The following is a 57,671-nucleotide window of genomic DNA, read 5'->3' on the forward strand; positions in this document are numbered from 1 at the left end:
CGGTGACCTTCAACCAAACGCTGGGCAATACCGCTACCACGCAAAATGCTTTAAAAGTACATAGCGCCCAGGCTGGCGGCTTGAAAGCGGGCGGTGCTAGCGTGAGCGGTATGACGCTTACCTTTAACCCAAACGCTGACTTCAAGCCCGGCGAAACGGTGTTTGCCTCGGTGCTCGCCTCAGCCCAGAGCAGCGGCGGCCAGAGCTTAGCGAAAGGCCAAGTGTTTCAGTTCACGGCCGCAACGGCTACTGCGGCAGCTACCTTCAGCGGTACAGAAGTAGCAACGGGAGCAGGCGCCAACACCACAGCCCTCGGTGACCTCGATAGGGACGGCGACCTAGATCTGCTCACGGCTAATACGAATGCTAGCTCCGTGTGGGTGCGCCTGAACAACGGCAATGGCACTTTCGCGGGCACGCAGGAAGTGCGCGTGGATGATGGTCCTTACGCCATAGCCTTAGGCGACATAGACGGTGATGGAGACCTAGATTTCGTGACAGCCAATGCGAGCCGCCGCACCGTCTCGGTACGCTTCAACGATGGCCGCGGCAGCTTCCCGGGCGCCCTTGAAGTACCCGTGGGTGTGAGCCCGCACGCCGTGGCCCTAGGTGATATTGACGCCGATGGCGACCTAGACCTATTGGCCGCTAACTACACCGACGGCACCGATAACAACCTGAACAGCACCGTGTCGGTGCGCCTCAACAACGGCTTTGGCGGCTTCAGTGGCTCGCAGGAAGTGAGCATCGGCACACGTCCCTTGAGCATTGCCCTCGGCGACGTGGATAACGATGACGACCTCGACTTCGCAACGGCTAACTCAAACACCAACAAGGTAAGCGTGCGCCTCAACGACGGCGCGGGCACTTTCTCCGGCACCCAGGAAGTGAGCGTTGGCTACCAGCCGCACGGTGTAGCCCTAGCTGACGTGGACAAAGATGGCAACCTAGATATTCTAGCGGCCCACTTAGTCGACAGCGGTGTGAGCGTGCGCCTGAACAATGGCACCGGCACCTTCACCGGCACCCAGGAAGTAGCCGTGAATGGTGCCCGCAGCCTAGCAACGGGTGACGTAAACGGCGACGGCAACCTCGATCTGCTGGTTGGCAATGTGTGGGGCAACACGGTTGCAGTGCGCCTCAACAGCGGCACTGGCACCTTCACTGGCAGCCAAGCGGTAGCGGTCGGCACGGCTGTGTCAGCGGTGAGCGTAGGCGACCTAGATGGCAACGGCACCCTGGACTTCGTGACAGCGAATGCCAATGCGAATACGGCGAGCGTCCGCCTGAATGCGGCTGCCGCTACGGCGGCGCCAGCCAATCAAGCGCTGGCATACTCGGCGCGCCGGCCGCAGGAGTTGAGCGTGTACCCCAACCCTGCCCACGACCGCGTGCAACTCCAACTTCCGCTTGACTTAGCCGCCCAGTCGGTACAGGTGAGCGTCCGTAACTCCTTGGGTCAAGTTGTGTTGGAGAAGACCCTAGCTCCGCAAGCGGAGGCTGAGCTTTCCCTGGCAAACTTACCCACAGGCGTCTACCACGTGCAGGTTCGCTCCAAACAAGGCTTGTTGAGCCAACGCTTAGTAGTGGAATAATCTCTGCTTTCACCAACAAAAAAGGGCCGGCTACTAAAGTAGCCGGCCCTTTTTTGTTGGTGAAATACGTAGGCTAGCGGCTGAGTTTGTTTACTAGCAAAGTACCTGTTAGCATCGGCCTAAGCTTGTAAGCCATGCAAGCGTGGATACTTTGCCGCTTCTGGCTTTTTCTTCTAAGCCTTGTTTGTACATATCATAGAGGAGCTGTTAACCTCAACTGAACCAGCAGATGGAGACCAATCCACTGGTTTTGTATTGATTATAGATATTTTAGAAAAATATCAGCACGACTACAAATATTTCTGGCGCATGCTAAAGTCCTAGAAACCAGTACACTTTTGCCTGAAAACTTCAGTGTTTAGAATTTTCTAATGAATAAATTACATTTATTACTAGTACTTTTATATTAACAAGAGTTCCCTATTGCCCAAACCAGTTTTTACTCATTTTATAGCAGATCTAAATGCTGCCTGCATTGCCAGATTTCTACAGTTAGACGACCTCCCTCTCACCTACCACCCCATCCTGGACCCGCTTGCACACCCATTTGCACAAAATGGGGTGAACGTTCTTGCCTGCTTTGCTGCAGGCAGGGTTTGACCTGTCTAAAAATCACTGAATTGCACGCCTATTACCGTATTAGCATATGAAGCAGAAACTTTTACTCATCCTATTTTTTCTTGGATTAGTCAGCAGGCAACAGTTGCTCGCTCAAGCACCGCCCACTGGCTTCTCTACTACCACTATCTCATCAAACTGGAACGAGGCAGTGGGGCTTACTTTTAATAAGGCGGGCACCCACATGTTTGTCTGGGAAAGACCTGGCAAGGTGTGGACGGAAGTAAACGGCCAGCGGACCTTAGTGCTCGACATCAGCGAGGAGGTAGGTGCCTGGCGCGACCTAGGTCTGCTGGGCTTTGCCTTACACCCGCAGTTTGACACCAACGGGTATATCTACTTGCTGTACACCGTCGACCGGCACCACCTGCTGAACTACGGCACGGCGCGCTACAATCCAACGTACGACGAGTACTACAACGCCACCATCAACCGCATAACGCGCTACACCGCCACTAAAACGGCGACTGGCTACACCGTAAACCCGGCTAGCCGCAAGGTGCTGCTCGGCGCTACGAAGGAAACGGGAGTGCCAGTGCTGCACATGAGTCACGGCCCCGGCAGCCTGGTGTTTGGCACCGATGGCAGCCTGTTTGTATCTGTGGGTGATGGCGCCAGCTACGAAAGCGCCGACGTAGGCAGCGCTAACGAATCATACTACCAGCAGGCCCTCGCCGACGGCATCATTCCGGCAGAGCAGAACGTGGGCGCACTGCGGTCCCAACAGATCGACAGCTACAACGGCAAGATCCTTCGGATAGATCCTGAAACCGGCAACGGACTCGCTACCAACCCTTTCTACCAAGCCAGCGCCCCTAACGCGGCACGCTCGAAGGTGTGGGCCCTCGGTTTGCGCAATCCGTTCCGTATCACGTTGAAGCCGGGTTCGGGCAGTGCCACCGACCCTGGGGTGTTGTACATCGGCGATGTGGGCTATGATACGTGGGAGGAAGTGAACATCGTCGTGCGTCCCGGCATGAACTTCGGCTGGCCTTTGTTCGAAGGCTTGACCAAGCAAGATTCTTATTGGGCTAAGAAAACAGCTAACCCGTATGCACCCACCGGCGCGACGGGCTGCGCGCAGCCTTACTTCTACTTTCAAGACCTCCTTCAGCAGGAAACGCCTACGGGCACCGCTTCCTTCACCAACCCGTGCGGCGGGGCCGTACCGGCTGGCGTTACCACGTTCGTGCACAGTCGGCCCGCTATCGATTGGCTGCACCAAGCTACTGGCCCATCGCGCACGGGCATCTTCACAGGTGGTACGGCCAGCGAAATCAACATTGGAGCACCGGGTTCTCCGGTGGCGGGGCCGCAGTTTGGCGGTAACTCGGGCATGGTCGGGACGTTTTACCCGCACACGGATTTTCCGCTGGAGTACCAGAATAATTGCTTTTTCGGCGACTACGCTAGCAGCTGGATTCGCACCCTGAGCACTGATAATGAAAACAAGCCCGTTGCCGTTCACAACTTCATCGACCAGGGGGCTGTTGTGGTAGGCATGGCCACGCACCCCACGGAAAACGGGTTGTACTACGTCAACTTTTGGCCGGGCGAAATCCGCAAAGTGGTGTACAACGCGCCGGCGGGCGTGGTGCCAGTGGCCGTCGCCTCGGCTGACAAGACGTATGGTCCTGGGCCGCTAACGGTGCAGTTTACCGGCAGCAACTCGCGCGACCCCGAAGGCCAGCAGCTTACCTATTTGTGGGATTTCGGTGATGGCACTACCAGCACCCTAACGAATCCTACGCATACTTTCCCAACGGGTGCTCCCACCAACTATACCGTCACGCTAACGGTGCGGGACAATGCTAGCAGCGGGCAAACAACACTGGTGATTTCGGCGAACAACACGCCCCCGCAAGTCACCATCACTAGCCCGGCACCCGGCACCAAGTATCCCCTGACGAGCCAGACGATCTACGACTTACGGGCCAACGTAACGGACCAGGAGCACGGCGCTGCGCAACTCTCCTATCAGTGGCAAACCGTGTTGCACCACGATAACCACGAACACCCGGAGCCCGTGGTGACATCGCCAGAAGCGAAGGCCACTATTTCGCCCCTGGGTTGCGGTTCCGAACCGTACTATTACCGCATCCTGCTAACCGTGACGGACGCCCTAGGCCTAGCGACCATGCAGGAAATACAGCTGTACCCCGATTGCACGTCGACGCCGGCTAACCAAATGCCTGTTGCCAATGCAGGCGCCGCTCAAACCATCACGTTGCCCACCGATTATGCGACGCTGACTGGCACCGCCAACGATCCGGATGGCACCATCGCCACTTACTCGTGGCGCCAGGTGAGCGGTCCCACGGATGCTAGCTTCAGCGACTCCACCGCTGCCCAAACGACCGTGAGCGGCTTGGCCACTGGCAGCTACGTATTCAGCCTCATAGCCACCGACAACCTAGGTATGGCCAGCCACCCGGCTGAGGTAACGGTGACGGTGAACCAAGGCAACGGCCTGCGCGAACCCGAAAACCCGGCCAACGCCGTGGGGGGCCTAGCTTACGAGTATTACGAAGGCTACTGGAATGCCCTTCCCGCTTTCGGCACGCTCACAGCCACCAAGACGGGCACTGTAACCGCGCCTACCTTGGCACCGGCGCTCCGCGACAACGGCTACGCCTTCCGGTACACCGGCTACATCACCGTGCCCACCGATGGGCAGTATACCTTCTATACCACTTCCGACGACGGATCTAAGCTCTACATCGGCTCCACGCAGGTGGTTGATAACGATGGCTTGCACGGCGACCAAGAAATAAACGGCACGATTGGGCTGAAGGCGGGTACGCACGCTCTTACCGTCACGTTCTTCGAGAATGATGGCGGGCAAAACCTACTAGTGAGCTACGCTGGACCGGGCTTGGCTAAGCAGCTCATTCCGGCCGCCGCTTACAAGCGCGTATCGAACACCACCGCGCCGGCCAACCAAGCCCCCGTGGCCAATGCCGGCGCCGCCACCAACATCACGCTGCCCACCAACTCCGTCATTTTGAACGGCAGCGGCACGGATGAGGACGGCACCATTGCCGCCTACGCCTGGACGCAAGTGAGCGGACCTAGCACGGCTACCTTCAGCAATGCCGCCGTGGCGCAGCCAACTATCACTAATCTAGTGGCCGGCAGCTACGTCTTTGGGCTAACTGTAACCGACAACCAGGGCGCCATCAGCACGCCGGCGCAGGTGACAGTGACGGTGAATGCCGCCCCCACAGCAGGGCTACGCACCCCCGAAAACCCTGCTAACGCCGTAGCAGGCCTCGACTACCAGTACTACGAAGGCTTCTGGGATGCATTGCCAGCCTTCAATACCCTATCGCCGCTGAAAACCGGCACCACCACGACCCCCGTGCTGACGGTGGCAGCGCGCGACTACGGCTACGCCCTGCAATACACTGGCTATATCACGGTGCCAACGGATGGGCAGTACACCTTCTACACCAGCTCCGATGATGGCTCCAAGCTCTACATCGGCTCCACGCAGGTGGTTGATAACGACGGTGGACACGACTTCCGGGAGCAGACTGGCACCATCGGTCTGAAAGCCGGTACGCATGCTTTCACCGTAAGCTTCTTCCAGAATGGCGGCGGCCAGAACCTCCTGGTGAGCTACGCCGGACCTGGCTTAGCGAAACAACAGATTCCGGCTACTGCCTACAAACGTGTATCGAACACCACCGTGCCGGTCAACCAAGCCCCCGTGGCGAATGCGGGCGCCAACCAGAGCATCACGTTGCCGACCAGCAGCACTACGCTCATCGGCAGTGGCACCGACGCCGATGGCACCGTGGCGAGCTACTTATGGACACAAGTGAGCGGACCTAGCACGGCTACGTTCAGCAGCAAGACCATCGCCCAACCTGTGCTCAGCGGCTTGGTTGCCGGCAGCTATGTGTTTAGCCTGGTAGTGACGGATAACCTAGGAGCTGTGAGCCAGGCAGCGCAAGTAACGGTGGCCGTAAATGCGGCCTCTAGCCTGCGCACACCGGAAAACCCCACGAACACTGTGGCAGGCCTCGACTACAAGTATTACGAAGGCTTCTGGAAAGCCGTCCCGGATTTCACGACCCTTACGCCCACCAAAACGGGCAACGCCACGGCCTTCGAGCTCACGGCGCAGCAGCGTGACTACGGCTTCTCGTTCCAATTCACGGGCTACGTGACCGTGCCCGCGGATGGGGTCTACGCCTTCTATACCAACTCCGACGACGGCTCCTTGCTGTACATTGGCAATACATTGGTAGTCAACAACGACGGCGCCCACGACAGCCGGGAAGTCAACGGCAGCATCGGCCTGAAAGCCGGTACGCACGCCTTCACCGTGGCCTACTTGCAAGATGCCGGCGGGCAAAACCTCCAAGTGAGCTTCGCCGGACCTAGCTTGGCCAAGCAGTTCATTCCCGCATCAGCCCTGAAGCGCCTCTCGGGAACTGCCAACCAAGCCCCGGTGGCTAACGCAGGCGCTGCCCAAACCATCACGCTACCAACGGCTACCGCAACCCTAAACGGCAGCGGCACGGACGCCGATGGCACGGTAGCTAGCTACTTGTGGACGCAAGTGAGCGGCCCCAACACCGCAACGTTCAGCAGCAAGACCACGGCTGCTCCTACCATTAGTGGACTAGTGGCTGGCTCGTATGTGTTCAGCCTAGTTGTCACCGACAACCTAGGTCTGGCCAGCGCCGCCGCGCAAGTAACCATTACGGTGAACGCAGCCCCTAGCAGCAATCAGGCGCCAGTGGCAAACGCTGGCCCCGCCCGTATCCTGACCTTACCGGCCAACTCGACGACGCTGGCGGGCAGCGGCACCGACGCGGATGGCACCGTGGCGAGCTACCTCTGGAGCCAGACGAGCGGCCCGAATACGGCGACGTTCAACAGCAAAACCGTGGCTCAGCCTGCCGTTAGCGGCTTGGTAGCGGGCACCTACGTGTTCAGCCTCGTGGTGACGGATAACCTAGGTCTGGCCAGCGCGGCCGCCTCTGTAACAGTGACGGTGAATGCCGCTTCCGGCCTGCGCGTGCCGGAGAACCCAGCTAACGCCTTGGCTGGCTTGGACTACAACTACTACGAAGGCTATTGGAACGCGCTGCCCACCTTTAGCACGCTCACCGCTACCAAGATTGGCACCGTGACGACGCCCTCGCTCACGCCGGCATTGCGCGACAACGGCTACGCCTTCCAGTACACCGGCTACGTGACGGTACCCACCGATGGGCAGTACACCTTCTACACCACCTCCGACGACGGCTCTAAGCTCTACATCGGCTCCCAGCTGGTAGTCGACAACGACGGCTTGCACGGCGACCAAGAGAAGTCGGGCACCATCGGCTTGCAAGCCGGTACGCACGCGCTGACCATCACGTTCTTCGAGAATGATGGCGGCCAGAACCTGCTAGTAAGTTACGCCGGACCTAGCTTGGCCAAGCAGCTCATCCCGGCTTCCGCTTACAAGCGCGTGCCCACGACGACCAACCAAGCGCCAGTGGCCAATGCGGGCGCCAACCGGAGCATCACGCTGCCCACGAACTCACTGGTTCTTAGCGGTAGCGCCACGGATGCCGACGGCCCGATTGCCGCCTACCTATGGAGCCAAGTAAGCGGCCCAAATACGGCAACCTTCAGCAGCAAAGCAGTAGCTCAACCCACCGTCAGCGGCTTGGTAGCCGGCAGCTACGTGTTCGGCCTGGTAGCCACTGACAACCTAGGAGCGACCAGCGCTATGAGTCAGGTTACCGTGACGGTGAATACGGCTTCCACCCTGCGTGTACCCGAAAACCCGGCCAATACAGTTGCTGGCCTCGACTACAAGTATTACGAAGGCTATTGGGATGCTTTGCCAAACTTCGCTAGCCTAACGCCGCTGCAGAGTGGCACCTCCACCACGGCCACCTTGGCAGTAGCCCCCCGGAACTACGGCTACGCGCTGTACTACACGGGCTACGTGACGGTGCCCACCGATGGGCTATACACCTTCTACACCAGTTCCGACGATGGCTCCCAGCTTTTCATCGGCTCCACCATGATTGTCAACAACGACGGCTCGCACGACACCCGCGAGCAATCGGGCACCATTGGGCTGAAGGCGGGTACGCACGCTTTCACGGTGACGTACTTCCAGAACGGCGGCGGGCAGGTGTTTACGGCCAGCTACCAAGGACCCAATATTGCCAAGCAAACCATTCCGGCAACGGCCTTACGGCGCGTAACCGGTGCGGCTGCCGTGGCTACCACGTCTGGGGCGGTACTGGCGCAAAAAGCTTCGGTTTCTGACCGTGCTACGCGCAATGTGCTGGAAGTATACCCCAACCCGCTGACGGAAAGCGGCACGGTGCACTTCCACACGCAGCAGGGCGGCAAAGCCCAGGTGTACTTGTACAATGAGCTAGGCTCGCTGGTCTCAACCCTTTACAATGCCGAGGTGGTGAGCGGGCAGGAATACTACTTGCCGCTACCCATAGCCGATCTGGCCAACGGCATGTACGTCTGCCGCTTGATCAGCAATGGCAAGGTGGAAAACCTGCGTATCACGGTTATCCGGTAAGCTCTAGCTTTTACTTACCTACCAAATGCAAAAGGGTGACCGGACTTAGTCCGGTCACCCTTTCTGTTTATCACAAGCTTATACCGCGGCTGTGGTGGCAGGCTAGCCTCTACACGGCCAGCAGGTGATTTCCAGCCTGCCGTACGGTCTCTTGCAAGTGAGCGTCGGCGGGCAGTACGAGCACCGGCACGGGGCTATGCAACACCACGTACGCCGTTACGCTACGGTGAAATAATGAGCCAATGAAGGTGTGCGGCCGGGCAATAACGGCCAGCCAATCGCCCCTTTGTTCGGCCACCGCCTGCAAGATTCCTTCTCCGGGTTCCTGCTGGCACAGGTGGCAGGTACGCACCGCTGGTAAGTCGCGCGTGAGGCCGGTGCGTTCCACCGACTCCCGAGCCCGCTCAGCCGTGTGCCGGGTAGCCGATTCGGTGATGTGCACTACCGTTAGCTGCGCTTGCAAGGTTTTCAACAGCTTGCGCACTGGTTCTACGTGAGCACCTAGGCTGAACCGGCCGCCATCAGCGGCAAGCAGTACGCGCTGCGGCAGTGTATCGGTGGTGGCCGTGGGGGGCACTACCAGCAACGGACACGCATGCAGGCGTAGCAGATTCAGGGCGGTGGTCGTCACCAGTTCGTCGGGCGTGTTCTCGGTTTCCGGCCGGCCCAGCACGATCAAGATGGGGTGATGCCGCTCTACGGCTTCCTGCACCACTTCTTCCACGCACCCAACGCCTATCTCAGCTACGGCCGGCACCGGCAAGTCGCGGATCAGGCTGTTCAGAGCAAGCGTCGTGGCTTCCTCGCTTACGTCGTCGGAGAGCTTACCCGTTAGCCGCTCAGGGTCGAGCCAAGAGGTGCGCTGCACGTGCAACAGCACGAGCCGCGCACCCATGAATTGAGCCAGCGTAGCCGCATAGTCCAGCGCTCGATTAGCGCTCGCAAAAAAATCAGTCAGGATGAGCAAGGTTGGAGTCATAGCTAGGCAACGCGTTGATGAACAGTCAAATTTGGCTGTTCTCCTAAGCCGCATTCCTGCGCCCCGTCAGGCCATTTCCTGACTTCCGTCAGGTGCTTACCTAGCGCTTGGCACGTGCTGTTCCGCTTACCTAGCTCAGTGCACATCCAGCACCTCGTGCACCAGTTGCCAATTGCTTTTCGCCCCACGCTTCCAGATGCGCAGAAACGGCCCTTTTTTGTCTTGCAGCTGTCCGTAGCCATAGGTAAAACCTAGGTCGCCGGAGGCCGCTACCACCGCCCGCGCGTCGGAATAAGTAGCAGGCTGGGTTTGGGTAGCGGCAAATGCGGTGGCCGCGGCGCCCACATAGGGCAAGCTCCCACTCCGGTAGAGCCGCACCGTTGGGCTGGCGGGCAGCACCGCTTTGTAGGCCGCCTGCAACGATTTGGTAGCAGCCAAGCGACCTAGGTTAGCCTCAGCGGCGAGCAGCTCTTGGCGGCGGGCGGCAGTGTCGATAGGCGCAACCTTTTGGGTAGAGACAGTTGGCGGCGTAAGCACGCTAGCATCGCTTGGCTGGCCGGGCGCCGCATGCGTGACACCCACATCGGCTACCACTTTCCACTCGCCGGTGCTGGTTTTGCGCCACACGCTGGTGAACTGCCCAAAGCCCACCGGCGCATCGGTGATGGTGCCGGGGCGCACTTCAAACGGACCCGTAGTATAACCGAAGTCGCCGGAGGCGGCAATGTCGGCGTACTGGGGCTGCCAGGAAAGTACGCCGGGCTGCACGGGCATCTTCTCAAACAAAGGTTTACCCAACTGATAGCGGCCCTTAACGATCACCAGGGCTTCGTCGGCGAGAAAGCGCGTGAAGCCCGCTTTGATGCCGTGCGCGCTGGTGAACTCAGAAAAAGCTCGTTCGGCTGACACCAACGCTTGATAGTCGCTGGGGGTAGGTTCGGGGCCTAGGCCGATGCGCAACCAGGGCGCACCGAGGTAGCTGGTAGCTGCCAGCAGCAGCGTCGCGAAAAGCTTGTTCATAGGAGTAGAGAAATAAGTGCGTGTGGCCCTGATAGTGACCTAGCTTGTGGCAGCGCTACCGAGCTTTTTGCCAGCAAGTTATCCTCTCCTATTACCACTGGGAAGCAGGAAATGACGGGTTGAGGAAAGCACCGTTTCAATCCTACTTTTTTGCGCTTCAATTGGCGGCACCATCAACCAACGATTGTCATTCCGAGCGGAGCGAGGAATCTGAGGAAACCAGCCTTGCAGTAAACCCAAATTCCTCGCTCCGCTCGGAATGACAATCGTTGGGCCGTAAAAAGCCGCGAAACACGGCACGCGGTTAAAACAGGGTTTTCCTCAATTCAACCTAGCCTTCCCCCAACCCGAGCGGCCGGCGCTTTTACTTGGCCTGCCCAAGAGATTATATTTGGTGAACAAGCCTCCCTGTGCATGAAAGCTCAACAAGTAGAACAACTGGATGACCGGTGGCTTCGGGTGAGCGGCGTGGCGTTTTTTGTGGGGCTGTCCATTTACACGTTCAAGGCCTACGAGCACCCGTTCAGCCTCGCTACCGTCAATCTTCTGATCGAATCTGTGGTCAACTCTACCGCCACCTGGGAGACGGACCGCTGGATTCTGAGGCGGTTTCAGCGCCGGTATCCGGCTTTGCAACAAGCTCGGAAGCGCCTGCTCCTAGCTATTCCGCTGTGCTGGCTCTGCAATGTGCTCATCGACTGGGCAGTTATGTGGGTCGTGGACGTAACGGGGTTCCGGCCGCCTTACCCGCGGGCCGTCTATCTGCAAACTATTACCAGCGGCTTGATCATCGCCTTTCTAATAACGGGCATTCAAGAGTCGGTGTACTACTTCTCGCGCTTGCTCCAGGCCGAAAAGGAGAAGGAACAGCTTCAGAAGGAAAATCTACAAACCCAGCTCGATAGCCTCAAAAAGCAGGTCAATCCACACTTCCTGTTCAATAGTCTCAACACCCTCTCCTACCTCATCGGCGAGGATGCGGAGAGGGCTGAGGAGTTTCTGGATGAGATGTGCAAAGTGTACCGCTATCTGCTGCGCAACAACGAAAACGAGCTGACCAACCTCGCGACCGAGCTGCAATTCATCCGCTCCTACTTTCACCTGCTCAAAACCCGCTACGGCGACAGCCTGCACCTCGACCTAGCTATTGAGCCTCGCTACGAGCAAAGCTTGCTGCCCTCACTCACCTTGCAGCTGCTGGTGGAAAACGCGGTGAAGCACAACGTTATCCACAAAGATTATCCACTGACGGTGCACATCAGCACCCAACCCAACGGGCTGCTGATGGTGCGCAACAACCTGCAAAAGAAGGTGCAGCACGTGGCCTCCAACCAAGTGGGCCTCAGCAATATTGCCAGCAAGTTCAACCTGCTGAAACAGCCCGAAATTGAGGTAATGCAGACGGATACCGAGTTCATGGTGACCGTGCCGCTCATTCAAGCCAACCCCTAAGTTTTTCCTTTCGCCCTGCATTCTACGCGTCGATTCCTATGAAAATCCTGATCGTTGAAGACGAAGAAATGGCCGTGAAAAAGCTCACCAAAACCCTGACGGCCGTAGAACCCGACGCGGAAGTGGTGGGCGTGGCCGGCAGCATTCGCGAAACGGTGGCGTGGCTGAAAGCGCACCCGGCGCCCGAGCTGATCCTGATGGACATTGAGCTAGCCGACGGGCAAAGCTTCCAGATTTTTGAGGAAACGGAGGTCAGAAGCACGGTCGTGTTCACCACTTCCTACGACGAATACGCCATTAAAGCGTTCAAGGTCAACAGCATCGACTACCTACTCAAGCCCATTCAGAAGGAAGACTTGCGGGCGGCGCTAGATAAGTTTTCGCAGGTAAAGTCCTTGTACCGGGGCCACGATGCGGCGCCCGAACCGGCCCTAAATGTCAGCAGCCTGATTCGGGAGTTGCAGCAGCTTCAGCCCAAGGAATACCGCCAGCGCTTCCTGGTGCAGTATGCGCAGAAGCTGGTTTCCGTTGAGACCCATCAGATTGCTTACTTCTACAGCGACGAGCGCCTGAACTTATTTAAGACCACCGATGGTAAGAAGATGGTGGTGGATTACTCGCTCGATGAACTGGAAGCCATGCTCGACCCGGCTAGGTTCTTCCGCATCAGCCGGTCGTTCTTGGTTTCCATCGACAGCGTGGAGCAGATCGAGCCGTATTTCGGCAACCGCTTGGCCTTGCACCTCAGACCTAGCCTCGATAAGGAGGTGATTGTAAGTCGGGAGAAACTGACGCCTTTTAAAACCTGGATGGGCAAGTAGCGCCTAGCGAATCTGTCGCCAACGTCCTCTCTTTCTTTACTATAGGAGCCCGCTGACGCGGGCTTTTGCATTACTGCTTGCTACGCCGTTTTCTTCAAAAAGTCAGAATTCCGCAGTTCAGATAATGCATTCCTCAATTCAGACAAGAAGTCGTTTCCAGGCGCATCGGCACGCTATAGTTTTACAACAGTGCATATCGGCGGGCTAGCTCACATCAATATGCGATTGTAGCCTCTGCCTACACGCCGGTACTTTGTGGGCATCTACTGGGCCCGCACGATTGCCACTTAACCCATTACCATGCGACCTATTCCCGAATCATTTTCCGAACCCTAGCTCCTATCCGCCATGAAAACATTCTTCCTTTCCGCCCTCAGTTTTCTTTTGTTGTCGCCCTGCTTTTCCACGCAGGCCACGGCCCAAACCCCACCAACCACCGCCTCGCTGCCCGGCTACTGGAACGTGGAAGCCAACCGCTGCACCCAGAAATACGCCATCGTGCGCTTCTACAACGACCAGCACGAGCTGGTGCACGAAGCCCGCATCGCCAACCAGCAGCTCGCCTTGAATCGGCGGCGCATGGGTTCCCGCACCGTGCAACAGCTCAACGTGGCCCTGCAAGACGTGCTGCGCAAGGCGCAGGGGAACATCAACACCGCCGTCGTGCCGAACCTACCGCGCTAAAAGCGACCAGACTTTCGGCTTGGCGCAGGAGCGCACCGCGGCACCTAGCATTGCTTGTCGAAAGTCCCTTTTCCTACTCACCTACTTCATGAAACGCTTCGCTGCCCTCCTGCTCCTGCTTTCGCTTGCAACGTACGTGGCTAACGCCCAAGCATTACCGCGCCGCCCGTACGTGGGCATTGGCTTACAGGGCATCAACGACAGTCTGCAACGGCGCTACAAGCTGCCCAACAAGAACGGTATTTTCGTCCGCGACGTGCGGGCGCAGTCCTCGGCCCTGGCTGCCGGCTTGCAGCCCCACGACATCATCGTGCAGGTAGATAAGCACGAGCTAGGTCCGGAGGTAGGCCCGTTTGTCAGCCTGCTCAAGCAGTACCGCACCGGCGACAAGAGCACGTTTACGGTGCTGCGCGACGGCAAGAAGCTTCGTAAGCAGGTGGTGTTCACGGCGTTTCCGCAGGAGAAAAGCGCGTTGTACGAGGCCCAGTATTCGTCGGTGCAAGTGGGCGGCAACCAGCTCCGCACCATCATCACCAAACCCAAAGGCAGCAAGCAGCAGAAGTTTCCGATGGTGCTGTTTATTCAGGGCGTGGGCTGCTTTTCCGTCGACAACCCGCTTTCGCCCGCCGAATCCACCAACCGCATCATCGATTCGCTTTCGCGCCACGGCTACGCCACCATGCGCGTCGACAAAACCGGCATGGGCGACAGCAAAGGCATTCCGTGCCTCGAATCGGACTTCCAAACGGAGGCCAACGGCTACAAAGCCGGCCTAGCTTCCATCCAGAAACTCGACTTCGTTGATCAGCAAAACATCTTTATCACCGGCTTCAGCATTGGTGGCATCATGGCGCCTTTGGTGGCCGAGGGGCAACCGGTGAAAGGCGTGGTGGTGTACGGCACGGCCAGCCGCAACTTCATCGAGTACGCCTTGCAGAACAAGCGCAACCAAGCCCAGCTGCAACAGCTGCCCTACGACTCCATCACGAACCTGATGAAGACCTACACGGCGGCCTTGCACCTGCTGCTCACCGAAAAGCAAACGCCCGCCCAGGTGCTGGCTAAGTACCCCAATGCCAAGCCGTTGATTTCCTTTCCGCAGCACTACACCTACATGCAGCAGTGGCAGGAAGTGAACCTAGCCGCCGCCTGGAAAAAGCTCAACACCCGCGTGCTCGCCCTACGCGGCGCGGCCGATTACATCTCCTACAACGAAGACCACCAGCTGATTGTGGACATCGTGAACCGCGAGCATCCCGGCCAAGCCACGTTCCAGCTCCTGCCAAACGTCGACCACGGGTTTGTGAAGGCCAAAGACCAGCAAGAAAGTATGCGCCTCGCCGATGCGGCTAATCCGGAGCGCAATTTCGAATTCATGAACGTGATACTGCGCTGGCTGGATAGTCAGCGCCAAGTGCAAGGCTGAGCACTGCCCCAAAAAGCTAGCCTACCAACCCTCTGACTTACACTGCTCGGCCGGATTTGCAATCCGGCTGTCGGGAGTTGGGGATTTGCAATCCCCGCCCGCAACGCGGGCAATGACGCGAGAACATTCCCAAACGGCGCGGCTCCGGCGGATTACAAATCCGCAGCCCCCAACAGCCGGATTGCAAATCCGGCCGAGCAGCCGCAGCCCATCAACACCTTGACTTTCAACTACAAGCTAGGTCCACTTTCGGACTGAAGGGAGAAGCTAGGCCTCGCGCGCTTCTTCGGCTTGATCATAACGCCCTTCTCTACCTCTCCACTCTTCCTTCTTCTTTTTGCTATGAAAAAGACTTTGTACCACCTCACCTTTGCCGCGCTGAGCCTCTGCGCGACGGCCACGGCCTCCGCCCAAAGCCTGCCCAACGGGAACTTCGAAAACTGGGCGGAGCGCCACGGCGCCGAGCAACCCGTCGACTGGTCGACGACCGACGACTGGCTGCATGAGCTAGGAACGCCGGTGGTCACCGAAACCGTGAGCAAAACCACTGAGAAGCACAACGGCAGCTTCGCCGTGAAGCTAGAGAATAAGCTACTTGGGGGATTGGTGCCCGTGCCAGGCATGCTTTCGGTGGGCAAAGTACCCGACTTTGGGGCCGATGAGCTAGGTGGTATTCCGTTCACGAGCCGCCCTTCGCACTTCCAGTTTCACTACAAGCAAACCGGCACCAACATCGCTGCCGACTCGGCGCACGTGGTGGTGGCTCTTACGCGCACCGTGAACGGCCAGCGGGTGGTAGTAGCCGGCGCCGACTCCCTGCTGCTGGCCGGACCTAGCGCCTACACCCTCATGCGGTTGCCGCTTCAGTACCAATCTCGGCTAGCGCCCGATTCCGTTTTTGTTCTGTTTCAGTCGGCTATGGGCGAAAACTACACGGCGGGCAATGCGCTCTATCTCGATGACATCGCCTTTACCAGCGACGTGACGGCCGCGCACGATGCGAAGCTAGCCGCCGCCCTCCAGGTGTACCCCAACCCCAGCACGTCGGGCCTATTCACGCTAACCACGCAGGGCCACGACGCTGGCTTTGTCCAAGCGAGCCTCACCGTAACCGACGCGCAAGGCCGCACCGTGTTGCGCCAAGCCGCCGCCAGCACCCCGGCGCGCACCCTCGATTTGCAGGACCAGCCCGCCGGCCTCTACCTGCTGCGCCTCGATACGCCCCAGGGGGTTGTTGTGCGCCGCTTGGTGAAGGTTTAGGCTCTCGCACCTAGGTAGTTCCGCGCCCTTTCTGCCGGGCTACCTAGGTACCTAGCCTCGCTCTGCTCTTTTGCTTTTCCACTCTTCCTGTTTGCTCCAATACCCGCGACTTACCAGCCGCGCAGGGGCGCTTTTGCTCTACTCGCCAACCTTTCCAACTTGTTTCTGCTATGAAAACCTTTGTAAAGCCGCTGTTCTTGCTGCTGACTCCCCTTGCCTTCTTTGCTAGCTCCTGCAAAGACGACCCCGCCATCGAGCCTAAACCGGAAGACCCCATTACGGAGGAGCCGGCAGTCATCCCCAACACACCCGTCACGCCCATTCCGGAGGAAATGGCCGGCACCTGGTACGCCGACCTCAACGAGGGCCCGCTGACCCTGAACTGGGAGCAAGGCACCTTCCAGGGTGAGCAGGGTTTCAAGGAGTTCCGCACCATGGTGTTTGCCGCCGACGGCAAAAACGCTGTGGAATACACCACCGAAGTGATGAACTCCGGCGATGAGGTGAAACGCTATTTCTACAAGCTCACCGGCACCTTAGAGTACAAAACCAACCCTGGCTCGTTGCGCTTTCACGCCCAATCAGGCAAGATGCGCGTGTTCAGTAATAAGTACTCGGGCTACAAGGAATCCAGCATCATCGCCAAAGACCTGAAATCGTACTTCAGCCTCTTGGTTGACCCCGAGGCCACCACCTTCACCTCGGCCACCAACTACCTGGATGCCAAGCGCAACGATGGCGGCAACCAGTACTCGGTGCGCTACCGCAAAGTAGGCAGCGGCACCACCCCTACACCCAGCGGGCCCTTGTCGCAGCCGCCGACCACGGGCACTTATGTCAAGATTGGCAACCTCTACTACCCCACCGCCACCATCGGCGACCTAGAGTGGACGACTGTGAACTACGCCGGACCGGGCGGCATCAAGGATTCTGACAAGCCGCAGTACGGCACCTTCCTCAAGTTCGCCGATTTGCCCAACATCCAGGTGCCGGCCGGCTGGCGCATCCCGACCAAGCAGGACTACGTGAAGCTCATCAAGTCGCAGGGCATCCCTTACGACGAGTACCTGGAGTCGACAGATGGGGAAGATCTGCAATCGAAGCGCTTGCTGGGCCAATTGATGGCTAGCACGGGTTGGCTCAAGCAAGACGGCTACGCCAATAATAAGTCGGGCTTCAATGCCGTGCCCGCCAACCTGCGCGTGCTTTCCGGCAACCCGCACGGCGAAGGCGCCAACTGCCTGCTCTGGACCTCCGAACGGCAAGCCGACGACACACCGCTGGCCTTCAAAATCATTCAGCTTCCGAGCGACACCTACGCCCGATTTGGCGGATACCCGGTGGGCTACAATCCGCCCCACTTGCCGGTACGCTTCGTGAAGAATAAGTAAGAAAAACACGTAACCACGAGCGCCATTTTCCGCTGCTAGCGTCTACCGCGAGCAGGGAACGTGGCGCTCGTTGTGCGTTCTATAAGCAGCTTACCGGGCCTGCTTTCACTTTTATAGAATTGGAATGCAGGCGAAGCTAGCTTCTCATTTGGCTTCGCGTACGTCGCGGACCAACAGCTGGAAAGCACGGGTTACTTCCACAGTATCCATGCTGGTTGCTACGCTGTGAAAGCCTTGCGCCAACCGCTGCCGCGCCCGGGTGCGGTCGGCGTAGACGAAGCAGAACTTGCCGGCCACTTGGCACGCGGTCAAGATGCGTTGGAGCGCCGCTTGCATCACATCGGCCTCAAACTGAGCGGGTATGCCTAGGGCAATAGAGAGGTCAAACGGGCCAATGAACAGGCCGTCGACCCCAGCTAGGTTCACTATTTCCTCCACGTTGTCTAGGCACTCGCGCGTTTCGCACTGGGGCAAGATCAGGATTTCCCGATTACAGCTTTCCAGGTATTGCGGCAGGTCTTGCAACTCAGGCGAGTAGGTGAAGGCTGAGGCCCGCGACGGGCCAAAGCCTCGCTCGCCGAGCGGCGCGTACTTGCCATAGCGCACCACGTTGCGGACCTCCTCCACGGTCTTGATGGCCGGAATAACAAGCCCCTGCGCGCCTTGATCGAGCAGGTTCATCACCGATGCGCGGGAATTATCCTTGATGCGAACCAGCGGCGTGAGGTGGTGCCGCTCGGCGGCCAAGATCTGCGCGCCAGCATCCGCTACGCTTCCAGGTCCGTGTTCCAGGTCCAGCACTACATAGTCGAGGCTGGCTAGGGCGAGGCATTCAATAATGGTCGTGCCGCCGAGCTGCACGAAGGTGCCTAGGGTGGGTTCGCCCTGCTGCAATTTTGCGCGAAGTGTGTTGTGCATCCGGGTTCGGTAGCTGGTGTTGGTGGGCGCAAGATGGTGATTTGCTCCCGACACTTGGCTACCTAGGCCGGTTTATACACTGTACGGACCGAACACGCCTTGGCTTTTAGGAATTAATCTTGCGCAGCAGCAGGGGCGCAATGGCTTCGTCGTCGGGCAAGCCTTGGTGACGCCACAGCTCAATGCCTTGGCGCAGAAACACAAAGGCCGGCAGCTCGGTGGCGTGGAAGCTGCTCACCACGGCCGGGTGGCTTGCTTCGTTGATGCGCAAAATGCGAATGGCCGGCGCTAGCAAGGTTTGCAGGCGGTCGAGGGAGGCGTTGGTGCTGGCGAGCTGCGATGATTTACCTTCGCCGTGGGCCGGGGGCAGCAGCACGAGCAGCACGTCGGTGGTAGCAGCTTGCCGCGGTGGTTCGAGTTGGGAGAAGGGCATCGGTTTTCAGGAGTTGTAGTAATGCAAAATTGCTGGCACTGCGGCCCTTTTTCCCTGATGCGCGTCAGGCCAATAGCTGATATTTGTCAGGCCCTGAATGCGGCGATGTGCGGAACTTTGCCTACCTAGCTTGCCCAGGCTTGTCTTACCTTCCTCTTGTTTCTGTATGTCTCTTGCTCCGTTTACGAATGCCCTGACCGACATTCTGTTCAACCAAGCCAAAGAGTTCGTCGGTATTTATGACGTGACGCTGGGCTGGTTTGTGCGGGTCAACCAAGCGGGCATTGGGCTGCTAGGGTACCCGTCGGAGCAGGCCTTTTTAGCCGAGCCGAGCCGCACGTTGCGCACCGAGCCGTTGTCGGACGAAGGCTGGGCTAGCTTGCAAAAAGAGGTTATACAGAACGGTCATTACGAAGTAGAAGCGGAAATAAACCGGCAGAATGGCCTAGCCTTTTGGGGGCTGATTGAGCTCACGTACTTCTCGCTGGAAGACCGACCGTTTTTTCTGGTGCGCCTCACCGAGCAAAGCCGCTTGCAGCAAGCCGAGCGGGAGCTGGCCCAAAGCGTCAACCGCTTCGAGGCGGTGGTGGCCAACGCGACCATTGGCATCATTGTGTGCGACCGGCAAGGGCAAATTATTTCAGCCAACCACACCTTGAATCAGCTTTTTGGCTACAAGCACGATGAGCTGTTAGGCCAGCCCATCGAGGTATTGGTACCTAGGTCGGTGAGTAGCCGCCACGAGCAGCTGCGCCATTCTTTCAATGCCAATCCTTCGGTGCGAGCCATGGGCGCCCACAGCGGCGACTTGCTGGCCCGCCGCCAAGACGGCACCGAGTTTCCCGTGGAGGTCAGCCTCAGCTACTTCCACCTCGACGAGGAGCTGTACGTGGTGTCCTACATCGTCGATATCACCTTTAAGAAGAACGCCGAGCGGGAACTGATTGCCCAGCGCCAGCGCGTGGAGCGCCTGAACGCCGAGCTGGAGCAGAAGGTCGTGGACCGCACCCACGCCCTCATGACCACGCTCGAACAGCTCGAACAGCGCACCCAGGAGCTCACCAAAGCCCTGGCCGCCGAGCAAGAGCTAGGGGAGCTGAAATCGAGGTTCGTGTCGATGGCTTCGCACGAGTTTCGCACCCCGCTCACGGCCGTACTAACCTCGGCCACGCTCATCGAGAAATACCCCGGCAGCGACCAGCAAGACAAGCGCCTGAAGCACTTGCAGCGCATTCGCGCCTCGGTGATGCACCTGAATGACATTCTGGAAGAGTTTCTGTCGGTGGGCCGCATTGAGGAAGGGAAGATCGAAGCGAAGCCCATGCGCTTGACCATCGACGCGCTGCTGAGCGACACGATTGCCGATGTGCAAGGCTTGTTAAAAGCTAGGCAGACGATTGATAAAGAGGCTTTCTGTAGCAAACCCGTGTGGCTCGATCCGTCGCTGCTGCGCAAGATCTTGGTCAACCTACTTTCCAATGCCATCAAGTATTCGGGCGAGGGCTCGGTGGTGACGGTGCGAGCTAGGTGCACCGATCAGCTGCTGACCCTGACGGTGCAGGACCAAGGCGTGGGTATCTCCCGCGAAGACCAGGAGCACTTGTTTGAGCGGTTCTTCCGGGCCCGCAACGTGACCAATATTCCGGGTACGGGGCTAGGTCTGTACATCATCGGCCGATACCTGGAATTAATGAACGGCACTATTTCTTTGCAAAGCGAGCTGAACGTGGGCACCACCGTCACCATCACCATTCCCTATGAAAACCATTCTGCTGATTGAAGACAACGAGCTGATTCGCGAAAACACCGCCGAGATTTTGGAGTTAGCGGGCTATGCGGTCGTCACGGCAGAAAACGGCAAGCTAGGCGTAGAACAAGCCCTAGCCCAGCGCCCCGACCTAGTTATCTGCGACATCATGATGCCGGTGCTCGACGGCTACGGCGTGCTGAACATCTTCAACCAAAATCCGCAGCTAGCCGGCGTGCCGTTCATCTTCCTGACGGCCAAAACCGAGCGCACCGACATGCGCCGCGGCATGGAGCTAGGAGCCGACGACTACCTCACCAAGCCCTTCGATGAAACCGAGCTGCTCAGCGCCGTAACGGGTCGCCTGAACCGCTTCCGCCACCTCAAGCCCGACTACGATCTGCAAGCCGAAGGCCTCGATGAGTTCTTGGAAGACGCCAAACAGGTAGCCAACCTAGAAAGCCTGTCGGCCGACCGCAAGGTGCACGTGGTGCGCAAGAAGCAGGACATCTATGTGGAAGGCGACGAGCCGACGCGGCTGTATTTTGTGAAATCGGGCCGGGTAAAAACGGTAAAAACCACCGGCGCCGGCAAGGAGTTGATTACCGGTATCTATAACCCTGGCGAGTTTTTCGGCTACATGGCCTTGCTCGAACAAACGCCCTACAGCGACTCCGCCGTGGCCGTGGACGACTCGGAGCTGGTGTACATTCCGAAGCAGGATTTCCTGCAACTGCTCACGCGCAACCCCGAAGTGGGGCAGCACTTCATTCGCCTGCTAGCCGGGCGCGTGAGCGAGCGGGAGCAGCAGCTGCTCGACATGGCCTACAACTCCATCCGCCGCCGTGTGGCCGACACGCTGCTGCGCCTGCACGAGCAAGCCGACCTAGCTTCGCCCACCATCCAGCTCTCCCGCGAAGACATGGCCGCCATGATCGGCACCGCCTCCGAGTCGCTGATTCGCACCTTGAGCGAGTTCAAGCAGGCGGGCTATATTGAAGTAACGCCGAAAAGCATCCGGGTTTTGCAGCCGGAAAAGCTGCGCACGGCACACTGGTAAGCTAGGTAGAAGATGACCGTTCTAACAGGCTCGCTCTGCCGCCCACCGGTCGCACGCCTGGATCGTCGAACCGGTGGGCGATTTCTTACAGAATAGACAGTGAGTTATACTTCCGGATGCGGTACTCGAACATCGTGGCGATGTTGAGGGCGCGCACCTTGGCTTGCTCGGCGTTGGGGCCGGCGAAGTTTTCTTCTACCGTCGCGTAGAACAAGTTAAGCCAGCGCTGAAAGTGCGTGGCATCGACGGGCAGCGGCAGATGCTTAGGAAACGGCCGGCCGCGGTAGCGCGAGGTACCTAGCAGCAGGCTACTCCAAAAGTCGTACATGGCTGGCAAGTGCGCGGCCCAGTTGACGTGCGCAAACCCGTTAAAGATGGGCGCCAGCAGGTCGTCTTGGTTTACTTTATCGTAAAAAGCATCGACCAGCGTTTTGATGTCGGTTTCGGTTTGAATATCAGCTAGGGGCGCAGTCATGAAAACAGCAGCTTAAAGCGTTAGACGGTGCGGTACGGACTCGGCGCGGGGGCAGAAGTGCGCTGGCGTGCTACCTGCAATGCCCAGCCGTGCGCCCAGGTTCCCGTTAGCAGCAAAAACACCAGCTTCAGTACTTCCAGCCCAATATAGAGCATGTGCAAAAAGCCAGGCGGCGCTGTGCTGCCGGCCAATACGGCTGTGGCACGCACATCTAAAGCGGGTAGCAGCCAAAAGGTTTGGGCGAGCAAGATGGCACTCAGCACTGCTAACCCGATGCCTACTCGCACCGGCACGCGCAGGTAAAAAGCACTGACCAATGCTAGGATACCTAGGGTGAGTTCAGCTTTGTTAAGCGCCGCAAATACGATGCGGCCAATGCCCAGGCCAAGCGGCACAGTGATGTGCGGCGCGGTGAACTTCAAGGGCGCTTCCAGGAAGGAAATTCCGATGACCATACCAGCCCACACGAACAAGGCCAGCGTTAGCAGCAGCGAACCGGTAGTGTGCGAACGACGCATACAAACGAAATCAACAGCACAAAAAAAACGGGGCCAGGAGCAGCTCTGACCCCGCGAACGGAACAACGATGCAAAGATACTACAGTTGAGGGCCGGATGGGATTTAAAGGACGTTAAAACTTCATCTTTCCGTAACGTACCTCAACTTTCTACTGACAAAGCCCCAGCAGGCTGCTGAGCGTACGCGGTGGGCGCTTGTTCTCAAACATCTGCACGATTTCCTGCGCCCGTTCCTTGGCGGCTTCGGCAATCGGGCCGGTGAAGTTATCCTCGACGGCGGCCAGGAATAGTTGTTGCCACCGCCGGAAATACTCGCCCGTGTTGGGCAACACGAGTCCGCCGGGGAAAGGCCAGCCGTCGTTGCCGCCCGTGTTCAGCAGCACGCGCTTCCAAAACGCGCCCATAGTGTAGAAAGGCTGGGGCCAGTGAATCTGCACGTCGGCGCTGAAGATGGGACCTAGCAGTTCGTCAGGGAAAACCTTGGCGTAGAAGGCGTTGATGAGGGTCGTGATATCAGCCTCGGTGCGGATGTCGGGAAGGGCAGGCATAATGCGGTAAGGAATAGATAAGTTAATGGCTGACGTTGCAATGGGCCGGCGCAACGTCAGCAGCGGGTCAAAAGTCCGGCGCCGTTTGCCGGGATGCCCTGACGTTAATCAGGACCCAGCCCTGACGTTCGTCAGGCTTTCCGTCAGCCGCAAATCGGAGCTTTGATCTGCTATTAGATCAACGCTCCTGTGCCTACGACTGCTCCCGCTATTCATACTCACGTTGCCTGCACTCACTGCGGCGACGAGTGCCCCGACCAACCCATTCTCTTTGCCGAACAACCGTTCTGTTGCCAAGGCTGCCAAGCCGTGTACGAGCTGCTGAACGCCAACAACCTCTGCACCTACTACCGCCTCGACGAGCGACCCGGCCAGAAAGTAAAAGAAGTAGAGCTGCCCGGTCGGTTCGACTACCTCGATCAGGAATCGGTGCAGGCCCAGCTCCTAGCTTTCCACAGCGATACCCTCGCTAAGCTCACGCTTACTATCCCGCAAATGCACTGCGCCTCTTGCATTTGGCTGCTGGAAAACCTGCATAAGCTTAATGCAGGCGTGTCGGAGTCGCGGGTAAACTTCTTGCGTAAGGAGCTTACCGTAAGTTACCTGCCTAGTCAAACTAGTCTCAAGGAAGTGGTAAAGCTGCTGGCCGCCGTGGGCTACGAACCACAAATCACACTGGCCGAGCTGGGTGCCCAGCCCCACCACGGCAACCGAACACTGTATTATAAGCTAGGTCTGGCAGGTTTCTGCTTCGGCAACGTGATGCTACTGGCGTTTCCCGATTACCTGTCGTTCACCGAGCAATTACAGGCGGAGTTCGGGCGCTTCTTTGGTTACTTAAGCCTGGTGCTGTCGTTGCCGGTGCTGCTGGTGAGTGCGCGGGGCTTTTACGAGTCAGCGTGGCAAGGGCTGCGGCAGCGCTACATCAACCTCGACTTCCCTATTAGCCTAGGTCTGACAGCGCTGTTCCTAACTAGTCTGTTCGACATTCTTACGCACCGTGGTCCCGGCTACCTCGATTCGTTTACGGGCTTGGTTTTCTTCATGCTCATCGGCAAATGGGTGCAGCAACGCACCTACGACGCCCTACGCTTCGACCGGGATTTCACCTCCTACTTCCCCGTGGCTGTCACGCTGCTGACGAAAGAGGGCGAGAAGTCAGTTTCAGTGAAAGAGTTGCAAGTAGGCAACCGCATCTTGGTGCGCAACCAAGAGGTAATTCCCGCCGACGCCATGCTCATGCGCGGCACCGGGCAGATTGATTACTCCTTCGTATCGGGCGAAAGTGTACCGGTGGCCAAGCTCACCGGTGAGGTGGTGTATGCCGGCGGCCGACAAGTGGGAGAATCGGTGGAGCTAGAAGTGGTGCGCGAAGTGTCACAAGGCTACCTGACCCAACTCTGGAACAACCCCGCTTTCCAGAAAGCCGAGAAGCAGACCCTCGAAACCTACGCCAACAAAGTCGGCCGCTACTTCGTGGCTGTCACACTGGTGCTGGCCCTAGGTTCTATTCTGTACTGGTACCCCAAAGACCCACACATGGCGATGCGCGCCTTCACCTCGGTGCTGGTTATTGCCTGCCCGTGCGCGTTGTCGCTCGCTACGCCGTTTGCGATGGGCGCAGCGCTGCGGGTGTTTGGTCAGTTGAAATTCTATCTAAAGAACTCCGCCGTGGTCGAAACCCTAGGTCGCGCCGACACCATCGTGTTCGACAAAACTGGTACCCTCACCGACACCCACCGCTCGGAGGTGCGCTACGTGGGGCTGCCGTTGCAGGCGGCGGAAACGCAGTTGGTGGCCGCCTTAGTGCAGCAATCCACGCACCCGCTCAGCCAGCGCTTAGCCAAAGAGCTAGGTAGCAGCAAGCTCCCGATTGCCAATTACTTTGAAGTACCCGGCCAAGGTCTGAGCGGCTTGGTAGCAGGGCGCGAGGTGAAAGTAGGTTCTGCTGCTTTCGTTCGGGCTGAAGTCAAAGGACAAGAAGACTTGGAGCACTCGGCTGACACTCGCCAGTCGCGCGTGTACGTGGCTGTGGATGGTGAATACCTAGGTTGCTTTGTGTTCTACAATGTCTACCGGGAGCACATGCAAGAGGTGTTGCAAACCCTCGGCAAGCACTACCACCTAGCGGTGCTGTCCGGCGACAATAACACCGAGCAAGAACGGCTACGGGAGCTGTTTGGCCCGAAAGCCGAACTCCGCTTCTGGCAGTCGCCCCAAGATAAGCTCGACTACATAGCCGCCCTGCGCCAGCAAGGCCGCACCGTTATCATGGTCGGCGACGGACTGAACGATGCCGGCGCCCTCCAGCAAGCCGACGCCGGCATTGCCCTCACCGATACGCTCAGCAACTTCTCCCCCGCCTGCGACGCCATTCTGGATGCCAGCAGCTTCGGCCAGTTTGCCACCTTCCTGCGCTTCTCTCAAGATTGCTTGCAAGTAGTGCTGGCCACCTTCATCCTCTCTTTCGGCTACAACGGCATTGGGCTAGGTCTGGCCGTCCAAGGCAAGTTCACCCCCATCGTATCGGCCATTCTGATGCCCATTAGCTCGCTCAGCGTGATGCTATTTGCGACGCTGCTGGTGCGCTTCGCCGCTTATCGAAACAAGCTATGAACATCATTTTCATTCTGATTGGCATCAGCCTTTTGGTAGCTGTTACCTTCTTAGGTGCTTTCCTCTGGGCCGTGCGCTCGGGGCAATACGAGGACGACTACACGCCTTCAGTGCGAGTACTGTTTGAGGATGAGGAGTAGCGTGTCAACTTGCTAAGGGTTTATTCAAACGCATTGTGGTGTGACCTAGCTTCTGCGCTTGGAGCTAGCCTTTGGTTTACTGCTCAAGCACCGACAAACTTTCCAACACGTGGCGAGTTACTCACGCATTGAATTCTACAAGCAATTCTACCATGACGACGACCGCGCTTACTACTCTTTACCAGGAGTTGGCTCCTTGCACTAGCTCCGATCTGAGCACGCTGCTGCCCGGAGGAATTCAACGTGAAGTCGGCCACTTCAATGTGTTTAACTTGGCCGACTTCTGGGAGTCTACCTCGCTGCGGCCCGGCACGCCCTATACTTGCCGCTCCTTCTACAAGATCAGCCTGTTGCGTAGCCGAAGCCACGCCGAGTACGCCGACCAAAGCATCGACATCGAGCCCGACGCGCTGGTGTTTTCGACGCCCAAGGTGCCGTTTCAGTGGCAGCCTACCGAGACGCAGCAAGGGCATTGCTGCCTCTTCACGGCCGAATTTATGTTGCCCGTTCTCGGGGGGCTTACGCCTGACGAACTACCCCTATTCCGGGCCGACAACTACCCCGTGTTCCAGCTTACGCCTGCCGAAGCCGCACGGGCGGAGGTCCTTTTCGCTCAAATGCACGAGGAGCTAGCCTCCGACTACGCCCACAAGTATGACCTGCTGCGAGCCTACGTGCTGGAGCTGCTGCACCTAGGTCAGAAGCGGCAGCCCACCACCACGCTGCACCCCGCCCACTCAGCGGCGGCGCGGCTTTCGTCGCGGTTCGTGGAGTTGCTGGAGCGGCAATTTCCTCTCACCACGCCCCAGCAGCGCGTACAGTTGCGCACCGCCAAAGACTTTGCCGACCACCTAGCCGTGCACATCAACCACCTCAACAAGGTGCTCAAGGAAAGCACGGGCCGCACCACCTCTGACCTGATCGGCGGCCGGCTGGCGCAGGAAGCCAAGGCGCTGCTGCGCCAGACCGACTGGACGTTGTGGGAAATTGCCGACAGCCTAGGCTTCGTGGATGTGGCGCATTTCTCGCACTTCTTCCGTCGCCACGCCGCTGTGAGTCCCGGCGCATTTCGCGCGTTGGAAGCCGAGCCGGTTTGATTTATACAATAAGCGGATTGGTGAGTACAATAGCGTTGAAGGCTAGGTAGGAGACCTTTGTCGTGTTCAATCAATGCGACAACTACACTCTATATGAGCACCAACAAAATTGCCCTCGTAACCGGCGGCAGCCGCGGCCTAGGCAAAGACATGGCCCTGAAACTAGCCCAGCAGGGCATCGACGTTATCCTGACCTACCGCAGCCAGCAGGCTGAGGCCGCCGCTGTGGTGGCCGAAATCGAAGCCTTGGGCCGCCGCGCCGTGGCCCTGCCGCTAAACGCCGCCGACATCAGCACGTTTGATACTTTCTTCGCTCAAGTCACCACGGCCCTAGCCGATACCTTCGGCACCGACCGGTTTGACTTTCTTATCAACAACGCTGGCACCAGCCTCACCGCCCCCATTGCCGAGAATACCGAGGCCCAGTTTGACGAGATGCTCAACATTCATTTCAAGGGCGTGTACTTCCTCACGCAAAAGGCGTTGCCGCTGCTGCGCGACGGCGGCCGGATTATCAATATCTCCTCGGGCACCACGCGGGTTGCTTTCGCTGGCAGTTCGGCCTACGCCAGTATGAAAGGAGCGGTGGAAGTATTCACGCGCTACCTAGCCCTAGAGCTAGGCAGCCGCGGCATTGCAGCCAATGTGGTAGCGCCTGGGGCCGTATTCGGTGGCGGCGCCATGACGGATACACCTGAAATCCGCGCCTACGTGGCCCAGATTACGGCCCTAGGCCGCGTGGCCGAGCCCGACGACATCGGTGGCATTGTTGCCTTCCTCTGCACTGATGCAGCCCGGTGGCTCAACGGCCAGCGCCTCGAAGCAACGGGCGGGATGATGCTGTAGAATCGATCGTCATGGTCGGTGACGGGCTGGATGATGCCAGTGCAGATTACCAACGGCATCTTCTGCTCGTTGACAAACCAGCACCCCAAAGCGTACACAGAAGCCTGCCGAATTCTTAAGCGAGTTTGGCAGGCTTTATACATTCTACTTGCCTGAAGCGCTATCAACTTTGCGGAGAAGCGGCTAGCTCTTCCAGGGCGGCTTTAAACTCGGGCGTGTCGTAGTCGGCCATGCCGTCGTGGCGGGCCGCTACTTTGCCGTCGGGAGCTAGGATAACCGTGGAGGGAATTGAATTAGAATCGAAAGGCGCAGGCAGCGGCCCAGTCGGGAAGTACACGGGAAAGGTGTAGCCTTTGCGCTGAAGCAAGCGCTGCGCTTTCACCGGATTCTGGTCGAAAGAAATCATCACAAACGCGACTTTGGCTGGGTCCAGCTTCTTGTACAGCGCATGAATGCCCGGCATTTCAGCCACGCAAGGTGGGCACCAGCTAGCCCACAGGTTAACGAACACGATCTTCCCCTTTAGGTCACTCAGGTTTATCTGCTTGCCATCTAGGCCTACCAGCGGCAAATTGTGCGGATACGTCAAGCTGCTGACAGGCATTGCAGGCGCCTTGGATGGCGCTACCGGAGCCTCAGCCCGCCACAGGCCCGTGGCCAACAAGCCTCGCTGTAGCTTTCCAAGCACGAGGGGGCGCAGGTCGGTGAACATGACCACAGCGAAAATGGCCCAAGGCAACCATTGCAACAGGTTCTTGCGGTTCATAGAGAGATTGTGCGGGCAGCTAGAAGCATGAGAATTATGCAGCGAACAACGGTGAAGGTACGCCAGTTTCGATTCGGCTCCCGATAAGCGAGCGAAAGCAGTAACTCTAATTATTGTTAGAACGACCCGCTAGAACAAGGACGTTCCCCGGTCCGACGCCCTAGGCGTCCGACCGGTTGTCGCCTGCTAACGGCTGTGAAAAGTTAGGTGGTTGTCAGTCGTTCCAACGGCTCGTTCTCACGGCAACCGGTCGGACGCCTAGGGCGTCGGACCGGCAGACGACTCCTAGAGCAAGCCCGCAACATATTCGAGCGGGATGCTCTGTTCAGATTCTGCACGAAAGGCACTAGGCTCAATTGGCAAATTAAGTAGCTGCCCAGCAATAACCTGGTTGCACAACGAACCGTTGCGAAACCCCGAATAATCCCGATAAGAAGAATACGGCCATTCTTCCAAACTTGCGGCTAATCCAGCTCGCACAGGGTTTTGATGGATATAGTGGAAGCAGGTACGTGGGTACTCGTCGCAATACCCGGTGAGTAAACGCGCTTTTGTCTTGGGTTGGAAAAGCGCACCGGTGCGGCCCAGCTCTTTGTTGATGCCTTGCGAGTAGGTGCTTAACGCCAAAGCAATTCCTTGTACTAAAGGCTGCTTGGTACTGCTAGGTGTATTTTGATTACAACAGCCTTCGGCGGTAGTAGAGAGCAGCAAGTGAAAATGGTTTGGCATCAGGCAGTATGCTAGCAGGTGGCATTGCGGCTGAATGTACTGGCGCACCTTTCGCAGAAAGTGCAAGTAGTGCTCTGCGGTAAAGAAGACTTGCTGGTGATTATTCCCTCGGTTATAAACGTGATATAGCTGTTCGGCCTCAAAGCGCATCGTATAAAATAGTTGCTTAGTCTCAAGTTGACGACTGCTGGTCAGACGCCCTAGGCGTCCGACCGGTTGCCGCCTGCAGACGTTGCACAAACTGGTCCAAACGACACTGTAGGGACGATACCCTAACGAGGCACACGATGACCGGTCGGACGCCTAGGGCGTCGGACCGGGCGGTTCCGGCCTGACATCAATCACCCCCACGCCTGACGTTCGTCATGCTTTGGGCCGCAACCTTGGGGGACCTTTGGGATAGTAAACAACTACTATTCCTCGTTATGGAAGTCGCTCCACGTCCACCGGTCGTTGCGCCTGAGCCGCCCCAGGTGCTACAGAACACTATCAAGGCGGTTGATACCTTTTTCTACGACAACAAGATCGTCCGGGACTTCGGCATTGCTACCGTTTTCTGGGGCATTGCCGGGATGCTGATCGGTGTTATTGCAGCATTCCAATTGGCTCGGCCTGAGTTGAATATGGGCACGCCGTACACCACGTTCGGCCGCATCCGCCCGCTGCACACGAATGCTGTCATTTTCGCCTTCGTCGGCAACGGCATTTTCACTGGGGTGTACTACTCGCTACAGCGTTTGTGCAAGTCGCGGATGTACTCCGATTTCCTTAGCAAAGTCCACTTCTGGGGCTGGCAGCTGATCATCGTATCGGCGGTAATTACGCTGCCCCTAGGTTTCACCACCAGTAAGGAATATGCCGAGCTAGAGTGGCCTATTGACATCCTGATTACACTGGTGTGGGTGGTGTTTGGCTGGAACATGTTCGGCACCATCGCCAAGCGCCGCGAGCGGCACCTGTACGTGGGTATTTGGTTCTACATCGCCACATTCCTGACGGTGGCCGTGCTGCACATCGTCAACTCAATGGAGGTGCCGGTGTCTTTCATGAAAAGCTACTCAGCTTACGCTGGCGTGCAAGATGCGCTGGTGCAATGGTGGTACGGCCACAACGCGGTGGCCTTTTTCCTGACTACGCCCTACCTAGGTCTGATGTACTACTACCTGCCCAAGGCAGCGAATCGGCCGGTATATTCTTACCGCTTGAGCATCATCCACTTTTGGTCGCTGATCTTTATTTACATCTGGGCCGGTCCGCACCACTTGCTGTATACCGCCTTGCCCGACTGGGCGCAGAGCCTAGGTACGGTGTTTTCGATAATGCTGATTGCGCCCTCGTGGGGCGGCATGATCAACGGCTTGCTCACGCTGCGCGGCGCCTGGGATAAGGTGCGCGAAGAGCCGGTGCTGAAGTTCATGGTAGTGGCCGTGACAGCCTACGGTATGGCAACGTTCGAAGGCCCGATGCTATCGTTGAAAAACGTCAACGCCATCGGTCACTTCACCGACTGGATTGTGGCCCACGTGCACGTGGGTGCTCTTGGCTGGAACGGCTTCCTGACCTTCGCGGTGCTCTACTGGCTGTGGCCCCGTCTGTACAAAACCGAACTCTACTCGAAGCGCCTCGCCAACACTCACTTCTGGCTCGGCACCCTAGGTATCCTGTTCTACGCCATTCCGATGTACTGGGCCGGCCTGACCCAGGGCCTGATGTGGAAGCAGTTCAACAGCGAAGGCATGCTCCAGTACCCCAACTTCCTGGAGACGGTGCTGCAAATCGTGCCGATGTACTACCTGCGCGGCATCGGCGGGGTGCTCTACCTCAGCGGCGTGTTCCTGATGGTGTTCAACCTGGTGAAAACGGCCAAATCGGGCACCCTGCTTGAAAACGAGAAAGCTCAAGCCGCCCCGCTCATGCCCGCCAATTTGGTCGAAGAACACTTAGGCGGTCACTGGCACCGCTGGATCGAGCGCCGGCCCGTGCAGCTCAGCATCGGCGCCACCATTGCCATCCTGATTGGCGGCGCGGTGGAGATGATTCCGACCTTCCTGGTGAAGTCGAACGTGCCCACCATTGCTTCCGTGAAGCCTTATACCTCACTGGAGCTTGAGGGCCGTGACCTCTACATCCGGGAGGGCTGCTCGAACTGCCACACCCAGATGGTGCGCCCCTTTCGCTCCGAAACCGAGCGCTACGGCGAATACTCCAAAGCCGGCGAGTTTGTGTACGACCGGCCCTTCCTGTGGGGCTCGAAGCGCACCGGCCCCGATTTGCACCGCGTGGGCGGCAAGTACCCGCACTCCTGGCACTACAACCACATGATGGACCCCACCAGCATGTCGCCTGGCTCGATCATGCCGCCTTACCCCTGGCTGTTCGAAGATAAAATCGACTACTCGCACACCGCCGACAAGATCACGACCCTGCAAAAGCTAGGTACGCCCTACCCCGCTGGCTTCGACAAAATCGCGGTAGCCGAGGCGCAGAAGCAAGCCCAAGGCATCGTGAACGACCTGAAAAAGGAGGACATCGACGTGAAGTCAGACAAGGAAATCGTGGCCCTCATTGCCTACCTCCAGCGCCTAGGTGCCGACATCAAAGTGAAGCCTGAACAAGCCGCTGCGGTGGCCGCCCAGTAATTAATCCAGCAAATAAGATCATGGATAAGAACGTCTTACGATCAATTGCCGGCGTCGAGATTTACCCGCTCATCTCCTTCGCCATCTTCTTTCTCTTCTTCCTGGCGCTGCTGGTCTACGTGTTCGTGATCAACCGCCAGCACGTGAATACCATGAAAAACATGCCGCTGCTCAGCGACGACGAATTGGAGGCCCGCATGGAACGGGGAGAGTTATGCTAACGCGCCGCACCCTACTCATGACCCTAGGTGGCTTGCTCACGGGCTACCTCGCCAGCGGCCAAACGCCCGCCGGTTCTTCCGCCTCCAATCAGAATATGTTGTTCTGGTTCGTTGCCGGCCTGCTCGCCCTGGTCGTACTCGTGGTGCTCCTGATGGGCTCGATGATGGCCGTGCAGATTCGCCCGCACTACCAGCAAGGCCAGCCGATACCTAGCCCAACCGGCGAAGCAGTAGCCACCAAAACGAAGGAGGAGGTAGCATGCTAGCTAGTGTAAAATGCAAAACCCTCACCGGCGCGGCCCTGCTCACGAGCTACCTAGCTGCCGCGCAATCCTCGGATGCCGCGGCGGCGCCTACTGCCGCGAAGGGCATGGACATGCAGACGATGCTCTTCTGGTTCCTGGTAGGTCTGCTGGCTTTCGTGCTGCTGCTCTACGTGTTAGTCGGCGTGCTGATCATCGTACAGATGCGGCCACAGCTCCGCAAGGTGTACGAAATGCCGACGGTGCAGGCGAGTTGGAGCGGCAAGGTGCTCGGCTTGTTCGTCGGTGACCCGGTGCTGCTGAAAGGCCGCGTAGCCGACGTCGTTATTGCCGACCACGACTACGATGGCATCCACGAGTTCGACAACGACCTGCCGCCATGGTGGAAATACGGCTTCTACGTGACGATTCTGTTTGCCGGCGCCTACCTGTTCTACTTCCACGTGTCGAAAACCGGGGAACTGAGCCACGCCGAGTACGAAACCGAAATGAAGCAAGCCGCGCTGCTGGTATCCGCTGGCTCGGATGATCCGAACAAGCTCACCGACTTCCAGGCCCTGACCGCCGCAGCCGACATCAGCGGTGGCAAGAGCATCTTCACCCAAAACTGCGCGCCTTGCCACGGTGCCAATGCCGAGGGGAAAGTTGGCCCAAACCTGACGGACGAATACTGGCTGCACGGCGGCGAAGTCAACCACGTGTATAAGACGGTGAAATTCGGTGTGCAGGGCAAAGGCATGGTGGCCTGGAAAGGCAAGCTCTCCAGCAAGCAGATTCTACAAGTGTCGTCGTACATCCTGTCGCTGCAAGGCTCGAAGCCCGCGAATGCGAAGGAGCCGCAAGGCGAAAAAGATCCGTCGGCGACGAAAATCGCGATGCGATAACTGCCGTGTCGTTCAAGCGGGGCGCCTCACCCCCCGGCCCCCTCTCCGAAAAAGGAGAGGGGGAGCCGAACGATTTGCAGACGATTACACCCGATAGCGCCGCCGTGGCTCCCCCTCTCCTTTTCGGAGAGGGGGCCGGGGGGTGAGGCGCCCCGTTAGAACACTAGGTAGGGAAGACATTGCCGATGAGTACCATCACCAAAACCGACGAAACGTTCCGCGACTCTATTGCCACCGTCGATGCGGCGGGCAAGCGCGTGTGGCTCTACCCCAAGAAGCCCAGCGGGAAACTTTACGATTACCGCAAGTGGGTGAGCTACGGCCTGTTGACGTTGCTGTTTGCCGGCCCCTGGCTGCGAATTAACGACTTACCGCTGCTCATGCTCAACCTGCCGGCGCGGAAGTTTATCATCTTCGGGCAAATCTTCTGGCCCCAGGATTTCTTCGTTCTGCTGCTGGCCTCACTCACGTTCATCGTGTTCGTGATTCTGTTCACGGTGGTGTACGGGCGCGTGTTCTGCGGGTGGGTTTGTCCCCAAACCATTTTCATGGAAATGGTTTTCCGCCGCATCGAGTACTTCTTCGAAGGCGACGCGCAGAAGCAAAAAGCCCTCGACAAAGCCGATTGGGACTGGAACAAGACGTGGCGCAAAACCGGCAAGCACACCGTCTTTCTGCTGCTCTCCTTCCTGATTGCCAACACCTTCCTAGCCTACATCATCGGCAGCGACGAGCTGGTGAAGATCGTGACCGACGCGCCGAGCAAGCACCTAGGTGGCTTGGCGTCGATGGTGGTATTCACGGGGATTTTTTACGCTGTGTTTGCCAAGTTCCGCGAGCAGGTGTGCACCATTGCCTGCCCCTACGGTCGCTTGCAGGGCGTAATGCTCGACAAAGACAGCATCGTGGTGGCGTATGATTACAACCGCGGCGAACCCCGCGAGAAGCTCCGCAAAAATCAGGAGCGCAAAGCCGGCGACTGCATCGACTGCAAACAGTGCGTGCAGGTATGCCCCACCGGCATCGACATCCGTAACGGCACCCAGCTCGAATGCGTGAACTGCACGGCCTGCATCGACGCCTGCAACAGCATCATGGACCTGATCGAAAAGCCGCACGGCCTGATCCGCTACGACTCCGAAAACCACATCGCCGCCAACACCAAGTTCCGCGTCACGGGCCGCATCAAAGCCTACTCTGGCGTGCTGGTGGTGTTGCTCGGGGTACTGGTGACGCTGCTCGTAACGCGCTCCAACGTGGAAGCCACCGTGTTGCGCACGCCGGGCCAGCTGTTCCAGAAAACCGACCACGGCACCATCACCAACCTCTACAATATCTCGGTCATCAACAAGACCAACTGCCCCTACCCCATCACGCTGAAAGTGCTGGAACCCGCCGGCGGCAAAATCTCCCTGGTGGGCACCGATGGCCTGAAGCTGCCCGCGCAAGGCATCACGGAAGGCGTGTTCTTCGCCGAACTACCCAAAACCGCCCTGCGCCTGACCAGCAACCAGATCCGCATTGGCGTCTTCAGCCAAGGCAAACTGATTACGGAAGAAAAAACCAAGTTTCTGGCTCCCGCTCGGTAGCCGTCCGCCGGTCCGACGCCCTAGGCGTCCGACCGGTTGCCGCCCGAACGAAACGTGAGAACGGCCGTCGTGCACCTAGCTCGTGCAGGCGTCCGCAGCCGACAACCGGTCGGACACCTAGGGCGTCGGACCGGCGGGTGCGCGTTGTGCCAGCGCATCGTTCAACGATACCAACCGGCCGACTGCCGCCGTCGGGCCAGAGCAGATTGAACAAGTACCATAACTAGAATGATCATGACGCCTGCTACCAATCCTCAACCCACCCGCACGCTCTGGCCCTACGCCATCGTGGCGGTGTTCGTGCTGTTCATGTCCTACATCGGCTTCATGGTGAGCAAGGCTCTGCACACCAGCGTCGACCTGATCAGCCCCGACTACTACCAGCAGGAGCTAGCCTACCAGCAGCGCATGGAATCGGTGGCCCGCACGGCGGCGTTGCCCGTGGCCGTGGCCATCACGCACGAAGCGGCGGTTTCGCAGCTCCACTTGCAGCTGCCACCCTCGTTTGCAGGCAAGCGCCTCGTAGGGCAAATCCACTGCTTCCGCCCTTCCGACCTGAAGCTCGATTTCACCTTGCCGCTGCAACCTAGCCCGGACCTAGCCCAGCGCATCAGCACCCAGAAAATGGCCCGCGGCTTCTGGCGCGTCCGCGTAGATTTCACCGCGGATGGACAGGCGTATTTTGTGGAGAAGGATTTGACGATTTAGGTGTGTTGTAGCTGGGTGCTACTGCACTATTCGACCGAGGCGTTTGCCTTGTACCTAGCTTTTCTCAGCCGGCACCAGCCTCTTGTATCTAGCTCAGGAATAGGCTAGTTTGCGCTGCGCCTCAACGCCGAGGCCGGGTCAACACTATCAGGCAAATGGCAATTCGTTGGTTGTTCGTACTCCTGCTGTTCACCACCGCATGCTTTGGGCAGGAACAAGTCTCAAAAAAAACCTTTCCCGAAATAGCCCTCACCAACCAGATTGCTTTTGCGGACCCGCAATATGATCAGCCCCGCTTTTCGTGTGGCTTTCTGCTCAAGCACCAGAACGACACGTTTGCAGTTACCGCCAAACACCTTCTGAAGGTGATTAAGCCCAAGGGCATGAAGGCGGTTTCGTTCGGGAATAGTGTCAAATCCTGGTCGTTGTTCCCGCTGCCGGATAAGGCGCGCAGTGTAGTTACCAACCGCTTATTGAACGAGAACAAAGCCGAGTCGTTAGAAGCCAAAGCAACCTACGACCAGGACTGGCTGGTGTTCTCGCTTCAGTCGAACCACTCCGGCATCAAGCCGCTGGAGGCTCGCACCACGCCGTTGCAGCCGGGCGAGAAGCTGTACGTAGTGGGCTGGACGCGCCACATGGACAGCGGCCCGCAACGGGTGTATGAGTTCGAATACTACAAAACGATAGATAATCGGATTCTCGTAAAAGACGTCGTGGTCCCCGAGCAATTCGGCGGGCTGAGCGGCGCCCCACTGGTCGACGAACAAGGCCAAGTGGTAGGCATTGTCTCCAACGGCACGGTCGATCCGACGTCGGGCAAAAAGTACTTCTCCCCTTGCGCCGTATCGGGGCTTCTGTCCTTCCTCGACACCTATCAAAAGAAGTAGAAAAGCCACACGCTTACCCTCCTCAAAAGCCATTGCTGCTAATGCAACACCGCCCCGCCAGAACCTCCTGATTGAGAAGGTTCCGGCGGGGCGGTTCTTTGTATGTGCTTGCTACAGGTTGCGGTAGCTGCTGGTGGATAGGCTGCGTGCGCCTCGTCCGTTCCTCATGGCGCGGGGTACGCAGCCCCTTCCTAGCTGGCGGGCAGCCGATACCCTAGCTTCCTTAGTCGCGGTGCAGGTGCTTGATGATGGCAATAACGTCTTCGTCGCCCAGGGTGGGCGCGGCTTGCTGGAAGGACTCATGGACTGTCTCGCCCAGGGGCGTGTTCAGGCCTTCGGCTTTGGCCAGGCGCAGGTCTTTGGCTAGGTGCTTCAGGGCAAAGGCGGCTTGGAAGTTATCGGCCATGATGGTGTCGCCCTTGATCTTTGCGTACACGTTGCTCATGGCGCCGTTGCCGATGATGGTCTGCATGTCCTCGGGTTTCAGGCCGTGCTGCTGGGCGAAGAGGAAGGTTTCGGCCAAGCCCTGCGTGTGGATGCCCAGCAAGGTGTTGATGGCGAGCTTGGCCAGGTTGCCCTTGCCGACCGGGCCGAGGTGCAGCGCGAGCTTACCTAGGTGCTCAAAGAGCGGCTGGGCCTGTTGGAAGGCCGGCTCGTCGCCGCCCACCATAATCACCAGTTGGCCGCTTTCCGCCTGCTTCACGCTGCCCGAAACCGGCGCATCGAGGTAGGTGTGGCCTTTCTGTTGGCTGAGGGTGGCCATTTCCTGGCTAATGCCGGGCGACACGGTGCTCATATTGATAAGCAGCTTGCCACTGGATTCGGCGGTTAGCAGGCCGTCGGGGCCGGTGAACAGGTCGCGCACGGCCTGATCGTCGGATACCATCAGGAACACCACGTCGGCTTGCTGCACCAAGGCAGCCGGCGAATCGGCGGGGGTGGCACCGGCGGCGCGCAGGGCTTCTTCTTTGTCTTTGCTGCGGTTATAGACGGCAACCGGGTAGCCCGCCTCGAGCAGGCGGCGCGACATCGGGGTACCCATCGTGCCGAGGCCAATCCAGCCTAGTTGGGGTTGTGAGCTCATGTGCAAGAGTTGAGTGAGGTAAATAAGAATGCGGTATTGCTATACCACCTAGGTTGGAATTGGTTGGCTGGTGGGGCGGGAATGCCGCGACTTATTCGGCGAGTAGTAGCGCTGGAAAGTGGCCTAGGTCTCGCTGCACTAGCCACAACGAGCAGCCTGATCCTGTATGTTTGTGCTGCTTTTAGCCTCCTTGCAGCACCCGCATCTTTCCCTTTTCTCGCTTAATGGCCCGTTCTATTCTGCTCCGCGTCGCGTTACTTTTTATTCTGTGCCAGTTGGGCTACACTGCCCAAGCCGGTTCCGGCTTTGCCGACCTCAAACCTGGCCCGCACGGCGTGGGCTTCCGCGTGGTGCAGCAGTACGATTATGCACGCTCCTACCGGGATAAAACCGATTTGGTCACTGGCAAACCCTACGCAGGCGAACAGGCACGACCGATGCAAACCTTGGTGTGGTACCCGGCTCAGAAAACAGGCACACCCCTGCGTTACGCCGATTACATGCGCACGGAAGCTACCGACGAAGTATTGGGGCGGACGGAGGCCGAAGTAGCCGCATTTATGGATGGCCGACGCCAATGGGCCACTGCTAGGCTAGGTGCCAAACAAGCGCAAGCCATGCTCGCGCAGCGCATGTGGGCCGTGCCCAATGCCCCAGCCACGACTGGCAAATTCCCGGTGGTTATTTACGCCGCCGGCGGTGGCGGGGTGGCACACGAAGCAGCCGACCTGTGCGAATACCTCGCCAGCCACGGCTACGTGGTGCTGGCCAGCCGCAGCCTAGGTACGCGCACGAGCCTCATGAACTTCGACCAAGAAGGTCTCGCCACCCAAGCCCGCGACATTCAGTTCCTACTTTCCTACGCGCACACCCTGCCGCAAGCCGACATGACCCACGTGGCCGCCGCTGGCTGGAGCTGGGGTGGCCTAGCCAATGTTTTGGCCGCCTCCCAAGACGCACGCATTGACGCGCTAGTTAGCTTCGATGGCACCCAGCATAAGGATAATACTGTAGCCGTGTCCCGCATGCGCCTCACCGTGCCGTGGCTGTACGTGCAGCGCCGCCCCGAATCGGTGCGGGAACTCAGCGCTAATGACATGGAAACCTCGTCTATCCTGCTCAATGAGGCCAAGTACGCCGACCTGTACCACGTCGTCATGAACCCCATGGAGCATCTAGATTTCTCGACCCTAGCTCTGCGCGTGGCCCAGCCCGACCACTTCACGGAGTATTCCCGGGCTGAAGTGGAAACTGCCTATCATTGGACCTGCCGCTACACGTTAGAATTCTTGAATGCCACGCTGAAGGGCAACGCTGCTGGCCGCCAGTTTCTTGACCGCACCCCCGCGCAAAATGGCGTCTCGCCCCATATGGCCCGGCTATACCACCTCCCGGCGCAGACTGACCTCGTACCCACGCAAGCCGGTTTTGCGGCGGCATTAGCCCAGCAAGGCTTCGCCTACGCCCTGGAAGTCTACCGCCGGATGCAGCAGCAAGATCCCACGTTTGTCCTGCCGGAAAGCGCCCTTAATACCTGGGGCTACCAGCTGATGCGCGACGCACACGACCTGCCCGCCGCCCTTGCCATCTTCCGCCTCGGCACGGCGCTCTACCCCGGCAGCTTCAACCTCTTCGACAGCCTCGGGGAAGCCGATGAAAACAACCACGACCCGGCCACAGCCATCCAGCACTACCGCCGCTCCTTAGAGCTGAACCCGCAGAACAGCAATGCACGGCAACGCCTGCAAGCACTAGGCGCCCCCGCGCCGAGTACATCTGCTAACTAGGTAGCGTCCTGACTAGTTGGAGCTGGTCACCTAGCTGCGGCTTACTTCTTTGCCGACTACCACCTCCTGGGTAAATGTCATGATAGCCGACTGACTTTTGTCATGTCGGCTCTTTTGTTGGCTGCCGTACTTGCCTCCCAATTCAAGCACCTCCTTCACCGATGCTCTGGGCAGGTTTTCTTTTTGGGCTTTTAGGAAGTTTTCACTGCGTGGGCATGTGCGGTGCTATTGCGCTGGCGCTGCCCGGCCGTCTGGATGCTGCCTCGCCTAACTGGCACTACCTAGGTGGTCGTCTGCTCTACAACCTAGGTCGCATCACGACTTACACGGTGCTCGGCGCGGGGGCAGGTTTAGTGGGTCAAACCCTGCGGCTGGCGGGTTGGCAGCAAAGCTTGTCTATCGTATCGGGCTTGCTGATTCTGGTGCTGGTAGTGGTGCCGGAGCGTCACACGAGTCGCGTCGCTGCAGCCGTTGGCCTTGATCGGCCGCTGGCCTGGCTGAAGCAAACGCTGGCGTATCTGTTTCAGCAGGCGTCGCCCGGCGCGTTGTACCTCACCGGCGTGCTGAATGGGTTGCTGCCTTGCGGCCTCGTGTACCTAGCCTTGGCGGGTGCGCTCAGTGCGCCGGGCCTAGGTGGATCGGCTAGCTATATGCTGCTCTTCGGCCTCGGCACACTGCCCTTGATGCTGGGTTTGTCGCTCACTGGTCGGCTGGTGCCGATGCTGTGGCGGGCCCGCATGCGCCAAGCCGTGCCGTATGTGGCTTCGCTGATGGCGGTGCTGTTCATCGTGCGGGGGCTGGGGCTAGGTATTCCGTACCTGAGTCCGCAGCTGAGTGCGCCTACCGCGCAAGCCGCTCAACCTCAACTACCTCCCACCGTGCATTACTGTCGCTAACTCCTCTGATTCGAGGCTGAAGGCAACCGGCCGATACTGTTGAAAAGAAACGCAACTCCAAGCCGTGCCCAAGACCTTTTTAACGCTAGCAGTCGGATGCCTTTGGCCTCGAACCAGAAGAGCCGCATACCTACCCTTCCCTCTCGACTTCACCGGCACTCCGAACGCCGCTACCGCTTACTATCAACTCCTTCCATGAAGACCATTCTCGTTCCGATTGACCTAGCTTCTTCCGCCGAACACACCCTAGCCTACGCCAACAAGCTAGCCGTGCGCTGGCCGGCCGAGGTCGTGCTGCTGCATTGTCATCACGGAGATGGACTTACTGCCGAGGAAAGCACGCAGCTCGAACAGCAGCTGCACACCTTAGCCGAGCGCCTGCGCTACCAGCAGCTCACCCGCCAAGATGGCCGCCGTATCCGCTACCACTACCGGGTGCTCAGCGGCTGCCTCCACGACCACGTACAAGCGGAAGCTGCCAGCTACGCCGCCGACTTAGTGGTAATGAGCCTCGATTACATTGATTGCGGCCGAGTGGAAGCCACCGGCAACCACGCTGCCACCATCACCGGCTTGGTGTCCTGTCCCGTGCTTGTGGTGCCGCCGGGCCGCCGCTCGTTGCCCACTCGCGTGGCCTTTTCCGCCGACTTCAGCACTCTCGACCTAAACGTGCTGCCCAAGACGTCGGCGCTGGAAGGGGCTTTTCCGGCTCAGCTCCAGTTCGTGCAGTTCTACGCTCCCGCCAGCCGCCCGGAGCGTGCGCGCCTGAAGCGTGCCATGGAGAAAGCCGCCTCCCAGCTCACTTGGCCCGACATCACCACCCACCTCGTGGAAGACGACGATCCGCTGGAAGGCATCAGCGATTTCTGCGCCCGCACGCAGACTCAGTTGCTCATCATCGCACCCACTAACAGCGCCTCTCTGCTGCGCTTCTTCGACCTGTGCTACGCCAAAACCCAGTCCTATCACACCCAGATTCCGGTGCTGGTAATTCAGCAGAACGAGCAAAAGCCCACCACCGCCTGCTGCGACCGATGCGCCCAACAAGCCCTGCGCGAAACCCAAGCCGCACTGGTGCTAGGTGCTCATATCTAGAACGATGTAGAGACGCATACTTGCGTCTCGTCGTTGAACGACTAACGCCAAAACGACCAGCGTTATAACCGTTTGGTTTAAATAACATCAGCAACGATTGAGACACAAGTAGGTGTCTCTGCTCTATTACCGTATCTATTAAATTCTTACTCATATGTCGAGTGTAGCTGTTGCTTCCGACACCACCGTTCGCGCCACCGTTGAAGCTTGGATGCGCGACTTTCAGAATCGTCTTTGCGCCAAGCTGGAGGAAACCGACGGCGGAGCTACCTTCCAAACCGATGCCTGGGACCACTCGCAGCGCGGGGGCGGCTACACCCGCGTTATTCAGAACGGTAACATTCTGGAGAAAGGTGGCGTGGCTTTCTCGGCGGTGTGGGGCGAAATGAGCGCTGCTGCCGCGCAACAGTTGCTCATGCCCGACCCTAGCTTTTTCGCCACCGGCGTATCAGTCGTGATGCACCCGAGGAGCCCGCGCCAGCCCATTGCCCACATGAACGTGCGCTACTTCGAGGCGGGTAATGGCGACGCATGGTTTGGCGGTGGCCTCGACCTGACCCCGATTTACGTGGATGAGCAGCAGGCCCGGCACTTCCACCGGCGCATCTACGAAGTGTGTCAGCGGCACAATCCGAACTACTACCCGCAGTTCAAGCGTTGGGCCGACGACTACTTCTACCTCCCCCATCGTCAGGAAACCCGCGGCGTGGGCGGCATCTTCTTCGACCGCTTGATGGTGGGCGAAGATGGTTCGTTTGAGGAGTTATTCGCCTTTGTGCAAGATGTAGGCAACCTGTTTGGCGCGGTGTACAGCGACATTCTGCTTGCCAACCGCACATTACCTTTCACCGAGCAGCAGAAACAGTGGCAGCTTATTCGCCGTGGCCGCTACGCCGAGTTCAACCTAGCTATCGACCGGGGCACGCGCTTCGGCCTAGAAACCAACGGCCGCACCGAAAGCATCCTGATGAGCCTGCCGCCGCAAGCCGAGTGGTACTACAACCGCCAGTCCGAGCCTGGTTCGCCGGAGGCCGCTACGCAAGCCTGGCTACGCAAAGACGTAGATTGGCTAAACTAGCTGCTGGGATGCGGATGCATGCAGCATTTACCAAATACTTAAATTAGAACGTCATGCTGAGCTGGTCGAAGCATCTCTACCGCCAAAGTAGCTCTAGGTAGAGATGCTTCGACCAGCTCAGCATGACGTTCTATTGGGTATCAATATTGATTCGGCTAGCGGCTCGTTTACGCTGAACTACCCTTAGCTTCCTCCAAGCTAAATGACTTCGCGCATGTGCTTGTAGTTGGTTTTGATGGTATCGAGCACCTCATCCATGCGGCCACCTAGGATGAGTTTGCTCATCGAAAGGGCAAACCCTTTCACTTGGTCAAACTCCACTTTGGGCGGCATAGCCAGGGCGTTGGGGTCGGTGAGAATGTTGATCAGGGCCGGCCCTGGGTGGGCAAACGCCTGCTCCAAGGTCTGTTGCACCTGGCCGGGCTCGTGCACCGTGAAGCTCTGAATCCCCATAGCCTGCCCAATGGCGGCAAAATCGGTGTTGGGCATGTCGGTTTGCCAATCGGGCAGGCCGGCCACTTCCATTTCCAATTTCACCATGCCGAGGGCCCGGTTGTTGAACACGATGACCTTGATGGGCAGCTTATACTGCACAATAGTCGACAAATCGCCGAGCAGCATGGTCAGGCCCCCGTCGCCGCACATAGCAATAACCTGCTGGCCGGGCCGGGCTAGGGCCGCACCGATGGCTTGCGGCATGGCGTTAGCCATAGAGCCGTGGTTCCACGAGCCCATCATTACGCGCTTGCCTGTGGCCTTAATGTAGCGGGCTCCCCACACGCAGCTCATGCCCGTATCGACGGTAAAAATGGCATCGTCGGCGGCGAGCTGGTCGATGACGACACTCACGTATTCGGGGTGAATGGCGTCGGTTTTGCCGGTGTCTTCCACGTAGGCGCGCATGTTTTCCTGCACCTGTTTGTAGAAGTCGAGCTGCTCTTTCAGGAAGCTGTCGTCGGTTTTCTGCCGGATCAGCGGAATGAGCGCTTGCAAGGTGGGCTTAATAGCCCCGCACAGACCTAGGTCGACTTTCGCCCGCCGTCCTAGCCGCTCGGGTCGAATGTCAATCTGCACGATCTTAGGCTTCACCGGCATAAAAGCCGTGTAGGGGAAGTCGGTGCCGAGCAGCACCAGCACCTCCGATTCGTGCATGCTGTGGTAGCCCGAGGGCATTCCCAGCAGGCCCGTCATACCCACTTCGTACGGATTAGCGTACTGAATTTCAAGCTTGCCACGGAACGTGTAGCCAATCGGCGATTGGAGCAAGCCTGCTAATTTGATCAACTCATCATGGGCTTCAGCGGCACCTAGGCCGCAATAGAGCGTGACTTTGTCATACTCATTAAGCAGACTGGCCAAGGATTGTAGCTCTAGGTCAGAAGGCCGGATGATGGGGTCAGTTCGGTATACCTGCATAGCAGTCATGCTTTCTTCTGCATCTGCGGCGGCCACGTCGCCGGGCAGCCCTACTACGGCCACGCCTTTGCGGCTAATAGCATGCTGAATACCTGCCTGAAACATGCGCGCAAACTGCTGCGGGGTGCTGGCCACTTGGTTGTAGCAACTGCAATCGTCGAACAGCTTAATCGTGTTCGTCTCCTGGAAGTGCTCCGTACCAAACTCAAAGCTAGCCTCGGTGGAAGCAATAGCAATGACCGGTGCCCCGGAGCGGTGGGCATCATACAGTCCGTTGATGAGGTGCACGTGACCAGGGCCGCTGCTGCCCGCGCAACACGCAATACCGTTAAGCTGTGCCTCGGCGCCGGCGGCGAAGGCCCCTGCCTCTTCGTGCCGCACGTGCACCCACTGTAACTGGTCGTTGCGCCGCACAGCATCGTTCACTTCGTTGAGACTGTCGCCCGTGACAGCATATATTCTCTTCACGCCGGCTTCTACCAGCATTTCTACAAGTTGTTCTGCTACTTTTTTGGCCATGATATCAGACTGAGGGTACAGAAGTAAGACCCTAGCTATACGCGACCACTTAGCATTTGAATGATGTGATAAAGACGGATTTTGCTTCCGCCACTCACGATTGGTCTGTGTTATCACTTCTTGCAAACGTTTGTATAGCCGCCGAATACACGTTTTGCGGAGCGAGCAGAACAAAGAGTTTTTTGATGCTATTCCGTTGCTGGCCTTATTGGCAGTCTAACACACACAACACTAAAAAGCAGAAGCAACCCTCATGTTTTGTGCTGCGCGTTGCTTTGAAGGCTAGGCTTTGTTCTCAGTCTGTAGTTACGGAATACGCACGCATACGGCAAACGATCTTGTCTAGCATCTTAACAACAAGGTTTCCGGACTACACAAAAGCCTCGGTACTTTTTTGACACAGAGGAAATTCTTACTTCTTGTCTTACATCAATTTGTGCTAATTGCTTTGGAGCATCTTATCCGTTGAGGTGGTAATAATGTATAGCCTAAGCAAGCACGACACTAGCTTCTAGCAAGCTCAACAGTAATGGCATGCTTTTATGCTGTTTGTCATGGTTCTAGCTTCCATAAGGCCTAGCCAAGGCACTTTATATATAAAATACAATTCCGATAATTTATCAATATTTAATATTTCAGCTATATGGACACTATAGGCACGCCATTTGGTAGAATGCCAGCATACTAGTGTATACTTTCATGAATGCAACGCTCGATTACCAATTACTTGTTCAGTGCGAAAGAGTAACCCTGCAAGACGTAACCGTTGTCGTAACCAATCCGATCAATCGGGCAGTCTGGCGCATTGATGGGGTGCGTCCTGTTTGGGCTCAGATGGGTGCTCAGCAAGTGGCTTTCTTTATCGTGGAGCGCTACATTCACGACCATTACTCGTTGCGCAATAACATAAACTTCACCGGTTTACAGAGTGCCATAGAGCGCGTTTTGCCACTCCCTCCCGATTTTACGGAGGCTGGATAGTCGAGTAAAGCTCAATCAATTCAGATCTAGGCATCCATTAGTATATCACCCAGTGATAACTAGGTCAAGCAATGCACGCTACCTAGTTGCACCCCGAATCGCTCTTTACTTATTGCCAACTATCCTCTCTGCTATTGCATAGGGGCATTTTAGTATCTAGTTATTATTTATACATTATTTATATTATTGCACTTTGCAATGCTTTTAACTTATCCGTTTTCTTCTTTAGCTAGTTGCTTTCCTTTCTATGAAGCTTTTACCCGCACTTCTCGGCTTGTTTACTTGCGCAACCACTTCACTATACGCTCAAGATCAGCAAGCTAACCTCCAATCTTTAGATACGGCATATGGCTTTCACGGCGCCCGCTTCGAGAAAGATACTTCCGCCTTCAAGGACCTTGCACTAGCAGAGAAAGCTGGTAATACCCGTTACTACCGACGTGGCAGTGAAATCAAAAAGCTGGGAGAGGGCGAGGCTGCTGATATTACGTATGGTTTTTATAAGGGCAAACTCGCGGTAGTAGTTATCAAAACCAAAGGCTTAAAAAACAGCCGAGCCGTACTAGCTGCCTTGCAGCAGCAGGCAGGGCCAGGAGTGAAAGCCAGTCCTTTCGCGCAGCGTTACTCGTGGAGTGCCAAGCTAGTACACATGAGCTACGAGGAAAATGCCATGAGCAACGACGCCGTGATCTTACTCACGTGTAAAAAAATCAAAGAGCAGGAGCTGAAGCAAGCGTTGCGCAACCGACCAACAGCCCCTGTTGGGTCCTAATAACAGCAGAAAGCAAAAGAGCCTCCTAGGAGGCTCTTTTGCTTTCTGCTGTTCTTCTTTCACCTAGCTTTTCGGGTTAGGTCTATCTCGTTCTTAGGCGGCCAGAAACGCCTCGATGGCTGCCAATGTCTCTAGGGGTGCGCTAAGGTGTGGACAATGGCCAGTAGTCTGTAGCTGAACTAGCTTTGCTTCGTGGAGATGCTCCAGCAGATACGCACCTACTTCCTCAGGCGCTACTGCATCTTGCTGGCATTGCAGCAGAAGCGTATTTGTAAGTAGCTGAGGCACTTCGGAGCGATTGTCGGATAAGAACGCGACCCGCGCAAAATGCTTCGCAATGGTTGAATCAGTATCGCAGAAGTACTTAGCTAGCTCCTCGCCTAATGAGTGATTATCAGGTCCCATGAGCAGGCCCGCAAACATATAAGCCCAGCCTGTGTAGTCGGCTTCCATCAATTGCAATAGTTGCTGTACGTCTTCCTGATCGAAGCCGCCGTAATAGCCAGGCTCGTTGACGTAGCACGGGGAAGGAGCGAGCATTATTACTTTCGAGAATTGCTCAGGCGCCTGAATAGCGGCTAACATCGCAATCATTGCCCCTACGGAGTGCCCTACAATCACTACCTCCTGTAGCTTCAGCACTTGGCAGATTTCGACTATATCCTGCGCGTAACCACCTAGGGTACTATACTTTTTCGAATCGTAGGCACTCACGTCTGATTCGCCAGCGCCTACATGATCGAACAGAATCAATTGATGACGTGCAGCCAGCGGTGTAGCCAGATAATGCCAGATTTGCTGATTACAGCCAAACCCATGGCATAGGATAATCGGAGTCTTCCCCTCTCCTATCACACGTACATTGTTGCGCTTCAGCACCTCATGGTTTGGATGATCACGCCCATCCCCATCAGCGCCAGCGTAAGCAAAGGTATCGAATACCGAAGAGCCGCTATTTTGCATTAAAAATAATGTTGAATAAATACAATTTCTTCAGTTTTTCACGCGTAAAGAAACCAAAAGTAAAGCTTTACAACGCAGTATTGTAATACAACATTTCTTAAAGTACTTATTCAAGTAGTTTATTTCAACAAATCCGCCTATATACCGAGTACGAACTACGTATTTTCCGCAATAAGATCATTCCATTCGGCTTGCTATTTTTTTAACCTTCGAGAAGACACCCCTCTTCAATAACACCTTGCTCTTAGCTCTTGCTTTGCTGTTCACTTTAAGGTTGAGCAAGTTTTATATATCCTTACACTTCTCTTTAATGCATTCTTAATCTGTCACCTACGCCTTATATAGCTGAACCTTCTATTATGGTTTTCATGCTTAGCTAGCTTTTATTCGTATCAGCATAGTACATCCTCTTTTATCAGATATGGCTACTTCCCACGATCATACGGCGCTTGTGACAGGTGCCTCTAGCGGCATTGGCTATGAGCTGGCAAAACTGTTTGCGCAAGATGGCATCAACCTGGTGTTGGTGGCTCGCCGGAAAGAGCTTCTGGAGAAGATCAAGGCGGATTTTGAGCCACGATACGGGATTAGAGTCGAATGCATCGACTTGGATTTATCCATAAGCAGCAAGGTTCAGGAGCTTTATCAATTGTGCCAGGCACACAAGCTAAAAATTGACTACCTGGTCAACAATGCGGGCTATGGTGCCTACGGGGCAGTGACGCAAGCCGATCCGGCCGTGTACGAGAACATGCTCACCCTGAATATTGTCACGCTTACCACCCTCACGACGTTGTTTGTGAAAGAGATGGTGCAGCGTCGGTTTGGGCGTATCTTGAATATTGGATCGTTGGCAGCCTTCCAATCATTGCCCAACCTAGCCGCTTACGGCGCCTCCAAAACGTATGTGATGCACTTTACCGAAGGGCTGCATGCGGAACTGAAAGGCACTGGCGTCACAGCGACGGTGCTAAACCCCGGTCTCACCGAAACCGGCTTTGTCGAGCGGGCCGATATGGGGCGGTCGGCGCAGGCGCAGCGCACCATGCTGCAGGCTGATGCGGTGGCCCGAGCCGGCTATCGAGGCATGATGCGAGGCAAGCTCAACATCGTACCAGGCTGGCAAAACAGAATACTAGCGTTCACCGCCGGCGTGACGCCCTCGCGAAAGCTGTTGCTCGCTGTTTCCTCCTTTGTGATGCGGGAAGCAGGTAAAAGGCGGTAGGCCAGACCGGGGCATAAGTAAGCGCCTATACACCGTGCAACAACTCGACTTACTGCGTCACGGCCACGGGCTGGCGTAGCACTGGTTGCAATACCGTCCAGACGGTGCGGGCTACTAGGCGGTGACCTTCTGGGGTTGGGTGAATACCGTCGCGCTGGTTTAGTTTAGCTACCCCACCGACGCCTTCCAGCAGGAATGGAATAAGGGTGAGCTTATTTTTCTGCGCTAAGTCGCCGTAGAGTTGCTTGAACTGCTTGGCATAATCGACACCTAGGTTTGGCGGAATTTGCATGCCCGCAAGCACAATCTTGGCCTGCGGGCTCAGCTGGCGCACAGTATCGATAATGGCTTGCAGATTGCGGCGCGTGTTAGTGAGCGGAATGCCGCGGAGACCATCGTTGCCACCTAGCTCTAGCACGAATACGGCTACCGGCTTACGCAGCACCCACCCGACGCGGCTGCGGCCACCGGCGGTGGTTTCGCCGCTCAGACCCGCATTTACTACCGTGTACGCTAAGCCCGCAGAATCAATTTTCTGGCCTATTAAGGCGGGGAAAGCTTGTTCGGGGTCGACACCTAGGCCAGCGGTAATGCTGTTGCCGAAGAAAAGAACGGTGGGCTTCGGAGCGGCTTTGTCCGGCGCGGCAGCCTTGGGAGTAGCAGCGGGAGCTTCGGCGGTGTCAGCAGCGGGTTGCGAGTTGTTGTTGCAGCCACCAACCAGGAGAAGCATCCAGCAACTAAGGAGGAACGAAACTGTTTTCATGCAGACAGCAATTTTTTCGAGTATACGCGGAACGGCAGAAAATATCGTAACGGCTAGCGCGTCTTCGTAGTAACTGCTTATGGAGTTGTCAGTCTAAGCGCGATGAGGAAGCTGGGTAAATCGTTGTTGTGATAAACTCCGATTCCTCATGCTGCTCGGAATGACAAGTGCCTTCCTCCTCTATTTCCTTGGTATTCGCCGCCGCTTTCCCAGCGGCTCATTTATTCTTGTTTTGTGCTCAAAGTAGAAAACCTTACCAAATCATACACCAGCGGCGGCCGGTCGCTCACGGTACTAGAATCCGTCAGCTTCGAGCTGCAGCCCGGCGACACGTTCTCCATTGTGGGGCCTTCGGGCAGCGGCAAAACCACGTTGCTTGGCCTCTGCGCCGGCCTTGACCGGGCGTCGTCGGGCAGCGTGTGGCTCAATGGTATCCAGCTCGACAACCTCAACGAAGACCAGCGGGCAGCCGTGCGCAATGAGCACGTGGGCTTCATCTTCCAGAACTTCCAGCTGTTGCCAACCCTCACGGCCCTCGAAAACGTGCTGGTGCCGCTGGAGCTGCGCGGCGTTTCGGGCGGCACCAAAGCGGCGCAGGCGTTGCTGGAGCGTGTGGGACTAGGTGGCCGCGGCCACCACTACCCCACGCAGTTGTCGGGCGGTGAGCAACAGCGGGTATCACTAGCTCGCGCTTTCGCCAACCGACCCAAGATCTTGTTTGCCGACGAGCCTACGGGTAACCTCGACGCTGACACCAGCGCGACGGTGGTTGATTTGCTGTTTGGGCTGAACCGCGAGGCCGGCACCACGCTGGTCCTCGTAACCCACGACCTAGAGCTAGCCGCCAAAACCCAGCGCGTGGTGCGCATCAAGGGCGGCAGCGTGGTTTCCGATTCGCTTACCCAACGGACCGCCGCGTCCACTCCGGCCCAATGAGCGGCGTCTTGCCTTCGGCCCGGCCGGGCGTAGCGTGGCTCTGGCGCATGGCCTGGCGCGACAGCCGACGCAGCCGCTCGCGGTTGTTGCTGTTTTTGTCGGCCATCGTGCTGGGCATTGCGGCGCTGGTCGGCATCAACGGCTTCGGCGACAACCTAGCCCGCAGCATCGACGAGCAGGCGCGAGAGTTGGTCGGCGCCGACTTAGTTTTATCCTCGAGCCAACCTTTCCCGGCAGCTTTGCAGCCCACCCTGCGCAAGCTAGGTAGCACCCGCAGCGACGAAGTGGCGTTTGCCTCGCTCGTGCAATTTCCCAAAGGACAGGGCGTGCGCTTAGCTCAAATACGTGCGCTCACCGGCGGCTTTCCCTACTACGGCGATTGGGTAGTAGAGCCCGCCGCAGCGGTGCCGGCGTTTCGGCAAGCGGCAGCTAGTCAGCAGCGCGTGGCGCTGGTAGACGACGCGTTGCTGGTGCAGTTTGGCGCCAAGCCCGGCGATTCCATCAAAGTCGGTAACCTCACATTTCAGATTGTGGGGCGCGTGCGCAAAACACCTGGTCAGTCAGAATTCAGTGCTTCCATTGCCCCAACGGTTTTTATTCCGGGTGCTTTGCTGGCCCAAACCAGCCTCCTGCAACGTGGCAGCCGCGTTCAGTACCGCCGTTACTACCAGTTTCCGGCCACCACCAACGTCGACCTGCTCATCAAGCCGCTTGAACCTAGCTTCGATAAGGTCAACATTGATTCTGACACGGTAGCAAGCCGCAAGAAGCAAACCGGCCGTTCCTTCGCGGACCTCACCCGCTTTCTAAACTTAGTGGCATTTGTGGCGCTGCTGCTCGGGTGCGTGGGTGTAGCCAGCGCCGTGAGCTTGTATGTGCGCGAGAAGATTTCGGCCGTGGCGGTGCTGCGCTGCCTAGGTGCCAGCGGCTGGCAGGCTCTGTTGATTTACTTGCTTCAGATTGCCCTCATGGGTTTGCTGGGCGCTTTGGTCGGGGCAGCCATTGGTACGGCGGTGCAGTTGCTGCTTCCGAAAGTCTTTGCAGGTTTCCTGCCGGTGGCTGTGAGCGTAGCGGTTTCGTGGAAGGCTGTAGCGCAGGGCGTGCTTACGGGCGTGCTGGTAGCGGTACTATTTGCGTTGTTGCCGCTGCTCGAGATTCGGCGCGTGTCGCCGCTACGCACGTTGCGAGCGTCGTACGAGGAAAATACGGAGAAGCTTGATCCGCTCCGCTTGGTCGTGTACGCACTGATTGCGGCCTTCATCACTGGCTTTGCTTACCTGCAAACCCGCGAATGGAAGCAGGCCCTTGGGTTTGCGACGGGCTTGCTGGTTGCGTTTGGCGCGTTGGCGGGGCTAGGGTATTTGCTGCGCCGCGCAGTGCGCCGTTATTTCCCAAGTTCATGGAGCTACGTGTGGCGGCAAGGCCTAGCTAATCTGTACCGCCCCAACAATCAGACGATTACCCTAACTGTTTCTATTGGCTTGGGCGTGTTTCTGCTGGCGACGCTTTACTTGCTGCAAGGCTTGTTGCTCGGGCGGGTGCAGGTGGCGGCGAGTGGCAAGCAGCCGAACCTAGTTTTGTTCGACATTCAGCCCCAACAACGGGCCGGGGTGGTGCAACTGGTGAAGAACCAAAAGCTGCCGATCCTCCAACAGGTGCCCATCGTGACCATGCGCCTGACCGCCATCAACGGTCACACGGGCTCCGAGTTCAAGAAAGACACTACACGAGGCGTTCCGAAATGGGCGTTCAGCCGCGAGTACCGCGTCACGTATCGGGACAAGCTGATTTCCTCTGAAAAGATAGAAGCGGGCCGCGCGCCGTCGCTTGGCGCGGATGGAACGCCGCGCATCTCCCTGGAAGATGGCTACTTCAAACGTCTCAAGCTTAAGCTAGGTGACACGCTGACGTTCAACGTGCAAGGGTTGCCGCTAACCACGATTGTGAGCGGTACGCGCACAGTGGATTGGTCGCGGGTGCAAACTAACTTTCTGGTTGTGTTTCCGAGCGGCGTACTGGAAACTGCGCCGCAGTTCTACGTGCTCATGACGCGGGTGCCCAACAACAATACCCTAGGTGCTGTGCAGCGCGAGCTGGTGCGCAGCTTCCCCAACGTGTCGGCCATTGACCTAGGTCTCATCCTGAAAACGCTGGACGATATTCTGAGCAAAATCTCCTTTGTCATTCGCTTCATGGCGCTGTTCAGCATTGCCACGGGGCTGCTGGTGCTCATCAGTTCGGTGTTTGTGAGCCGGTATCAGCGGGTAAAGGAAAGCGTGTTGCTGCGCACCCTAGGTGCCAGTCGCCGCCAGATTTTGCGCATTACGCTGGTGGAATATGCCTTATTGGGCTTGCTCGCGGCCACCGCTGGCTTGGTGCTGGCAGGCTTCGCCGGCTGGGCATTGGCCTTGTGGGTGTTCGAGGTGCCCTTCACACCTGCGTTGAGTCCGCTGCTGATTCTAGCAGGCATTACTACCGGCCTGACCATGCTCATTGGCCTGTTCAACAGCCGAGACGTACTCACGCGTCCTCCGCTGGAAGTGCTACGGAGCGAAGCAGGTTAAGGTCGTCTGCCGATTGGACGCCTAGGGCGTCGGACCGGCAGGCGACCTGGTTATAAACAAGCTAGCCCGAGTGGGGTGCTGTTCTCGGTGAACAACACCCCACTCGGGCTAGCTTGTTTTATGGTCTCTTATTATCAGCGTACCATTCGGCTGAAGATAGCCTAACGGTGCTTGTAATGCACATCTGGCAAGCTGCGCAGGCGCTCAGCCGCCGACTCCGGCGTGATGTCTCGCTGCGGGTTAGCTAGCAACTCGTAGCCTACCATGAACTTCTTTACCGTAGCCGAACGCAACAGCGGCGGCAGAAAGTGCATGTGCAGGTGCCATGACTCGTGTGACTGTCCATCGGTTGGGCGTTGGTGAATACCGGCAGAATACGGGAAGGAAATTTCAAACAGGTTATCGTAGCGGATGGTCAGCTGACGTAGGGCGTCGGCGAAGGCATCGCGCTCGGCATCGGTGAACTGCTCGATGCTGGTCACGTGGCGACGCGGCGCGAGCAGCGTCTCGAAGGGCCACACGGCCCAGTACGGCACCAGCACCACGAAATGCTCATTTTGGTACACAATGCGCGTTTGCTCTTTCAGCTCCAGCTCTAGGTAGTCAGCGAGCAGGCTGCGGCCGTGCTCTTTGAAGTACGCCTCTTGCTGCACAGTTTCCTTGGCGGGATCAACTGGCACGGTGCGCTGCGCCCAAATTTGGCCGTGTGGGTGCGGGTTGCTGGCGCCCATCATCGAGCCTTTATTCTCGAAGATTTGTACGTAATTGATGTCGGGGCGGGCGCCGATTTCCTGGTATTGCTGCACCCACACATCTACCACGCCGCGAATAGCAGCTACGTCCATCTCAGGCAAAGTAAGGTCGTGGCGAGGCGAAAAGCAGATCACGCGCGCTAGGCCCGATTCCGCTTCGGCGCGGAGCAAACCACCAACGTTCACGGAGCCTTGCGGGGCATCTGTTTGTAGCGCGGCAAAATCGTTATCGAAAACGAAGGTGCTGGTGTATTGCGGGTTCACGATGCCTCCCACGCGGGTATTGCCGGGGCAGAGGTAGCACGTGGGGTCGTATGCGGGGCGCACTTCCTGCTCGGGCTTTTCCTGTTGGCCTAGCCAAGGGCGCTTAGAGCGGTGAGGCGACACAAGTATCCATTCGCCCGTGAGCGGATTATAGCGGCGGTGCGAGTGCTCGGTGGTATCGAAAGAAGACATAGGACGGGGTTGAGTAAGGGATTACGGAGCAATTGGGTAGCAGAGGACCTAGGTGATGTCGTTCAACGAGTCACCTAGGCTCTCTGCTATCCAATTACTTTAACGAAGCCACTGCTTCTACGCCGCCAACGATTTTGGTTTTGTAGGTTTCAAGCTTCAGCTGGAGTTGTTCCTGATAAGCGAGCGTCATAGTAGCTACGAAGTTGTCGACCTGATCGGGAGCTACCAGGTTGATGGTGCAGCCGCCGAAGCCGCCGCCCATCATGCGGGCCCCGTATACGCCGGGCACCTTTTTGGCCGCTTCCACCAGCACGTCCAACTCTTTGCAGCTCACTTCATAATCATCGCGCAGACCAGCGTGCGAGCCGTACATATCTTGCCCGAAAGCCTCGAGGTTGCCTTCCAGCAAGTGGTTGCAGGCCGACTCAACGCGCAGGTTTTCTTCTACCACGTAGCGGCAGCGGCGGTACACGACGTCACCTAGCTCGCTACGGTGTTTTTCCACTTGCTCGCGGGTAGCATCGCGCAGGCTGTGTACCTGCGGGTAGTATTTCTGTAAAATAGCCACGCCCTGCTCGCATTCCTGGCGGCGCGTGTTGTATTCAGAGCTAGCCAAGGCATGCTTCACGCCGGAGTTGCAGAGTACAATGTGGCACGTATCGGTATCGAAGGGGAAGTATTCGTAGTCGAGGGAGCGGCAGTCGAGGCGCACTACATGCTCCGGTCGGCCGAAAAGGCTCGCGAACTGATCCATGAGCCCGGAGCGCACGCCTGCGTATTCGTGCTCTGCCTGCTGCCCCATCTTAGCGAGCTCCATGCGGTCGAGGCGGGTACCGAGCAGCTCGTTGAGCGCAAAACCTAGCCCGCATTCCACTGCCGCCGACGACGATAGGCCTGCCCCAATCGGAATGTTGCCGCCAAACATGCAATCGAACCCCGGCACCTCAATGCCGCGCTTTTGAAACTGCGCCACCACCCCTTTCAAGTAGTTGGCCCACTGCGTATCATCGCGGTGCACTTCGCTCAGCTCCGTTGCGTATGACTCATTCAGGTCATAGGAATGGAGGCGAGCGGTTGTGCTATCGTTGAGCGCTACCGCAAAGTAAATTTCTTTGTCGATGGCTGCCGGTAGCACGAAGCCACCGTTATAATCCGTGTGTTCGCCGATTAGATTAACTCGGCCTGGGGCGCGCACCAGTAGCGGTTCGTGCCCAAAATGGCGCTGGAAAGCAGCAGCAATGGACTGAAGGGGCATATGCGGAGAAGGTGATAGAGAACAAGTATACGTGAGGCAATGATAAAGTATTAAAATGACTTCTGAAGATTATCCGCGTGCAATCGATTGCAAATTACCTATGATCTATATGTGCCTCAACAACCTAGGTCCTTTTTACTCCGAGCATCTTTTTTACGCAAGTGAAAACCTAGGGATCAGCAAGTACGTTAAGAAGAGGTTTATCTCATATAATTGGATTAATCCATATAAAAATTGAATCCTATTCATTGACATTGTCCATAATTACCGGTAAAATTGCTGCTGCTTTCCCGCGGAACGACAACTTTGTTACTGGCACCCACCAGACCCACCCTAGCTAGTCGTACTTAAACGACCCAATTTCCACGCACTCCCTTCTGTTTCCTAGTTTTCCTACCCTCTAGTTCGCTTAAGTTGCAAACGATTGCGGTCTAAGCTCATGTGCAATCGATTGCATATAGTAGTTGCATTTCCCCTTCATCCCACACAAAAGATTTATTTATGAAAAAGCACGTACCCAAGCTGCCTCACTTGGCGGCGCCAGCACTGCTTTGCTGCCTGGCCGCGCAGCCGTTGGCAGCAGCAGCGGGTCGCCCGGCCGATCTATCGAACGAGGCAGCACTAGTATATTTCCAAGCAGATGGCCCTGTCAGTGGCCGCGTAGTTGACGAAAAGGGCGCTGGCTTGCCAGGGGTAAACGTAGTGGTGAAAGGCACCACCAACGGCGCCCAGACCGACGCCGATGGTCGCTTTACGCTCACTGCTCCCAACAACGCCACCCTCGTTGTTTCCTTCGTCGGCTACTCGGCCCAGGAAGTGGCCGTCGGAGGTCGCACCTCTATCAACATTTCACTGGCTCCCGATACCAAGACCCTCAACGACGTGGTAGTGGTAGGTTATTTGACCCAAAACCGGGAGCAAGTAACGGGCTCGGTGGCTACGGTCAGCGGCACCGACGTGCGCCGGGCTCCCGTAGCAACCCTAGGTGAAGGAATTCAGGGCCGCTTGCCGGGCGTGCAGGTTACAAACTCGGGCGTTCCGGGGCAAGCACCTGTTATCAATATTCGAGGTATTGGCACCTTAGGTAGCGCTAGTGGGCCTCTATACATCGTAGACGGGCTTTGGACAACAAACCTGCGCGACTTTAACCCACAGGACGTGGAAAACGTGCAGGTGTTGAAAGATGCCGCTTCTCTAGCCCCCTACGGCTCTAGCGGTGCTAACGGGGTGATTATCATCACGACTCGCCGCGGCAAAGCGGGTACGCCAGCCGTTAGCTTCAATGCCTACGCTGGGGTGCAAAACATCACCAAGACGTACGACCTGATGAATGCCCAGAACTGGGCCACCATCAACAACCAAGCGCACGAGAACGCCGGGCTTCCTCGCCTCCCCTACGCCAACGCACTGCCCCTAGGTGCCAACGGCCAAATAATTGATACCGACTGGCAAAAGGAGTTCATTAAGCAAGGCTCGGTACAGGACTACAACCTGAATTTCTCAGGTGGTAGCAAAGGCGAGAATAGCTCGACCAACTTCTTGATTGGCGCTGGCTATTTTAAGCAAAATGGCACTGTAGTCGGGCCGAAGTTTGAGCGTTACAGCATGCGCATCAACTCGGGCTTCACGCGGGGCAAATTGCGTGTGGGCGAAAGCCTGCTGCTCACCCGCACAAACCAGACGCGCCTGAACGGCACCCCGTTCAATGATATTCTGCGGATGTTGCCGGTGATTCCGGTCAAAGACCCCACCAAATCGGGCGGCTACGGCTACGGCGACACCAATGCTAGTACGTTCGGTACCAACCCAATTGCCTTGCAAGACCTGTTTAACAATACGGGTACTTCTAACCGGTTGCAGGGTAGTGTTTTTGGCGAATTTGATATCACGAGCTTCCTGCGCTACCGCCTTAACCTAGGCACTGAGTTCCACGCTTATCACGACCGCGAGAAGCGGAAGTATGGTCAGTGGCGGCAAAATGATCCGCTAAATCCTTCTTCTTACGCCGAAAACCAGGGAAATGAGCTATTTGGTCTAGCCGAGAATACGCTTACTTTCGATAAGAGCTTTGGCGATCATAACCTGACAGCTGTAGCAGGCTACAGCCGCCAACGCCAGCACAACGAGTTTACCCGGGGCCTCAACAACGACTATGGTACTGGCCCCTCGTACTACTGGGCTTTGAGCGGCGGTAGCACCGCTCCGCAAGTAACAGGCAACGAATATACCTGGACCAAGGA

The 57,671-nt window shown here is 57.5% G+C and carries 47 protein-coding genes (2 of these 47 only partly in view); 31 read left to right on the forward strand and 16 right to left on the reverse strand.

All coding sequences use genetic code 11. The features are described 5' to 3' along the window. Together SD425_RS21835 and SD425_RS21840 are read left to right on the forward strand one after the other, a co-directional pair. A protein-coding gene (locus tag SD425_RS21835) for an FG-GAP-like repeat-containing protein (RefSeq protein WP_324672209.1) crosses the window boundary here: on the forward strand, nt 1-1,595 show its 3' end. It extends 2,920 nt beyond the left edge of the window; only the last 1,595 of its 4,515 coding nucleotides appear in the window; its start codon lies beyond the left edge, outside the window; the stop codon is at nt 1,593-1,595. 646 nt (nt 1,596-2,241) lie between these two features. Continuing rightward, nucleotides 2,242-8,769 carry a PKD domain-containing protein gene (locus tag SD425_RS21840; RefSeq protein WP_324672211.1) on the forward strand — a complete coding sequence of 2,176 codons (6,528 nt, stop codon included), beginning with the start codon at nt 2,242-2,244 and terminating at the stop codon, nt 8,767-8,769. A gap of 109 nt (nt 8,770-8,878) precedes the next feature. Here SD425_RS21840 and SD425_RS21845 read toward each other — a convergent pair whose 3' ends face one another. Together SD425_RS21845 and SD425_RS21850 are read right to left on the reverse strand one after the other, a co-directional pair. Continuing rightward, nucleotides 8,879-9,748 carry a universal stress protein gene (locus SD425_RS21845; RefSeq protein ID WP_324672213.1) on the reverse strand — a complete coding sequence of 290 codons (870 nt, stop codon included), beginning with the start codon at nt 9,746-9,748 and terminating at the stop codon, nt 8,879-8,881. Nucleotides 9,749-9,883: 135 nt separating this feature from the next. Beyond that, the gene (locus SD425_RS21850; protein WP_324672215.1) at nt 9,884-10,768 is read right to left on the reverse strand and encodes a hypothetical protein; all 885 of its coding nucleotides are present in this window, start codon (nt 10,766-10,768) and stop codon (nt 9,884-9,886) included. Between the two features lie 414 nt (nt 10,769-11,182). Between SD425_RS21850 and SD425_RS21855 the strand changes: the two genes are divergently transcribed. From SD425_RS21855 to SD425_RS21880, 6 genes are all read left to right on the forward strand, one after another. Then, nucleotides 11,183-12,220, forward strand: a complete 1,038-nt coding sequence (locus SD425_RS21855) for a histidine kinase (RefSeq protein ID WP_324672217.1) — start codon at nt 11,183-11,185, stop codon at nt 12,218-12,220. Nucleotides 12,221-12,258: 38 nt separating this feature from the next. Next, on the forward strand, nt 12,259-13,041 hold the full coding sequence (locus SD425_RS21860) for a LytTR family DNA-binding domain-containing protein (RefSeq protein ID WP_324672219.1): 783 nt from the start codon (nt 12,259-12,261) through the stop codon (nt 13,039-13,041). 348 nt (nt 13,042-13,389) lie between these two features. After that, complete coding sequence (locus tag SD425_RS21865) at nt 13,390-13,725, forward strand: hypothetical protein (RefSeq protein WP_324672221.1); 336 nt, start codon at nt 13,390-13,392, stop codon at nt 13,723-13,725. Between the two features lie 88 nt (nt 13,726-13,813). Continuing rightward, on the forward strand, nt 13,814-15,151 hold the full coding sequence (locus SD425_RS21870; protein WP_324672223.1) for a CocE/NonD family hydrolase: 1,338 nt from the start codon (nt 13,814-13,816) through the stop codon (nt 15,149-15,151). A 342-nt stretch (nt 15,152-15,493) separates the two neighbouring features. Next, nucleotides 15,494-16,411, forward strand: a complete 918-nt coding sequence (locus tag SD425_RS21875) for a T9SS type A sorting domain-containing protein (RefSeq protein ID WP_324672225.1) — start codon at nt 15,494-15,496, stop codon at nt 16,409-16,411. A gap of 170 nt (nt 16,412-16,581) precedes the next feature. Continuing rightward, on the forward strand, nt 16,582-17,802 hold the full coding sequence (locus SD425_RS21880; RefSeq protein WP_324672228.1) for an FISUMP domain-containing protein: 1,221 nt from the start codon (nt 16,582-16,584) through the stop codon (nt 17,800-17,802). Between the two features lie 144 nt (nt 17,803-17,946). On the opposite strand, the gene SD425_RS21885 is transcribed toward SD425_RS21880, so the two are convergent. Beyond that, nucleotides 17,947-18,720, reverse strand: a complete 774-nt coding sequence (locus SD425_RS21885) for an HpcH/HpaI aldolase family protein (RefSeq protein WP_324672230.1) — start codon at nt 18,718-18,720, stop codon at nt 17,947-17,949. A gap of 106 nt (nt 18,721-18,826) precedes the next feature. After that, nucleotides 18,827-19,153 (reverse strand): thioredoxin, encoded by a 327-nt coding sequence (locus tag SD425_RS21890; protein ID WP_324672233.1) that lies wholly within the window; start codon nt 19,151-19,153, stop codon nt 18,827-18,829. A 166-nt stretch (nt 19,154-19,319) separates the two neighbouring features. Here SD425_RS21890 and SD425_RS21895 point away from each other — a divergent pair, with 166 nt between their 5' ends. Together SD425_RS21895 and SD425_RS21900 are read left to right on the forward strand one after the other, a co-directional pair. After that, a complete protein-coding gene (locus tag SD425_RS21895; RefSeq protein ID WP_324672235.1) occupies nt 19,320-20,933 on the forward strand; it encodes a PAS domain-containing sensor histidine kinase in 1,614 nt (537 codons plus the stop codon). Further along, on the forward strand, nt 20,911-21,960 hold the full coding sequence (locus SD425_RS21900) for a response regulator (protein ID WP_324672237.1): 1,050 nt from the start codon (nt 20,911-20,913) through the stop codon (nt 21,958-21,960). Before SD425_RS21895 ends, SD425_RS21900 begins: the two co-directional genes overlap by 23 nt. Before the next feature lie 85 nt (nt 21,961-22,045). Here SD425_RS21900 and SD425_RS21905 read toward each other — a convergent pair whose 3' ends face one another. The 3 genes from SD425_RS21905 to SD425_RS21915 all read right to left on the reverse strand — a co-directional run bounded on the left by SD425_RS21905 (nt 22,046) and on the right by SD425_RS21915 (nt 23,501). Next, nucleotides 22,046-22,435, reverse strand: coding sequence for a group III truncated hemoglobin (locus tag SD425_RS21905; protein WP_324672239.1), 390 nt, complete (start codon nt 22,433-22,435; stop codon nt 22,046-22,048). A gap of 20 nt (nt 22,436-22,455) precedes the next feature. Continuing rightward, complete coding sequence (locus SD425_RS21910; RefSeq protein ID WP_324672241.1) at nt 22,456-22,953, reverse strand: hypothetical protein; 498 nt, start codon at nt 22,951-22,953, stop codon at nt 22,456-22,458. Between the two features lie 149 nt (nt 22,954-23,102). Continuing rightward, a complete protein-coding gene (locus SD425_RS21915; RefSeq protein ID WP_324672243.1) occupies nt 23,103-23,501 on the reverse strand; it encodes a group III truncated hemoglobin in 399 nt (132 codons plus the stop codon). A 189-nt stretch (nt 23,502-23,690) separates the two neighbouring features. On the opposite strand from SD425_RS21915, the gene SD425_RS21920 reads away from it, so the two are divergent. The 4 genes from SD425_RS21920 (at nt 23,691) to SD425_RS21935 (ending at nt 28,200) form a co-directional block, all read left to right on the forward strand. Beyond that, the gene (locus tag SD425_RS21920) at nt 23,691-26,117 is read left to right on the forward strand and encodes a heavy metal translocating P-type ATPase (protein ID WP_324672245.1); all 2,427 of its coding nucleotides are present in this window, start codon (nt 23,691-23,693) and stop codon (nt 26,115-26,117) included. After that, nucleotides 26,114-26,257 (forward strand): cbb3-type cytochrome oxidase assembly protein CcoS, encoded by a 144-nt coding sequence (ccoS, locus tag SD425_RS21925; RefSeq protein ID WP_324672247.1) that lies wholly within the window; start codon nt 26,114-26,116, stop codon nt 26,255-26,257. Before SD425_RS21920 ends, ccoS begins: the two co-directional genes overlap by 4 nt. 152 nt (nt 26,258-26,409) lie before the next feature. Continuing rightward, nucleotides 26,410-27,354, forward strand: coding sequence for a helix-turn-helix transcriptional regulator (locus SD425_RS21930; protein ID WP_324672249.1), 945 nt, complete (start codon nt 26,410-26,412; stop codon nt 27,352-27,354). Between the two features lie 93 nt (nt 27,355-27,447). Further along, nucleotides 27,448-28,200: an SDR family NAD(P)-dependent oxidoreductase gene (locus SD425_RS21935; protein ID WP_324672251.1), complete on the forward strand. Its 753-nt coding sequence runs from the start codon at nt 27,448-27,450 to the stop codon at nt 28,198-28,200. Between the two features lie 163 nt (nt 28,201-28,363). Here the strand turns inward: SD425_RS21935 and SD425_RS21940 are convergent, their stop codons facing one another. Together SD425_RS21940 and SD425_RS21945 are read right to left on the reverse strand one after the other, a co-directional pair. Beyond that, nucleotides 28,364-28,966 (reverse strand): TlpA disulfide reductase family protein, encoded by a 603-nt coding sequence (locus SD425_RS21940; protein WP_324672253.1) that lies wholly within the window; start codon nt 28,964-28,966, stop codon nt 28,364-28,366. Nucleotides 28,967-29,251: 285 nt separating this feature from the next. After that, complete coding sequence (locus tag SD425_RS21945) at nt 29,252-29,695, reverse strand: transposase (protein ID WP_324672255.1); 444 nt, start codon at nt 29,693-29,695, stop codon at nt 29,252-29,254. Between the two features lie 425 nt (nt 29,696-30,120). Between SD425_RS21945 and ccoN the strand changes: the two genes are divergently transcribed. From ccoN to ccoG, 5 genes are all read left to right on the forward strand, one after another. Continuing rightward, entirely contained in the window at nt 30,121-32,334 is a 2,214-nt protein-coding gene (gene ccoN / locus SD425_RS21950) for a cytochrome-c oxidase, cbb3-type subunit I (RefSeq protein WP_324672257.1), read from the forward strand. Nucleotides 32,335-32,354: 20 nt separating this feature from the next. Further along, on the forward strand, nt 32,355-32,555 hold the full coding sequence (locus tag SD425_RS21955; RefSeq protein WP_324672259.1) for a hypothetical protein: 201 nt from the start codon (nt 32,355-32,357) through the stop codon (nt 32,553-32,555). Then, entirely contained in the window at nt 32,549-32,821 is a 273-nt protein-coding gene (locus SD425_RS21960) for a hypothetical protein (protein WP_324672261.1), read from the forward strand. The genes SD425_RS21955 and SD425_RS21960 overlap by 7 nt, the downstream gene beginning before the upstream one ends. Further along, nucleotides 32,815-33,702 (forward strand): cbb3-type cytochrome c oxidase N-terminal domain-containing protein, encoded by an 888-nt coding sequence (locus tag SD425_RS21965; protein ID WP_324672263.1) that lies wholly within the window; start codon nt 32,815-32,817, stop codon nt 33,700-33,702. Before SD425_RS21960 ends, SD425_RS21965 begins: the two co-directional genes overlap by 7 nt. 185 nt (nt 33,703-33,887) lie before the next feature. Then, nucleotides 33,888-35,291 carry a cytochrome c oxidase accessory protein CcoG gene (ccoG, locus tag SD425_RS21970; protein ID WP_324672265.1) on the forward strand — a complete coding sequence of 468 codons (1,404 nt, stop codon included), beginning with the start codon at nt 33,888-33,890 and terminating at the stop codon, nt 35,289-35,291. Here the strand turns inward: ccoG and SD425_RS21975 are convergent. Further along, nucleotides 35,251-35,505, reverse strand: a complete 255-nt coding sequence (locus SD425_RS21975; protein ID WP_324672267.1) for a hypothetical protein — start codon at nt 35,503-35,505, stop codon at nt 35,251-35,253. The two genes, ccoG and SD425_RS21975, sit on opposite strands and share 41 nt — an antisense overlap. A gap of 20 nt (nt 35,506-35,525) precedes the next feature. On the opposite strand from SD425_RS21975, the gene SD425_RS21980 reads away from it, so the two are divergent. Together SD425_RS21980 and SD425_RS21985 are read left to right on the forward strand one after the other, a co-directional pair. Beyond that, nucleotides 35,526-35,999 (forward strand): FixH family protein, encoded by a 474-nt coding sequence (locus tag SD425_RS21980; protein ID WP_324672269.1) that lies wholly within the window; start codon nt 35,526-35,528, stop codon nt 35,997-35,999. Between the two features lie 155 nt (nt 36,000-36,154). After that, nucleotides 36,155-36,889 carry a trypsin-like serine protease gene (locus SD425_RS21985; protein WP_324672271.1) on the forward strand — a complete coding sequence of 245 codons (735 nt, stop codon included), beginning with the start codon at nt 36,155-36,157 and terminating at the stop codon, nt 36,887-36,889. Nucleotides 36,890-37,112: 223 nt separating this feature from the next. Here SD425_RS21985 and SD425_RS21990 read toward each other — a convergent pair whose 3' ends face one another. Beyond that, entirely contained in the window at nt 37,113-37,973 is an 861-nt protein-coding gene (locus SD425_RS21990; RefSeq protein WP_324672273.1) for an NAD(P)-dependent oxidoreductase, read from the reverse strand. A 224-nt stretch (nt 37,974-38,197) separates the two neighbouring features. Between SD425_RS21990 and SD425_RS21995 the strand changes: the two genes are divergently transcribed. From SD425_RS21995 to hemF, 4 genes are all read left to right on the forward strand, one after another. Then, nucleotides 38,198-39,760, forward strand: coding sequence for a dienelactone hydrolase family protein (locus SD425_RS21995; protein ID WP_324672275.1), 1,563 nt, complete (start codon nt 38,198-38,200; stop codon nt 39,758-39,760). 161 nt (nt 39,761-39,921) lie between these two features. Further along, nucleotides 39,922-40,656 carry a sulfite exporter TauE/SafE family protein gene (locus SD425_RS22000; RefSeq protein WP_324672277.1) on the forward strand — a complete coding sequence of 245 codons (735 nt, stop codon included), beginning with the start codon at nt 39,922-39,924 and terminating at the stop codon, nt 40,654-40,656. Nucleotides 40,657-40,851: 195 nt separating this feature from the next. Beyond that, nucleotides 40,852-41,751, forward strand: coding sequence for a universal stress protein (locus SD425_RS22005; protein ID WP_324672279.1), 900 nt, complete (start codon nt 40,852-40,854; stop codon nt 41,749-41,751). Nucleotides 41,752-41,905: 154 nt separating this feature from the next. Next, nucleotides 41,906-42,829 carry an oxygen-dependent coproporphyrinogen oxidase gene (gene hemF / locus SD425_RS22010; RefSeq protein ID WP_324672282.1) on the forward strand — a complete coding sequence of 308 codons (924 nt, stop codon included), beginning with the start codon at nt 41,906-41,908 and terminating at the stop codon, nt 42,827-42,829. Between the two features lie 198 nt (nt 42,830-43,027). Here the strand turns inward: hemF and SD425_RS22015 are convergent, their stop codons facing one another. Continuing rightward, nucleotides 43,028-44,764, reverse strand: a complete 1,737-nt coding sequence (locus SD425_RS22015) for a thiamine pyrophosphate-dependent enzyme (protein ID WP_324672284.1) — start codon at nt 44,762-44,764, stop codon at nt 43,028-43,030. 699 nt (nt 44,765-45,463) lie between these two features. On the opposite strand from SD425_RS22015, the gene SD425_RS22020 reads away from it, so the two are divergent. Both SD425_RS22020 and SD425_RS22025 read left to right on the forward strand, forming a co-directional pair. Then, the gene (locus SD425_RS22020) at nt 45,464-45,745 is read left to right on the forward strand and encodes a hypothetical protein (protein WP_324672287.1); all 282 of its coding nucleotides are present in this window, start codon (nt 45,464-45,466) and stop codon (nt 45,743-45,745) included. A gap of 247 nt (nt 45,746-45,992) precedes the next feature. Beyond that, entirely contained in the window at nt 45,993-46,517 is a 525-nt protein-coding gene (locus SD425_RS22025; protein WP_324672289.1) for a hypothetical protein, read from the forward strand. Between the two features lie 93 nt (nt 46,518-46,610). Here the strand turns inward: SD425_RS22025 and SD425_RS22030 are convergent, their stop codons facing one another. Further along, nucleotides 46,611-47,480: an alpha/beta hydrolase gene (locus tag SD425_RS22030; RefSeq protein WP_324672291.1), complete on the reverse strand. Its 870-nt coding sequence runs from the start codon at nt 47,478-47,480 to the stop codon at nt 46,611-46,613. Between the two features lie 421 nt (nt 47,481-47,901). On the opposite strand from SD425_RS22030, the gene SD425_RS22035 reads away from it, so the two are divergent. Continuing rightward, nucleotides 47,902-48,705, forward strand: coding sequence for an SDR family oxidoreductase (locus SD425_RS22035; RefSeq protein ID WP_324672293.1), 804 nt, complete (start codon nt 47,902-47,904; stop codon nt 48,703-48,705). A 49-nt stretch (nt 48,706-48,754) separates the two neighbouring features. On the opposite strand, the gene SD425_RS22040 is transcribed toward SD425_RS22035, so the two are convergent. Further along, complete coding sequence (locus tag SD425_RS22040) at nt 48,755-49,435, reverse strand: arylesterase (RefSeq protein WP_324672295.1); 681 nt, start codon at nt 49,433-49,435, stop codon at nt 48,755-48,757. Nucleotides 49,436-49,702: 267 nt separating this feature from the next. On the opposite strand from SD425_RS22040, the gene SD425_RS22045 reads away from it, so the two are divergent. After that, nucleotides 49,703-50,404 carry an ABC transporter ATP-binding protein gene (locus SD425_RS22045; protein WP_324672297.1) on the forward strand — a complete coding sequence of 234 codons (702 nt, stop codon included), beginning with the start codon at nt 49,703-49,705 and terminating at the stop codon, nt 50,402-50,404. After that, the gene (locus SD425_RS22050) at nt 50,401-52,968 is read left to right on the forward strand and encodes an ABC transporter permease (protein ID WP_324672299.1); all 2,568 of its coding nucleotides are present in this window, start codon (nt 50,401-50,403) and stop codon (nt 52,966-52,968) included. The genes SD425_RS22045 and SD425_RS22050 overlap by 4 nt, the downstream gene beginning before the upstream one ends. Before the next feature lie 161 nt (nt 52,969-53,129). On the opposite strand, the gene SD425_RS22055 is transcribed toward SD425_RS22050, so the two are convergent. Both SD425_RS22055 and SD425_RS22060 read right to left on the reverse strand, forming a co-directional pair. Beyond that, on the reverse strand, nt 53,130-54,176 hold the full coding sequence (locus SD425_RS22055; RefSeq protein WP_324672302.1) for a UDP-glucose--hexose-1-phosphate uridylyltransferase: 1,047 nt from the start codon (nt 54,174-54,176) through the stop codon (nt 53,130-53,132). Between the two features lie 94 nt (nt 54,177-54,270). Then, the gene (locus SD425_RS22060; protein ID WP_324672304.1) at nt 54,271-55,431 is read right to left on the reverse strand and encodes a galactokinase; all 1,161 of its coding nucleotides are present in this window, start codon (nt 55,429-55,431) and stop codon (nt 54,271-54,273) included. A gap of 501 nt (nt 55,432-55,932) precedes the next feature. On the opposite strand from SD425_RS22060, the gene SD425_RS22065 reads away from it, so the two are divergent. Further along, nucleotides 55,933-57,671, forward strand: the 5' portion of a protein-coding gene (locus SD425_RS22065; protein ID WP_324672306.1) for a TonB-dependent receptor. The gene runs 1,399 nt beyond the window's last position; 1,739 of the gene's 3,138 nt are visible here — the first part of the coding sequence; its start codon is at nt 55,933-55,935; the stop codon falls past the right edge of the window.

Source organism: Hymenobacter sp. GOD-10R (assembly GCF_035609205.1).
Taxonomy (GTDB): domain Bacteria; phylum Bacteroidota; class Bacteroidia; order Cytophagales; family Hymenobacteraceae; genus Hymenobacter.

Excerpts from the sequence above, each read along its gene's own strand:
- SD425_RS21840 (WP_324672211.1), top strand. The coding sequence starts at position 2,242 with ATGAAGCAGAAACTTTTACTCATCCTATTTTTTCTTGGATTAGTCAGC.
- SD425_RS21845 (WP_324672213.1), bottom strand. The coding sequence starts at position 9,748 with ATGACTCCAACCTTGCTCATCCTGACTGATTTTTTTGCGAGCGCTAAT.
- SD425_RS21850 (WP_324672215.1), bottom strand. The coding sequence starts at position 10,768 with ATGAACAAGCTTTTCGCGACGCTGCTGCTGGCAGCTACCAGCTACCTC.
- SD425_RS21855 (WP_324672217.1), top strand. The coding sequence starts at position 11,183 with ATGAAAGCTCAACAAGTAGAACAACTGGATGACCGGTGGCTTCGGGTG.
- SD425_RS21860 (WP_324672219.1), top strand. The coding sequence starts at position 12,259 with ATGAAAATCCTGATCGTTGAAGACGAAGAAATGGCCGTGAAAAAGCTC.
- SD425_RS21865 (WP_324672221.1), top strand. The coding sequence starts at position 13,390 with ATGAAAACATTCTTCCTTTCCGCCCTCAGTTTTCTTTTGTTGTCGCCC.
- SD425_RS21870 (WP_324672223.1), top strand. The coding sequence starts at position 13,814 with ATGAAACGCTTCGCTGCCCTCCTGCTCCTGCTTTCGCTTGCAACGTAC.
- SD425_RS21875 (WP_324672225.1), top strand. The coding sequence starts at position 15,494 with ATGAAAAAGACTTTGTACCACCTCACCTTTGCCGCGCTGAGCCTCTGC.
- SD425_RS21880 (WP_324672228.1), top strand. The coding sequence starts at position 16,582 with ATGAAAACCTTTGTAAAGCCGCTGTTCTTGCTGCTGACTCCCCTTGCC.
- SD425_RS21885 (WP_324672230.1), bottom strand. The coding sequence starts at position 18,720 with ATGCACAACACACTTCGCGCAAAATTGCAGCAGGGCGAACCCACCCTA.
- SD425_RS21890 (WP_324672233.1), bottom strand. The coding sequence starts at position 19,153 with ATGCCCTTCTCCCAACTCGAACCACCGCGGCAAGCTGCTACCACCGAC.
- SD425_RS21895 (WP_324672235.1), top strand. The coding sequence starts at position 19,320 with ATGTCTCTTGCTCCGTTTACGAATGCCCTGACCGACATTCTGTTCAAC.
- SD425_RS21900 (WP_324672237.1), top strand. The coding sequence starts at position 20,911 with ATGAAAACCATTCTGCTGATTGAAGACAACGAGCTGATTCGCGAAAAC.
- SD425_RS21905 (WP_324672239.1), bottom strand. The coding sequence starts at position 22,435 with ATGACTGCGCCCCTAGCTGATATTCAAACCGAAACCGACATCAAAACG.
- SD425_RS21910 (WP_324672241.1), bottom strand. The coding sequence starts at position 22,953 with ATGCGTCGTTCGCACACTACCGGTTCGCTGCTGCTAACGCTGGCCTTG.
- SD425_RS21915 (WP_324672243.1), bottom strand. The coding sequence starts at position 23,501 with ATGCCTGCCCTTCCCGACATCCGCACCGAGGCTGATATCACGACCCTC.
- ccoS (WP_324672247.1), top strand. The coding sequence starts at position 26,114 with ATGAACATCATTTTCATTCTGATTGGCATCAGCCTTTTGGTAGCTGTT.
- SD425_RS21930 (WP_324672249.1), top strand. The coding sequence starts at position 26,410 with ATGACGACGACCGCGCTTACTACTCTTTACCAGGAGTTGGCTCCTTGC.
- SD425_RS21935 (WP_324672251.1), top strand. The coding sequence starts at position 27,448 with ATGAGCACCAACAAAATTGCCCTCGTAACCGGCGGCAGCCGCGGCCTA.
- SD425_RS21940 (WP_324672253.1), bottom strand. The coding sequence starts at position 28,966 with ATGAACCGCAAGAACCTGTTGCAATGGTTGCCTTGGGCCATTTTCGCT.
- SD425_RS21945 (WP_324672255.1), bottom strand. The coding sequence starts at position 29,695 with ATGCCAAACCATTTTCACTTGCTGCTCTCTACTACCGCCGAAGGCTGT.
- ccoN (WP_324672257.1), top strand. The coding sequence starts at position 30,121 with ATGGAAGTCGCTCCACGTCCACCGGTCGTTGCGCCTGAGCCGCCCCAG.
- SD425_RS21955 (WP_324672259.1), top strand. The coding sequence starts at position 32,355 with ATGGATAAGAACGTCTTACGATCAATTGCCGGCGTCGAGATTTACCCG.
- SD425_RS21960 (WP_324672261.1), top strand. The coding sequence starts at position 32,549 with ATGCTAACGCGCCGCACCCTACTCATGACCCTAGGTGGCTTGCTCACG.
- SD425_RS21965 (WP_324672263.1), top strand. The coding sequence starts at position 32,815 with ATGCTAGCTAGTGTAAAATGCAAAACCCTCACCGGCGCGGCCCTGCTC.
- ccoG (WP_324672265.1), top strand. The coding sequence starts at position 33,888 with ATGAGTACCATCACCAAAACCGACGAAACGTTCCGCGACTCTATTGCC.
- SD425_RS21980 (WP_324672269.1), top strand. The coding sequence starts at position 35,526 with ATGACGCCTGCTACCAATCCTCAACCCACCCGCACGCTCTGGCCCTAC.
- SD425_RS21985 (WP_324672271.1), top strand. The coding sequence starts at position 36,155 with ATGGCAATTCGTTGGTTGTTCGTACTCCTGCTGTTCACCACCGCATGC.
- SD425_RS21990 (WP_324672273.1), bottom strand. The coding sequence starts at position 37,973 with ATGAGCTCACAACCCCAACTAGGCTGGATTGGCCTCGGCACGATGGGT.
- SD425_RS21995 (WP_324672275.1), top strand. The coding sequence starts at position 38,198 with ATGGCCCGTTCTATTCTGCTCCGCGTCGCGTTACTTTTTATTCTGTGC.
- SD425_RS22000 (WP_324672277.1), top strand. The coding sequence starts at position 39,922 with ATGCTCTGGGCAGGTTTTCTTTTTGGGCTTTTAGGAAGTTTTCACTGC.
- SD425_RS22005 (WP_324672279.1), top strand. The coding sequence starts at position 40,852 with ATGAAGACCATTCTCGTTCCGATTGACCTAGCTTCTTCCGCCGAACAC.
- hemF (WP_324672282.1), top strand. The coding sequence starts at position 41,906 with ATGTCGAGTGTAGCTGTTGCTTCCGACACCACCGTTCGCGCCACCGTT.
- SD425_RS22015 (WP_324672284.1), bottom strand. The coding sequence starts at position 44,764 with ATGGCCAAAAAAGTAGCAGAACAACTTGTAGAAATGCTGGTAGAAGCC.
- SD425_RS22020 (WP_324672287.1), top strand. The coding sequence starts at position 45,464 with ATGAATGCAACGCTCGATTACCAATTACTTGTTCAGTGCGAAAGAGTA.
- SD425_RS22025 (WP_324672289.1), top strand. The coding sequence starts at position 45,993 with ATGAAGCTTTTACCCGCACTTCTCGGCTTGTTTACTTGCGCAACCACT.
- SD425_RS22030 (WP_324672291.1), bottom strand. The coding sequence starts at position 47,480 with ATGCAAAATAGCGGCTCTTCGGTATTCGATACCTTTGCTTACGCTGGC.
- SD425_RS22035 (WP_324672293.1), top strand. The coding sequence starts at position 47,902 with ATGGCTACTTCCCACGATCATACGGCGCTTGTGACAGGTGCCTCTAGC.
- SD425_RS22040 (WP_324672295.1), bottom strand. The coding sequence starts at position 49,435 with ATGCTTCTCCTGGTTGGTGGCTGCAACAACAACTCGCAACCCGCTGCT.
- SD425_RS22050 (WP_324672299.1), top strand. The coding sequence starts at position 50,401 with ATGAGCGGCGTCTTGCCTTCGGCCCGGCCGGGCGTAGCGTGGCTCTGG.
- SD425_RS22055 (WP_324672302.1), bottom strand. The coding sequence starts at position 54,176 with ATGTCTTCTTTCGATACCACCGAGCACTCGCACCGCCGCTATAATCCG.
- SD425_RS22060 (WP_324672304.1), bottom strand. The coding sequence starts at position 55,431 with ATGCCCCTTCAGTCCATTGCTGCTGCTTTCCAGCGCCATTTTGGGCAC.